Source organism: Cellulomonas xiejunii (assembly GCF_024508315.1).
GTDB lineage: Bacteria > Actinomycetota > Actinomycetes > Actinomycetales > Cellulomonadaceae > Cellulomonas > Cellulomonas xiejunii.
This window is the reverse complement of record NZ_CP101987.1, coordinates 909,187-966,857: the sequence shown is the minus strand read 5'-3', so window position 1 is coordinate 966,857 and position 57,671 is coordinate 909,187. Positions and strand designations below refer to the sequence as shown.

Annotated in this window: 51 protein-coding genes, 2 tRNA genes and 1 pseudogene (2 of these 54 only partly in view); 9 read left to right on the top strand and 45 right to left on the bottom strand. The window is 74.2% G+C overall.

The annotated features are described in order from the left end of the window. From NP048_RS19310 to NP048_RS04595, 4 genes are all read right to left on the bottom strand, one after another. A protein-coding gene (locus NP048_RS19310) for a PKD domain-containing protein (protein ID WP_284439724.1) crosses the window boundary here: on the bottom strand, window positions 1-1,315 show its 5' portion. The gene continues 4,595 nt to the left of window position 1, outside the view; 1,315 of the gene's 5,910 nt are visible here — the first part of the coding sequence; it begins with the start codon at window positions 1,313-1,315; its stop codon lies beyond the left edge, outside the window. Between the two features lie 152 nt (window positions 1,316-1,467). Then, window positions 1,468-2,172 carry a hypothetical protein gene (locus tag NP048_RS04605; RefSeq protein ID WP_227578316.1) on the bottom strand — a complete coding sequence of 235 codons (705 nt, stop codon included), beginning with the start codon at window positions 2,170-2,172 and terminating at the stop codon, window positions 1,468-1,470. Window positions 2,173-2,281: 109 nt separating this feature from the next. Then, window positions 2,282-3,634, bottom strand: coding sequence for an oligosaccharide flippase family protein (locus tag NP048_RS04600; RefSeq protein ID WP_227578315.1), 1,353 nt, complete (start codon window positions 3,632-3,634; stop codon window positions 2,282-2,284). Further along, a complete protein-coding gene (locus NP048_RS04595) occupies window positions 3,631-4,605 on the bottom strand; it encodes a glycosyltransferase family 2 protein (RefSeq protein ID WP_227578500.1) in 975 nt (324 codons plus the stop codon). Before NP048_RS04595 ends, NP048_RS04600 begins: the two co-directional genes overlap by 4 nt. A 126-nt stretch (window positions 4,606-4,731) precedes the next feature. On the opposite strand from NP048_RS04595, the gene NP048_RS04590 reads away from it, so the two are divergent. Beyond that, window positions 4,732-5,766, top strand: coding sequence for a glycosyltransferase family protein (locus tag NP048_RS04590; protein WP_227578314.1), 1,035 nt, complete (start codon window positions 4,732-4,734; stop codon window positions 5,764-5,766). Here NP048_RS04590 and NP048_RS04585 read toward each other — a convergent pair. From NP048_RS04585 to NP048_RS04525, 13 genes are all read right to left on the bottom strand, one after another. Continuing rightward, entirely contained in the window at window positions 5,740-6,705 is a 966-nt protein-coding gene (locus tag NP048_RS04585; protein ID WP_227578313.1) for a glycosyltransferase family 2 protein, read from the bottom strand. The genes NP048_RS04590 and NP048_RS04585 overlap by 27 nt on opposite strands. Continuing rightward, on the bottom strand, window positions 6,695-7,783 hold the full coding sequence (locus NP048_RS04580; protein ID WP_227578499.1) for a glycosyltransferase family 4 protein: 1,089 nt from the start codon (window positions 7,781-7,783) through the stop codon (window positions 6,695-6,697). Before NP048_RS04580 ends, NP048_RS04585 begins: the two co-directional genes overlap by 11 nt. After that, window positions 7,783-8,760: a DUF6492 family protein gene (locus NP048_RS04575; protein ID WP_227578312.1), complete on the bottom strand. Its 978-nt coding sequence runs from the start codon at window positions 8,758-8,760 to the stop codon at window positions 7,783-7,785. Before NP048_RS04575 ends, NP048_RS04580 begins: the two co-directional genes overlap by 1 nt. After that, window positions 8,757-9,530, bottom strand: a complete 774-nt coding sequence (locus NP048_RS04570) for a CDP-alcohol phosphatidyltransferase family protein (RefSeq protein WP_227578311.1) — start codon at window positions 9,528-9,530, stop codon at window positions 8,757-8,759. The genes NP048_RS04575 and NP048_RS04570 overlap by 4 nt, the downstream gene beginning before the upstream one ends. After that, entirely contained in the window at window positions 9,527-10,684 is a 1,158-nt protein-coding gene (locus NP048_RS04565; RefSeq protein ID WP_227578498.1) for a DUF1972 domain-containing protein, read from the bottom strand. The genes NP048_RS04570 and NP048_RS04565 overlap by 4 nt, the downstream gene beginning before the upstream one ends. A gap of 38 nt (window positions 10,685-10,722) precedes the next feature. Continuing rightward, window positions 10,723-11,166, bottom strand: a complete 444-nt coding sequence (locus NP048_RS04560) for an FAD synthase family protein (protein WP_227578310.1) — start codon at window positions 11,164-11,166, stop codon at window positions 10,723-10,725. A 73-nt stretch (window positions 11,167-11,239) separates the two neighbouring features. Beyond that, window positions 11,240-12,769, bottom strand: a complete 1,530-nt coding sequence (locus NP048_RS04555; RefSeq protein WP_227578309.1) for a sugar transferase — start codon at window positions 12,767-12,769, stop codon at window positions 11,240-11,242. 159 nt (window positions 12,770-12,928) lie between these two features. Continuing rightward, window positions 12,929-13,549 carry an aminoacyl-tRNA hydrolase gene (pth, locus tag NP048_RS04550; protein WP_227578308.1) on the bottom strand — a complete coding sequence of 207 codons (621 nt, stop codon included), beginning with the start codon at window positions 13,547-13,549 and terminating at the stop codon, window positions 12,929-12,931. 112 nt (window positions 13,550-13,661) lie between these two features. After that, entirely contained in the window at window positions 13,662-14,288 is a 627-nt protein-coding gene (locus NP048_RS04545) for a 50S ribosomal protein L25/general stress protein Ctc (protein ID WP_227578307.1), read from the bottom strand. Between the two features lie 237 nt (window positions 14,289-14,525). Continuing rightward, window positions 14,526-15,284 (bottom strand): SIMPL domain-containing protein, encoded by a 759-nt coding sequence (locus tag NP048_RS04540; RefSeq protein WP_227578306.1) that lies wholly within the window; start codon window positions 15,282-15,284, stop codon window positions 14,526-14,528. A 1-nt stretch (window position 15,285) separates the two neighbouring features. Beyond that, on the bottom strand, window positions 15,286-16,269 hold the full coding sequence (locus NP048_RS04535; RefSeq protein ID WP_227578305.1) for a ribose-phosphate diphosphokinase: 984 nt from the start codon (window positions 16,267-16,269) through the stop codon (window positions 15,286-15,288). Continuing rightward, the gene (gene glmU / locus NP048_RS04530; RefSeq protein ID WP_227578497.1) at window positions 16,266-17,936 is read right to left on the bottom strand and encodes a bifunctional UDP-N-acetylglucosamine diphosphorylase/glucosamine-1-phosphate N-acetyltransferase GlmU; all 1,671 of its coding nucleotides are present in this window, start codon (window positions 17,934-17,936) and stop codon (window positions 16,266-16,268) included. Before glmU ends, NP048_RS04535 begins: the two co-directional genes overlap by 4 nt. A gap of 143 nt (window positions 17,937-18,079) precedes the next feature. Further along, window positions 18,080-18,757 (bottom strand): hypothetical protein, encoded by a 678-nt coding sequence (locus NP048_RS04525; RefSeq protein ID WP_227578304.1) that lies wholly within the window; start codon window positions 18,755-18,757, stop codon window positions 18,080-18,082. A gap of 134 nt (window positions 18,758-18,891) precedes the next feature. Here NP048_RS04525 and NP048_RS04520 point away from each other — a divergent pair, with 134 nt between their 5' ends. Beyond that, window positions 18,892-19,533 carry a TIGR00645 family protein gene (locus tag NP048_RS04520; RefSeq protein WP_227578303.1) on the top strand — a complete coding sequence of 214 codons (642 nt, stop codon included), beginning with the start codon at window positions 18,892-18,894 and terminating at the stop codon, window positions 19,531-19,533. Window positions 19,534-19,595: 62 nt separating this feature from the next. Beyond that, the gene (locus NP048_RS04515; RefSeq protein ID WP_227578302.1) at window positions 19,596-20,831 is read left to right on the top strand and encodes an MFS transporter; all 1,236 of its coding nucleotides are present in this window, start codon (window positions 19,596-19,598) and stop codon (window positions 20,829-20,831) included. Window positions 20,832-20,870: 39 nt separating this feature from the next. Here the strand turns inward: NP048_RS04515 and NP048_RS04510 are convergent. Next, window positions 20,871-20,945: transfer RNA gene (locus NP048_RS04510), tRNA-Gln, on the bottom strand. 103 nt (window positions 20,946-21,048) lie between these two features. Here NP048_RS04510 and NP048_RS04505 point away from each other — a divergent pair. Beyond that, the gene (locus tag NP048_RS04505) at window positions 21,049-21,687 is read left to right on the top strand and encodes a TetR/AcrR family transcriptional regulator (protein WP_372456845.1); all 639 of its coding nucleotides are present in this window, start codon (window positions 21,049-21,051) and stop codon (window positions 21,685-21,687) included. Between the two features lie 19 nt (window positions 21,688-21,706). Here the strand turns inward: NP048_RS04505 and NP048_RS04500 are convergent, their stop codons facing one another. From NP048_RS04500 to NP048_RS04490, 3 genes are read right to left on the bottom strand one after another with little or no spacing between them, the layout of a single operon-like run. Then, window positions 21,707-21,997, bottom strand: a complete 291-nt coding sequence (locus NP048_RS04500; protein ID WP_227578301.1) for a hypothetical protein — start codon at window positions 21,995-21,997, stop codon at window positions 21,707-21,709. An 11-nt stretch (window positions 21,998-22,008) separates the two neighbouring features. Beyond that, on the bottom strand, window positions 22,009-23,220 hold the full coding sequence (locus NP048_RS04495; protein WP_227578300.1) for a TFIIB-type zinc ribbon-containing protein: 1,212 nt from the start codon (window positions 23,218-23,220) through the stop codon (window positions 22,009-22,011). A 2-nt stretch (window positions 23,221-23,222) separates the two neighbouring features. Continuing rightward, window positions 23,223-24,419 (bottom strand): SPFH domain-containing protein, encoded by a 1,197-nt coding sequence (locus NP048_RS04490; RefSeq protein WP_227578299.1) that lies wholly within the window; start codon window positions 24,417-24,419, stop codon window positions 23,223-23,225. 218 nt (window positions 24,420-24,637) lie between these two features. On the opposite strand from NP048_RS04490, the gene NP048_RS04485 reads away from it, so the two are divergent. Together NP048_RS04485 and NP048_RS04480 are read left to right on the top strand one after the other, a co-directional pair. After that, a complete protein-coding gene (locus NP048_RS04485) occupies window positions 24,638-25,156 on the top strand; it encodes a MarR family winged helix-turn-helix transcriptional regulator (protein WP_227578298.1) in 519 nt (172 codons plus the stop codon). A 22-nt stretch (window positions 25,157-25,178) separates the two neighbouring features. After that, entirely contained in the window at window positions 25,179-26,372 is a 1,194-nt protein-coding gene (locus tag NP048_RS04480) for an MFS transporter (RefSeq protein ID WP_227578297.1), read from the top strand. A 38-nt stretch (window positions 26,373-26,410) separates the two neighbouring features. Here the strand turns inward: NP048_RS04480 and NP048_RS04475 are convergent, their stop codons facing one another. From NP048_RS04475 to rsmI, 17 genes and pseudogenes are all read right to left on the bottom strand, one after another. After that, window positions 26,411-27,760: an ABC-F family ATP-binding cassette domain-containing protein gene (locus NP048_RS04475; RefSeq protein WP_372456849.1), complete on the bottom strand. Its 1,350-nt coding sequence runs from the start codon at window positions 27,758-27,760 to the stop codon at window positions 26,411-26,413. A gap of 6 nt (window positions 27,761-27,766) precedes the next feature. Further along, a pseudogene (locus tag NP048_RS19385) lies at window positions 27,767-28,249 on the bottom strand (ATP-binding cassette domain-containing protein); the annotation flags it as partial. A 254-nt stretch (window positions 28,250-28,503) separates the two neighbouring features. Further along, window positions 28,504-29,298 carry a TrmH family RNA methyltransferase gene (locus NP048_RS04470; protein ID WP_227578295.1) on the bottom strand — a complete coding sequence of 265 codons (795 nt, stop codon included), beginning with the start codon at window positions 29,296-29,298 and terminating at the stop codon, window positions 28,504-28,506. Between the two features lie 188 nt (window positions 29,299-29,486). Continuing rightward, the gene (locus NP048_RS04465; RefSeq protein ID WP_227578294.1) at window positions 29,487-30,602 is read right to left on the bottom strand and encodes an ABC transporter permease; all 1,116 of its coding nucleotides are present in this window, start codon (window positions 30,600-30,602) and stop codon (window positions 29,487-29,489) included. After that, entirely contained in the window at window positions 30,599-31,510 is a 912-nt protein-coding gene (locus NP048_RS04460; protein ID WP_227578293.1) for an ABC transporter ATP-binding protein, read from the bottom strand. The genes NP048_RS04465 and NP048_RS04460 overlap by 4 nt, the downstream gene beginning before the upstream one ends. Before the next feature lie 144 nt (window positions 31,511-31,654). Then, on the bottom strand, window positions 31,655-32,314 hold the full coding sequence (locus tag NP048_RS04455) for a response regulator (protein ID WP_227578292.1): 660 nt from the start codon (window positions 32,312-32,314) through the stop codon (window positions 31,655-31,657). Further along, window positions 32,311-33,825 carry a sensor histidine kinase gene (locus tag NP048_RS04450; RefSeq protein WP_227578291.1) on the bottom strand — a complete coding sequence of 505 codons (1,515 nt, stop codon included), beginning with the start codon at window positions 33,823-33,825 and terminating at the stop codon, window positions 32,311-32,313. Before NP048_RS04450 ends, NP048_RS04455 begins: the two co-directional genes overlap by 4 nt. Before the next feature lie 2 nt (window positions 33,826-33,827). Continuing rightward, the gene (locus NP048_RS04445) at window positions 33,828-34,766 is read right to left on the bottom strand and encodes a 4-(cytidine 5'-diphospho)-2-C-methyl-D-erythritol kinase (RefSeq protein ID WP_227578290.1); all 939 of its coding nucleotides are present in this window, start codon (window positions 34,764-34,766) and stop codon (window positions 33,828-33,830) included. Beyond that, on the bottom strand, window positions 34,763-35,716 hold the full coding sequence (rsmA, locus tag NP048_RS04440) for a 16S rRNA (adenine(1518)-N(6)/adenine(1519)-N(6))-dimethyltransferase RsmA (protein WP_227578289.1): 954 nt from the start codon (window positions 35,714-35,716) through the stop codon (window positions 34,763-34,765). The genes NP048_RS04445 and rsmA overlap by 4 nt, the downstream gene beginning before the upstream one ends. A 287-nt stretch (window positions 35,717-36,003) precedes the next feature. Continuing rightward, the gene (locus tag NP048_RS04435; RefSeq protein ID WP_227578288.1) at window positions 36,004-37,308 is read right to left on the bottom strand and encodes a resuscitation-promoting factor; all 1,305 of its coding nucleotides are present in this window, start codon (window positions 37,306-37,308) and stop codon (window positions 36,004-36,006) included. A 219-nt stretch (window positions 37,309-37,527) separates the two neighbouring features. Then, window positions 37,528-38,724 (bottom strand): resuscitation-promoting factor, encoded by a 1,197-nt coding sequence (locus NP048_RS04430; RefSeq protein ID WP_227578287.1) that lies wholly within the window; start codon window positions 38,722-38,724, stop codon window positions 37,528-37,530. A gap of 151 nt (window positions 38,725-38,875) precedes the next feature. Continuing rightward, on the bottom strand, window positions 38,876-39,820 hold the full coding sequence (locus NP048_RS04425) for a TatD family hydrolase (RefSeq protein WP_227578286.1): 945 nt from the start codon (window positions 39,818-39,820) through the stop codon (window positions 38,876-38,878). Window positions 39,821-39,823: 3 nt separating this feature from the next. Then, a complete protein-coding gene (gene metG, locus NP048_RS04420; protein ID WP_227578285.1) occupies window positions 39,824-41,611 on the bottom strand; it encodes a methionine--tRNA ligase in 1,788 nt (595 codons plus the stop codon). 9 nt (window positions 41,612-41,620) lie between these two features. After that, window positions 41,621-42,763 (bottom strand): PH domain-containing protein, encoded by a 1,143-nt coding sequence (locus tag NP048_RS04415; RefSeq protein ID WP_227578284.1) that lies wholly within the window; start codon window positions 42,761-42,763, stop codon window positions 41,621-41,623. A gap of 48 nt (window positions 42,764-42,811) precedes the next feature. Continuing rightward, a complete protein-coding gene (locus NP048_RS04410; protein WP_227578283.1) occupies window positions 42,812-42,979 on the bottom strand; it encodes a hypothetical protein in 168 nt (55 codons plus the stop codon). 168 nt (window positions 42,980-43,147) lie between these two features. Further along, on the bottom strand, window positions 43,148-44,461 hold the full coding sequence (locus NP048_RS04405; RefSeq protein ID WP_227578282.1) for a PQQ-dependent sugar dehydrogenase: 1,314 nt from the start codon (window positions 44,459-44,461) through the stop codon (window positions 43,148-43,150). A 70-nt stretch (window positions 44,462-44,531) separates the two neighbouring features. Continuing rightward, on the bottom strand, window positions 44,532-45,524 hold the full coding sequence (gene rsmI / locus NP048_RS04400) for a 16S rRNA (cytidine(1402)-2'-O)-methyltransferase (protein WP_372456844.1): 993 nt from the start codon (window positions 45,522-45,524) through the stop codon (window positions 44,532-44,534). A 140-nt stretch (window positions 45,525-45,664) separates the two neighbouring features. On the opposite strand from rsmI, the gene NP048_RS04395 reads away from it, so the two are divergent. Then, window positions 45,665-47,443, top strand: a complete 1,779-nt coding sequence (locus NP048_RS04395; RefSeq protein ID WP_227578281.1) for a dolichyl-phosphate-mannose--protein mannosyltransferase — start codon at window positions 45,665-45,667, stop codon at window positions 47,441-47,443. 25 nt (window positions 47,444-47,468) lie between these two features. Here NP048_RS04395 and NP048_RS04390 read toward each other — a convergent pair whose 3' ends face one another. Continuing rightward, a complete protein-coding gene (locus tag NP048_RS04390) occupies window positions 47,469-48,938 on the bottom strand; it encodes a beta-N-acetylhexosaminidase (RefSeq protein WP_227578280.1) in 1,470 nt (489 codons plus the stop codon). 192 nt (window positions 48,939-49,130) lie between these two features. Between NP048_RS04390 and NP048_RS04385 the strand changes: the two genes are divergently transcribed. Then, window positions 49,131-49,397, top strand: a complete 267-nt coding sequence (locus NP048_RS04385) for a GlsB/YeaQ/YmgE family stress response membrane protein (RefSeq protein WP_227578279.1) — start codon at window positions 49,131-49,133, stop codon at window positions 49,395-49,397. A 64-nt stretch (window positions 49,398-49,461) separates the two neighbouring features. Here the strand turns inward: NP048_RS04385 and NP048_RS04380 are convergent, their stop codons facing one another. The 5 genes from NP048_RS04380 to NP048_RS04360 form a co-directional block, all read right to left on the bottom strand. Further along, window positions 49,462-50,841 carry a UTP--glucose-1-phosphate uridylyltransferase gene (locus tag NP048_RS04380; protein ID WP_227578278.1) on the bottom strand — a complete coding sequence of 460 codons (1,380 nt, stop codon included), beginning with the start codon at window positions 50,839-50,841 and terminating at the stop codon, window positions 49,462-49,464. A 136-nt stretch (window positions 50,842-50,977) separates the two neighbouring features. Then, window positions 50,978-51,050, bottom strand: a tRNA-Ala gene (locus tag NP048_RS04375). Window positions 51,051-51,174: 124 nt separating this feature from the next. Next, on the bottom strand, window positions 51,175-52,356 hold the full coding sequence (locus NP048_RS04370) for a hypothetical protein (RefSeq protein WP_227578277.1): 1,182 nt from the start codon (window positions 52,354-52,356) through the stop codon (window positions 51,175-51,177). A 105-nt stretch (window positions 52,357-52,461) separates the two neighbouring features. Further along, window positions 52,462-53,064 (bottom strand): GNAT family N-acetyltransferase, encoded by a 603-nt coding sequence (locus NP048_RS04365; protein WP_372456843.1) that lies wholly within the window; start codon window positions 53,062-53,064, stop codon window positions 52,462-52,464. A gap of 54 nt (window positions 53,065-53,118) precedes the next feature. Further along, the gene (locus NP048_RS04360) at window positions 53,119-54,360 is read right to left on the bottom strand and encodes a molybdopterin molybdotransferase MoeA (RefSeq protein WP_227578275.1); all 1,242 of its coding nucleotides are present in this window, start codon (window positions 54,358-54,360) and stop codon (window positions 53,119-53,121) included. Between the two features lie 123 nt (window positions 54,361-54,483). Here NP048_RS04360 and NP048_RS04355 point away from each other — a divergent pair, with 123 nt between their 5' ends. After that, window positions 54,484-55,152, top strand: a complete 669-nt coding sequence (locus NP048_RS04355; protein WP_227578274.1) for a 5-formyltetrahydrofolate cyclo-ligase — start codon at window positions 54,484-54,486, stop codon at window positions 55,150-55,152. A 9-nt stretch (window positions 55,153-55,161) separates the two neighbouring features. Here the strand turns inward: NP048_RS04355 and NP048_RS04350 are convergent, their stop codons facing one another. Then, on the bottom strand, window positions 55,162-57,671 hold the 3' portion of the coding sequence (locus NP048_RS04350; protein ID WP_227578273.1) for a penicillin acylase family protein. 61 nt of this gene lie beyond the right edge of the window; the window shows 2,510 of its 2,571 coding nt (coding positions 62-2,571); its start codon lies beyond the right edge, outside the window; the stop codon is at window positions 55,162-55,164.

The following is a 57,671-nucleotide window of genomic DNA, read 5'->3' as shown; positions in this document are numbered from 1 at the left end:
CGGCGAACCGCACGAGGCCCTGCTGACCCGCGCCGTTGACCCGGGGGAACTCTCCACCGAAGAGGACGTAGCCGCCGGCCCTCGTCACGGTCCACGGGCCCTGCTCGGCGCCCGTGTAGGTGCCGGGCGTGAAGCTCGGGTACCACTCGAGGAACTCCGGGCGCGGGGTGCCCGGGTGGTCGGGGTAGTTGTAGATGTCCGCCGTGTTGACGCCCCGGACGTCGTTCGTCACGGCCGTGCCGTGGTAGATGGTCCACGGCTGCGTCTGCGGGAAGCCGCCGCTGTTGCCGCAGTAGTGGTGGTGGCTCGCGATGTAGACCACGTCGCCGGCGGGGGCCGCACCGTAGGAGTCGCCGTGGCAGTCCTCGATCCAGACCAGCTCACCGGTGTCCCACGACGCCTTGAAGACTCCTTCCAGCGTTCCGGACGAGGAGATGTGCCAGCCGGTGCCGTAGAACCCCGTCGCGTCGCTGCTGAGAGACGAGATCGCCGACTTGGCGCCCGCGTTGCGGATCCGCGCGGCGACGGGCAGCGGGAGGAGGGCACCCGTCGCGATGTCCAGGCGCGCGAGGCCGTAGCTCGTCGTGCTGACGCCGCCGACGCCGGTGAAGCTGCCGCCGATGACGAGCGACTGCCCGTCCGGCGCGACCTGGACCGCGTTCACCTGGTTGTCGTCCACGGCGGCCGAGAAGGGCTGCAACGCGCCCGACGTCGGGTTGACCGCAGCGAGCTTCTGGCGAGCCGCGCTGCCGACCGCGGTGAAGTTCCCGGCGATGTAGACCATGCCGTTCGGCGCGACCGTCACGGCTTTCGCGTACCCGTTGAGGCTCGGCGCCCAGGACTTGAGAGTGCCGCTGGGAAGGTCGAAGGCGGCTGCCCGGTTGCGGGTCTGACCGTTGACGCTCGTGAACGACCCGACGACGTAGAGCGTGCGGCCGTCCGCCGAGGCGACGAGGTCGTTCACCTGACCGTTGAACGTCGGCGCGAACGACGTGTTGAGGGCGCCGGTCGCTAGGTCGTACGCCATCATGTTCGCCCGCGCAACCGAGCCGGCACCGCCGAGGGCGACGCCGGGAGGCCGGGCGCTCGTGAACTCGCCACCCACGTAGACGGTCCCGCCGACCGCGGCCTGCTTCCAGACGACGCCGTCGATCTGCGCGGTGGGCAGGGCGTCGGCGCTCACCGTCTGGGGCAGCGGCGCGGGCTCGTCGGCGAGGGCCGGCGGGGCCCCTGCTGTCGCGATCCCTGCGGCGAGGAGTGTCGCGCTCACGGCGGTGGCGACACGCCGGTTGAGGACGCTCGTGAAGATGCGCATGGCAGGCCTCGATCGTACGGAACGGGCAACCACGCAGCGGGGGCGCTACGGGGCGACGGACGTTTCGGACATTACGGGGTGAACCGCTCCTCCGGCAGAGGCGCGAGGGTGAATCTTCATCTGATCCGGGTGAAACTGGTCAAGCGTCCGCCTCAGCGCTGCGCAGACCCTGCGAAGACGACCACGGGCCCCACCGCGCGCACGTCCAGCTCGAGGTGCACGTCGCCGCGGGCGTCCGCGGGGACCGCGAACACGAACGCGCCGTCGGCCGTCGTCCCTGGCTCGACGGCGTGCGGCAGCGGCGACCCTCCGGGCTGGCTCAGCGCGGTCGCCGGGGTCCGCTCGGGCCCGTACGACAGGTTGACGACCGCTCCGCGCAGGTCGAGGGGCGCCGCGGTGCCGTTGGCGACCTCGAGGGTCACCCGCAGCGCCGGGCCGGCCTTCTCCCCCGGCTGCACCGCCTCGCCGTCGACCGCCTCCCACGAGCTGACACGCGCGGTGACGGCGTCGGCGAGCTGCGCGACCGCGTCGATCCCGACCGTCGTCGTCGGCGCCGCGTCGACGCCCGCCGAGCCCGCCGAGCCGGCCGCCGCATCGTCGGCCGCATCGTCGGCCGCATCGTCGTCGTCGCTGCCCGCAGCCTCCTCGCCCTCGGGAGGCTCCGCCGCCTGTGCCCCGGCGACGGTGGGCGTCGCACCGGCCCCGGGCTCCGTCGGTGACGAGCCTGCGGGTGCGCCGTCACCACGACCGAGGAGGACCACGGCGACGGCCACGAGGACGGCCACGAGGGATCCCACCGCGACCCACCATCCGGCCCGCACCCGGCCGCGGCCCTCGGGTGCCACTGGCTCGCTCATGCGCTTTCCCTCCACGACGTCCCGCACTGCGGCGGCCGCACGGTCTTGCCGCACCCTAAGCGCAAGTCCTGCGCAGGGACGGCGTCTGCGCGGGTGAATATGTCCGGGATCACCCGATCTGCGGCGTCGGTTCGGCCCCTGCGTCGCGCCGGCGAGCGAGGTCGCGGCGCACGTACCAGGCGTTCGGCACGACCTGGCACACCATCACGGCCAGCGCCGACCCGAGGATCGGACCGGCGGCGTCGAGCGGCCCGATGAGCGCCCACGAGAGGCCGAGGTTGAGCGGCACCATCACGACGATCGGGACGACCTGGAACCGCAGGCCGCGCGCGTCCGTCATGTACATGCCGAGCGGGTACTTGGCCCCCTGCACCACGACGAACAGGAAGAACGAGGCGGCCAGGGCCGTCGTCATCTCGATCTTGCCCTTCGTGATGACCTGCGTGACGAGCGGCAGAGCAAGCCACAGGAGCAGCCCGAGCGCGGCAGCCAGCCCGGCGAACGCCACCGACGCGCGCGCAGGGCTCTCGATCCTGCCCGCGGCGCGTGCGCGTGCGTAGACCGGCCAGAGCGCGACCCCGGCCGCTCCGACGACCTGGTTGATGAGGCCGAAGGTCTGCGCCCCGAGGTTGTACTCGGCGAGCTCGCCCGCACCGGCGAGGTGGCTCAGCAGGAGCCGGTCGGTCTGCATCGCGATGGGCAGCGCGACCATCTGGACGAGCATCGGCCAGGCCACGTCCACGACCTTGGCGCCCGGGACGCTGCGCAGGCGCGGGACGTCCCTGGCAGCCGCGGTGACCTGGGGCGACAGGAGTCGCGCAGCGAGCACGAGGCTGACGAACGCCACGGCGGCGTTGGCGACGTACGAGAAGACGGCGACGAACGGCCCGAACGCCCACGCCAGTGCGACCGACCCCGCCACGCCGCAGAGCACGAGCGGCGAAGCGATGCCGCCCAGCGCGGTCTGCTGAGCGTTCCTGCCGAGCGCCACGAGGACGCGCTGGCCGACCCCGAGGGGCAGCGCGAGGGCGAACACGAGCAGGCAGACGGTCGCGGCGGTGGCGCCGCGCTCCCCCATCAGCCCGTCACCGAGCAGCGCGGGCCACCACCCCAGGGCGCCGATGACGACGGCCACCGTGGCGATGACGGTCGCGGAGACCAGCAGGATGCGGAAGGCGCTCGTGATGGTGCGCCGCACCTCGCGATCCGTCCGGGGCTGCGCCGCCGACGCCACCGCGTTGACGATGACGGCCGCGACGCCCAGGTCGGCGAACGGCATGAGCCCGGTGAGCCCGGTCAGCAGGCCGTACTGGGCGAACGCGTCCACGCCGTAGTGCTCGATGATGAGACGGCTCGTCGCGATGCCGGCCAGGCCCGCGACCCCCATCACGACGACCTTGACGACCGCCGTCGAGCCGACCTGGCGAACGGCGGACCTCTGGCGCTCGTCCTGCGCGGTCACGACGCGCTCCGACCGACCGGTGCGGGAGGCCCGGAGGTCGCCGAGGCCCGCCGGTACTCCTCGAAGGGCACGCCGAGTGCCGCGGCGCCGACGCCGAGCCCTCGCGCGCACGTCGCCACGCCGCGGGCCTGGAGCGACGAGCGGCGCAGGACGGTGCCGGCGGACGCCGCGAGCGCACCCCCGACGACGCGCACGAGGGCCTGCCCCACGCACCGTGCACGAGCGACGAGGGCCGGACCGGCCCCGGGCGTCAGCGCGATGGTGGTCCCGGCGCTCACGTGGCCCTGCGCGAACCTCCGGCGGACCACGTACGCGCGGGTCATGCGTGCCGCGGGGACGCGGTCAAGCACCCGGGCCTCTGCGCACCACACGATCTCTTCGCCCGCGGTGACGAGCGCACGGGTGAAGCGGGTGTCCTCCCCGCCGGCGAGCCCGATCGACGCGTCGAACGCGAGGCCGTGCCGGCGGACGGCGTCGAGGTCGAGCAGCAGGTTGTTGGTCGCCGCCGCCGGCACCCGGTCCCCTGTGACGTGGTCGCGGGCGTGCGCCCGGTCGAAGAACCCGCCGGCGACGATCCAGGGGTCGAGGTCGCCGTCGAAGACCGAGACGACCGGCCCGGTGACCGCGGCGACGCCCTCGCGCCGCCACACGTCGACGAGGTGCGCGAGCCACCCGCCCTCCGGCACCTCGTCGTCGTCGACGAAGACAAGGGCGTCGGACGCCGTGGTCTCGGCGAGCGCCCGCTGCCGGGCGACGGCGATGCCCGGACGCGGCTCCGCCACGTACCGGACCGCGGCGTCGCCGAGCGCCGTGACGACGTCCGCGGCGCCGCCGTCGGGGTCGTTGTCGACGACGAGCACCGTCGCCGTCGTCCCGGCGTCGGTGAGCGCGCGGGTCTGCTGCAGGAGCTGGGGCAGCAGCGTGGCGAGCAGCTCGTTACGACGGAACGTGAGGACCGCGACGGTGAGCACGGACAAGGGTGCGCCTTCCTGACCAGGTGATGAGTGGGCGAGGACCGGTGTGGAAGGCGGCCCCCGCGGCGCGGACCGCCAGGGTAGCGTCAGCGCGACCGCCGACCGACGTCCCGAGGAGGGCCCGTGCCCGCGACCGCCGCTCGACCGATTCGCGTGCTCCAGCCGTTCGCCCGGATCCGTGCGACGACCAACCCGTACATCGCGATGCTGCACGCGGCGCTCGAGCGGACGCCCGACGTCGAGCCGGTGCTCTTCTCCTACGGCCGCGCGCTGGTGGGCCGGTACGACGTCGTCCACGTGCACTGGCCGGAGACGCGGCTCGGCGGGCGCACGCCGGTGCGGCGCGCGCTGCGCCTGCTGCTCGCCTACGCGTTCTGGGCACGCGTGCGGCTCACGCGCACACCGGTCGTCCGCACCGTCCACAACCTCGAGCTGCCGTCGGGGCTCGGCCGGCTCGACTACGCGTGGCTGCGCCTGCTGGACGACGCGACGACGCTGCACGTGGTGCTCAACGAGACCACGCCGCCGACGGGACGCCCGTCGGCGATCGTCCTGCACGGGCACTACCGGGACTGGTTCGCCGACGTCGAGCGGGCGGACGCCGTCCCCGGTCAGGTGACGTACGCCGGCCTGGTCCGGCGGTACAAGAACGTGGTCGGGCTCATCGGCGCCTTCCGTGACGCGCACGCCGAGGACCCGGCGCTCAGCCTGCTCGTCGCGGGCAACCCGTCCGGGCCGGACCTCGAGGGCGACGTGCGTACGGCCGCCGACGGCGACGACGCGATCCACCTCGACCTGCGGTTCCTCGACGACGCGGACCTGGTGCGCGCGGTGACCTCGGGCGAGCTCGTGGTCCTGCCGTACCTGCACATGCACAACTCCGGGACGGTGCTCCTCGCGCTCTCGCTCGACCGCCCGGTGCTCGTGCCGGACAACGAGGCCAACCGCGCGCTCGCGCAGGAGGTCGGGCCGGGTTGGGTGCTCACCTTCGAGGGCGAGCTCGACGGCGCGGCCATCCGACGGGCGCTGCAGGCGGCCCGCGGAGCGCGGGCGCAGCAGCCGGACCTGTCGCGGCGGGAGTGGGACGAGGCAGGGGTGGCGCATCGGGAGGCCTACCGCGAGGCGCTGCGGCTACGCCGCGGCACGGCGACGCTCTGACGTCGGGCGGGACGCCGGCCCGGCACCGGCCGCCCGCAGCGCACGGTGCCCGTCGCGCACGCCCCGGAACGCCGCCCGCCACGGAGCGAGCGACGTCAGGAGCTGTCGACGGCCCCCCTGCAGCACGATCGAGCGCACGGCCCGCGGGGTCGTGCGCCACCAACGGCGGCGGTCGGCCGGGTCGAGCCTGCGCGCCGCGTGGAGGAGCCGGTTGCGGATGTTGAAGTAGTAGTACGTCTCGGACTTGGCACGGCCCGTGCGCTGCTGCGTGCCGCCCTCGTCGTGCACGGCGGTCACCTCGGTGGCGACGACGAGCCGGGCACCGAGCTGCTGGGCGCGGACGGACAGGTCGACGTCCTCCCAGTAGAGGAAGTACTCCTCGGCGAAGCCGCCGATCCGGTGCCAGAGCCCCACGTCGCACGCGAGGCACGCTCCGGAGAGCCACTCGACGTACGGGCGCCCGTCGGGCGGCTCGGGACGACGGGTGCTCGACCGCATCGTCCCGTCGTCGAGGAGCAGGTCCGTGGTCGACGCGGCGAACGGCAGGCCCGACGGCGCGAGGATGCGTGGCGCGACGAGCGCGTCCGGGTCCTCGACGGTCCGGGCGACGAGGCGGGCGACGTCCGCGGGCTCCAGTGCCAGATCGGGGTTGAGCAGCACGACGTGCGTGGCGCCCGCCTGCACCGCCCGCGCCACACCCAGGTTGGCGCCGGCGCCGAAGCCCGTGTTGCGGTCCGGCTCGACGAGGTCCCACCCGTGGCGGGTGGAGACCGCCCTGACGTCGGCTCGTTCGGCGGACGTCGAGAAGCTGTCGACGACGACGACGGACGTGCCCGGCGCGGCGGCGGTCCGTGCCAGGTTCTGCTCGAGGAGCACCGACGACCCGTAGTTCACGACGACGAGCGCGGTGCGCGGGACTCCGGCGACGTCAGGCGACACGTCGACGCCCGTGGTGGAGGGCCGCGGCCGTGTCGCGGAGCGCTGCCGCTGCGTCGTCCCACGCGAGCGGCTGCACCGGCGCGCACCGGCCGCGCGCCAGCTCCTGGCGGATGGCGGCAGCGGCAGCGTCGACGTCGAGCGGGTCGACGAGCCGCGCGTGGGCGCCGATCGTCTCGCGGAACACCCCGATGTCGCTCGCGACGACCGGGGTGCCGAAGGAGAGCGCCTCGACCGGCGGCAGGCCGAAGCCCTCGTCGAGCGAGAGGAAGACGAACAGGGCGGCGTTCCGGTACAGCCAGGCCAGCTCGGCATCCGCGACGTGCCCCGTCAGGACGACCGCACCGTCCTCGATCGCCTGCAGGGCCGCCGGCCCGAACCCTGGGCCACGGCCGTCGGGGCCGCCGACGACCACGAGCGGACGGGCAGGGCCGATCTCACCCGTCCGGACGGCGGCCGCGATCGCGGTCCCGAGGTTCTTGCGCACGTTGAGCCGCCCCACGGTGAGGACGAAGTCGTCCACGCCCGCGAGCACCTGCGGCCGGACCGGCGCCAGGGTCGCGAGGCGCGGGTCGGGGGCGATGCCGATCGACCGCACCTGACCGACCCGCCGGTTGCGCCGCTCGATGCGCCGCGCCTCGTGCCCGGAGGACGTGACGACCGCACCGGCACGCGGCAGCAGGGCGGTGACCGGCGCGAGGTAGAGGCGTTCTGCCGGGGTGAACCACCGCGGCTGGTCCTGGAAGAGCACGTCGTGGAGGAAGACGACGCTCGGGACGCCCCACGGGGCGAAGTTGTGCGTCACGGCGACGTCGGCACCGACACGGCGCAGCACCGACGGGTACTCGGACATGACGGACACCCCGTGCGGTCGTCGGCGCACCCCGACGAGCTCGACACCCGCGGGCACGTGCTCGCGGACAGCCTCGAGGTGAGCCGCCGGCACGGCGATGACGAGCTCGTCCTCGGGGTGCGTCCGAGCCCAGCCGCGCACGAGCTCGCGCTGGACCATGGCGTTCGACGGCGGCCCCTCGTGCCACCAGTACCCGTCGAGGAGCACCCGCATCCGACCGGCCGCCATCACGCCCCCACCCGTTCGCGCACTCGACGGGCGAGGCGCGTCGGCGCCTCCCGTGCGCGCTTGACCCACACGTGCCGGGCGTAGAACCGCCGGTAGTCGTCGACGAAGGCGCGTGCCGCCGCCACGTCCGGGAACAGCCCTGCCCGCGACCAGAACCCGCACAGGGCGTCGATCGCGGCGCCGTCCATCCGCACGAGCGCCGTGCGGTGGACGGAGAGCACCGGCAGGCCGGTCCCGGCGAGCCGCACGGCCTCCTCCACCGCCTCGAGCGACGGGCGACCGGGCCACACCGTCGGGCACCCCGGCTGGTCCTCGGCGTAGACGGCGGAGCGGTCGCCGTGGCGCCGGGTGAGCCATGCCGCGTACAACCCGAACTCGGTGACGTCGAGCCGGACGAAGGCCGCTTCGAAGCCTCTCTCCTCGCGTCGCTCGACCTCGTCCAGCAGATCGCGCACCTCCGCGGTCTGCATGACGTAGGGCGTCACCGTGACCGGGAAGCTCTCGAGGTGGTCCCTCGCGTCGAGGTCGAAGTACGCGAGCGCGCGCTCCACCGAGGACCGCAGGGGGTGGTGCGTGTACGGGTGCGCGCCGACGCGGGGACGCCCGTCGGTCGCGCGCAGGTACCCGGGGTCCAGACGGTTGACGACGACGTTCTTCGCGTCGAGCGTGACGTACCGCTCGGTGCGCACCTGACGCGCCACGGCGAGCTTGAGCACCTGCTGGCTCGTCCAGCCGAGCGACGTCACTGGTGGTGCGACGTCGCGCGCGGCGACGATCTCGACGCGCGGCGCGTGGACGCCGTACGCCGCGACGATCGCCTCACGCCTGCGGGCGGGGATGCCGTGCCGGGTGTTGTCGAGGACGAGCACGCGCTCGACCAGCTCGGGGGCGACGTTGCGGGCGAACGAGCGGGCCTGCAGCTCGAGGAAGGGCAGCTCGAGCTCGAACACGACGGGGACGAACGTGTCCCCGCTCATGCGCCCGCCCTCTGTGCCAGTGCGCGGACGTCTCGGAACCACTTCGGCAGCGCGAGGACCAGGAAGCCCGCAGAGCCGAGGGTGAGGAGGCCGAGGAGCGGGACGAAGACGTGCGGGAGCCCGTAGAGGAGGAACGCGAGGCACAGCACGCCATAGTCGGTCGGCAGGACCAGGACCGAGCGGAGCCACGGCAGGCGCCCTGCGGTCGTGGCACGCGAGACGACACCCTGCGCGCGGCGCAGCTGCTCCGTGAGCATCATCCCGAAGAACAGCACCGAGCCGACGACGGCGTTCGCGAGCGGGACCAGCAGCCAGGCGTCGTCGAGGTCCGTGAACCGGTGGATGCCGACGGCCAGCGCGAGCGGCAGGGTGACGACCTTGGTCGCGTCGACCATGTGGTCGAGCCACTCCCCCGCGACGCTCCCCGTGCCCGTCAGCCGCGCGACCTGGCCGTCCGCCGAGTCGAACGCGTACCCCAGGACGAGCAGGACGCTGACCGCGACCCCGAGCAGGACGCTCGGCGGCACCAGGGCGAGCAGCGCGATGGCGGAGAAGGTGCACAGCGCGCTGATGCCCGTCACCGCGTTGGGCGACAGCCCGCGCCGGTACGCCCACGCCGCGAGCACGCGACCGAGCCGCCGGTTGACGAAGCGCGAGTACGCCGGTGCGCTGCGCGCGGCACCCTTCTGCGCGGAGGAGAGACGGCCGAGCGTCTGACGGAAGGTCTCGTCCGCCGGGCGGACGGGCGGGTGGGTGGACGTCTGCGTCATCGCACGACCTCCGTCTCGCGAGCGGGCACCGCGTCGGCGCCTCGGCGCGACGCCCCCCGGTGCGGGCCGGACGCCCGCCGCTCGGCGAGCGCGACGGCGAGCTGCTCGTACCCGGCCGCGACCTCGTCCCAGTCGTACGCCCGCGCGCGCTCGCGCAGCCGCGCACCCCGCGCCCGTGTCACGGGCTCGTCGGCCTCCGCGTCCTGCAATGCCCGCGCGACCTCCCCGGACTCGCGCACGTAGACGCCGTCGCCCCCCGCGACCTCGCGGTTGAACGAGACGTCGTAGGCCACCGTCGCCGCTCCGGCGCCGATCGCCCGCAGCAGCGAGGGGTTGGTCCCCCCGACGGAGTGCCCGTGCAGGTAGGTGAGGCTGTGGGCGTACAGCTGGTCGAGCAGGCGCTGGTCCCACACGCCGCCGAGGAACCGCACGCGCGGGTCCCCCTGCGCCGCGGCGTGCACGCGGGCGGTGTACGCGTCGGCGTACGGCGCGGACCCCACGACCACGAGCGGCCGGCGCGCCCCGCTGCGCACGTAGCCCTCGACCCACAGGTCCACGTGGTTCTCCGGCTCGAAGCGCGCGACGACCAGGTGGTACCCCCCGGGCTCGAGGCCGACGTCGGCGAGGGCGTCGTGGCCGGGATCCGCGAGGACGGGCGCGCCGTAGGTCAGCAGGGTCGTGGGCACGTCGTACTCCGACCGGTAGTAGTCGGCGATGCCGACGGCGTCCGCGATCAGCGCGTCGGACCAGCGCACCGCCGCGGTCTCCGCCGCGCGGTAGTACCGGCGCCCCGCGCCGCCCCACTTCGCCCGCTGCCACTCGAGCCCGTCGACGTGCGTCGCTACGGGGATCCGCGCCATGCGCAGCAGCGGGAGGTACGGCGCGTTCGCGGCGTTGAAGACGAACGCCACGTCGGTCCGGCGACCCAGCAGGTGACCCACGGACACGCCGGTGTGGCTCAACGTCTCCAGCGAACGCTGCCGCAGCGCCGGCAGGGTGACGAGCTCCATCCCCGCGTACGACGCCAGCTCGGAGTTGCCCGACCGGCAGTAGACGCGGACCCGGTGGCCCGCGTCGGCGAGCCGGCGCCCGACCTCCTCGACGGCCGTCTCGAAGCCGCCGTAGCGCGCCGGCACCCCGCGTGTGCCGACCATCGCGATCGACAGCGGGGCGACCGCCGCCGTCGCGCCGCTCACGCGGCACCCTCCCGTGCTGCACCCGAGACGAGGAACTGCCGGAGCATGGTCGACGACGTGGACGGGGTGTACGGCAGGTACACGACCCGCGCGCCGACCTCCGCCATCTCGCGCTCCAGCCGCGTCCCCTTCTCGGTCCCCGCCCAGTCGTCGCCCTTGAACAGCACGTCGAACGGGTTCTCGAGCCAGGCGACCCGCTTGTCCTGGGCGTGGTCGGGCACGACGTCGTCGACGAAGCGCAGGCTCGCGACGAGCTCCATGCGCTCGGCGTGCGGGATCACCGGCGGGCGTCCCTTCATCGCGACGAGCGACTCGTCGACGGCGACGCCGACCACGAGCCGGTCGCAGCGCTCCCGCGCCGCGCGCAGGATGTTCAGATGGCCGATGTGCAGCATGTCGAAGCCACCGGGGACGTACCCGACGACGCTCAGGTTGCTCATGACTTGCTCCTTGCACTCGCGCTCACGAAGGGGAAGCGGCCCGCCCTCGCGCCGCACTGCAGGTCGTGCAGGGTCAGTAGGCCCCGGCTCCGCCGAGGACCGCGCGACCCGTCTTCCAGAGGATCAGCAGGTCCATCGACACCGACCAGTTGTCGACGTACCGCAGGTCGAGCCGGACCGACTCCTCCCAGTCCAGGTCGGAGCGTCCGCTGACCTGCCACAGACCGGTCAGCCCGGGCCGCACGTACAGCCGCCGGTGCACGGAGTCGTGGTAGGCCTCGACCTCCTCGAGCAGCGGTGGCCGCGGCCCGACGAGCGCCATGTCGCCCTTGATGATGTTGACGAGCTGCGGCAGCTCGTCGATCGAGAAGCGACGCAGGATCCGGCCGACGGGTGTGACCCGCGGGTCGTCTGCCATCTTGAACAGGACGCCGTCGTGAGTCCCCGACGCCAGGAGCGCCGCACGGCGCTCGTCCGCGTCGCGGTACATCGTGCGGAGCTTGTACATGACGAACTGCGTGCCGTCCTGCCCGACCCGCACCTGGCGGTAGATCGCGCCGCCGGGGGACGTGGCTGCGACCATCAGTGCCGCGAGGCCGAGCAACGGCCCGAGCAGCAGCAGCGCGAGCCCGGCCATCGTCACGTCGAGGACCTGCTTGAACACCAGGCGCGGACGCGGCGAGGCGACCTGCACCTCGAGCAGCGAGAGCCCGGCGGTGGGGCGGACGGTCAGCCGCGGCGCCCCGACCTCCACGATGTCCGGGACGACCACGAGCTGCGCACCCGCCCGCGAGAGCGCCCACGACAGCCTGCGCAGGGCGTCCCCGCTCAGGTAGCTCCCGGTCACGAGCACGACGTCGGCACCGCGGTCGACGGTCACCTGCACCACGTCGGCCACCGCGCCGAGCACGGGGACGCCCGCGACCGAGGTCGCCCTCCCCATCGAGGGGACGCACACCCCGTCGATCCGGTAGCCGTGGTGCGGGGCCGCGGAGATGTTGCGCACGACGCCGGTCGCCGACGCCTCGTCGCCGACCACGACGGTGCGCATGACCCCCTCGCCCTGCAGCCGCAGCCGGTGGAGGTGGCGGCGCTCCAGGTAGCGAGCGACCCAGCCGATGGCGAGGATCAGCGGGACCCCCACGAGCACGTAGCTGCGCGGGACGGGCACGCGCAGCACGTAGCCGAGGGTCATGAGGATCAGGACCATGGCGACGGCGGCGCGCAGCGGGGCCTGGAACTCCGCCGGCCCGTCCCCCGCCACGCTCCTGCGGTAGCCGCCCGAGAGCAGGACGAGGGCGATGAACAGCGCGGCGCCGCCGCACGCGAGGCGGCCGCCGTTCAGCAGGCCGTGCGCGGGCGCGAGAACGGCAGCCCCCACGAGGAGCGCGATGAGCGTGTCGAGCACGACGGCGACGAGCCCGTACCGGCGACTGACAGCCGCCCACGCGACGGCACGCGCCGCGGGGTCCGAGTTCTCGGGAGTCAGGCGGGGGACGAACGGCTCCGACGACGCCCACGAGCGGCGCGGCTCGAGCGCACGACCGCGCCGTTCCGCTACCTCGTCGACTGGGCCTGCTGCCTGGTCGGTGGTCAGTGTCATGTCTCCCCCGTCGCCGCATGCGCCTCGTGCTCTTGGGAGGCTATACGGCGATTTCGGGAGGTTGAGACCTTTGTGCCCTATTTCACCCGTTCTGTGAAACAGTTCGGGTGACCGCGGGTGACGGGCCGCCGTCGTTCGGGTGAACGTCCGGCGCCCGGGTCAGGCCTTCGTGTGGAACCTCAGCTGGGCGGCCTCGAGGCCCTCGAGCACGACGGCCTCGACGGCGTCCGCAGCGCGGTCCACGAGCCACGGCAGGTCCTTGCGCTCCGGGCCCGAGAAGTCCTTGAGGACGAAGTCCGCGGGGTCCTGCCGGCCGGGCGGCCGCCCCACACCCACCCGCACGCGCACGTAGTCCTTGGTGCCGAGCGCCTTCGACGTGTCCCGCAGACCGTTGTGACCGCCCTCCCCGCCGCCACGCTTGAGCCGCACGTCGGCGAACGGGATGTCGAGCTCGTCATGCACGACGACGACGCGTTCCGTCGGCACGTCGTGGTACCGGGCGAGCGCGGCGACGGGCCCGCCCGACACGTTCATGTAGGTGGTCGGCTTGGCGAGGACCACCCGGGGACCGGGGGCGCCACCGGGCAGGGTGCCGAGCCGCGCCTCGGCGGTCGCCGCCTGCGGCCGCCGGCCCAGCAGCCCGCCACCGCGCGCCGCGAACGACACCCCGGTGCGCCGCGCGAGCTCGTCGAGCACCATCTGACCGACGTTGTGCCGGTTGCCGGCGTACTGCGGGCCGGGGTTGCCGAGTCCGACGACGAGCCAGGGTCCGTCGCTCACGGGGTGGTCCTCCAGGAGTACGCGGGGTGCCGGCGACCGGCGGGACAGGACGGGGGCACGACGACGCCCGGCACCGTGGACGGTACCGGGCGTCGTGGTGTGCTGCGGAGGCTCAGGCCTTGTCGGCAGCGGCGGCCGAGGCGGCCGACTGCGTGGCCGCGAGGTCGCTGGCGGCCTCGTCGGCGGCGACGTCCGCGGCCGAGGCCTGCGGGACGCTGATCGTGACGACCGTGACGTCGGGGTCGCCCATGAGCGTGGCGCCCTCCGGGAGGACGACGTCGCCGGCGGTGATGACCGCACCGTCGCCCAGGCCCTCGATCGAGACCTCGACCGACTGGGGCAGGTGCGTCGCCTCGGCCTCGAGGAACAGGGTCTGCGTCTCGACGACGTGGATCGTGCCCGGGGCGGACTCACCGACGATGTGCACCTGCACGTCGACGGAGACCTTCTCGCCCTTGCGCACGATGAGCAGGTCGACGTGCTCGATGATCTGACGCACGACGTCGCGCTGGACGTCCTTGACGATCGCGAGCGTCGACGTGCCGTCGAGGTCGATCGAGTACAGCGCGTTGGAGTGCTTGAGCGCGAGCATCGTCTCGTGGCCCGGCAGGGCGACGTGCAGCGGCTCGGTGCCGTGCCCGTACAGGACGGCGGGGATCTGGTCCGCGCGGCGCAGGCGGCGCGCGGCGCCCTTGCCGAACTCGGTGCGGGCGGCGGCGGCGAGCTTGATCTCGGACACTGGTGCTCCTCAGGCGTGGCGTGGCTCCGCGGTGGTGCGCGGGCCCTGGTACGGCGTGCTGCCCCGTGGGCGATGCCCCTCGGGTGGTGCGGGCACGTGGCCCGGTGGCCTCGACGCGGGACGCAGGACGGGCACGCGGAGGCGACCACCCAGTCGATCACGGAGCCGGGGGCATCACCGGAGATGGTGCTTCCGGTTCGACCGTCCGTCGTCCCTCGCCGAGGCAACCTGACGATCCTACCGGACCTCGGGACCGTCCTCGAACTCCGGGGCCTCGAGCTGACCGTCCTCGGACTCCGCGTCCTTCGACTCCGGCCGGGCCGTCCCGGCGGGTGCGGGCTCGGGCGCCCAGGCCCACCGCACCGTGATCGCAGCCTGCACGGTCTGCTCGCCCGGCTCGACCGGCACCGAGAACGCCTCGGCGCGGGCCGCACGTGCGAAGCGCGGCGCCGCGCCACCGGGCTCGTCCTCGTGCACCCACAGCACCGCTCCGGTCGCGCGTCCCGCGAGCTGCGCGAGGTGCTGGGCTTTGGCCGCGGCGTCCTGCCAGGCCGCCTCCCGCGCGCGGGCCTGCGCCGCGGTCGGGTCGCTGACGACGAGGCGCAGGCCGCCGAGCCGCACGGGTGAGCCCCCGGCCGCCACCGCCCGGCCGACCACGTCCCCCGCGGCACCGACGTCGTGCAACGTCACGACCATGCCGAGCCGGGCCACGACGCGCAGCGACTGCCCGTCGGGGCCGGTCTGCTCGGTCCACGTCGACGTCGGCCCGGTGCGCACGGCACGGTCGTCGACCCCGGCGTCGCGCAGCGCCGCCCGCACGGCCGCGAACGCGTCGGTGGCCTCGCGCAGCGCCACGGCGACGTCGTCGGCGCGGACCTCGGTCGCCAGGTCCGCCACCACGACGTCCGGCACGGCGTCGGCCGCACCGGTGCCGCGCACGGTCACGCCCCCGCGAGGGCGGTCGTCGTGCCGACCGACGTCGTGGGCGTCCCTCATGTCAGGCGTTGCCGTCGAAGAGCGACGTCACCGAGCCGTCGTCGAACACCTCGCGGATGGCTCGCGCGAGCAGCGGTGCGATCGACAGGACGGTGAGCTGCGGGAAGCGGTTCTCCTCGGCGATCGGCAGCGTGTCGGTGACGATGACCTCGCGCGCGCCGCACTCCTGCAGCCGCTCGACCGCGGGGTCCGACAGCACGCCGTGCGTCGCGGCGACGATGACATCCTTGGCCCCGGCCTCGAGGACGACGCGCACGGCACCGGCGATCGTGCCCGCGGTGTCGATGAGGTCGTCGACGATCACGCAGCTCTTGCCCTCGACGTCGCCGACCACCCGGTTGGCCACGGCCTTGTTGGGGCTGCGGATGTCGCGGGTCTTGTGCACGAACGCGAGCGGTCCCCCGCCGAGCTTGGCGGCCCACTGCTCCGCGACGCGGATGCGCCCGGCGTCCGGGGAGACGACGGTGACGTTCGACGTGTCGACGCGCGTGCGCACGTACTCGACGAGGATCGGCTGCGCCCACAGGTGGTCGACCGGGCCGTTGAAGAACCCCTGGGTCTGCGCCGCGTGCAGGTCGACGCTCATGATGCGGTCGGCACCGGCCGTGCGGAACAGGTCGGCCATCAACCGGGCCGAGATCGGCTCGCGTCCGCGGTGCTTCTTGTCCTGGCGCGCGTAGGGGTAGAACGGCGCGACCACGGTGATGGTCTTGGCGGACGCACGCTTGAGCGCGTCGACCATGAGGAGCTGCTCGATCATCCACTGGTTGATCGGCGCGCAGTGCGACTGCAGGACGAACGCGTCGGCGCCGCGCACGGACTCGCCGAACCGGACGTAGATCTCGCCGTTGGCGAAGTCGTACGCCGTCGTCGGCAGGAGCTCGATCCCCAGGGCGTCGGCGACGTCCTGCGCGAGCTCGGGGTGGGCCCGGCCCGAGGCCAGGACCAGGCGCTTCTCCCCGTCGTGGCTGATGATGCCGGTCATCGCTGCTGCCCGCCCTCTGTCGTCGTGCCGCCCGCAGGGGTGTCCGTCGGGTCGTCGAGCTCTACCGGCTGCCCGGGCAGCCGCGGGGGCGGCGTCACGGGGATCGCGGCCGTCGCGGCGCGCTCCAGCTCGGCGCGTGCCTGCGGCGACAGGCCGGCCACGTCCCGCGTGCCCCGGGCCCGCGCGGCCGCCTCGGCGGCGGGCGTCCCCGCGCGCGAGCGGGCGACCCAGCCCTCGATGTTGCGCTGCGAGCCCGCGCTGACGGCCAGTGCGCCCGGCGGCACGTCGCGCCGCACGACGGTGCCCGCGCCGGTGTACGCGCCGTCGCCCACGACGACGGGCGCGACGAACATGTTGTCCGAGCCCGTGCGCGCGTGGGAGCCGATGACGGTCCGGTGCTTGTTGACGCCGTCGAAGTTGACGGTCACCGACGCGGCACCGATGTTCGAGTGCTCGCCGATCGTCGCGTCACCGACGTACGACAGGTGGGGGATCTTCGACCCGGTCCCGATCTGCGCGTTCTTCGTCTCGACGAACGTGCCGATCTTGCCGTCCGCGCCCAGGTCGGTGCCGGGGCGCAGGTAGGCGAACGGGCCGACCGTCGCGCCCGCGCCGATCACCGACAGCGAGCCGTGGGTGCGCACCACGGTCGCGCGCGGGCCGACCTCGACGTCCGTGAGCGTCGTGTCGGGGCCGACCGTCGCGCCCTCGCCGACGACCGTCGCGCCGTGCAGCTGGGTGCCGGGCAGGAGCGTGACGTCCCGCGCGAGCTCGACGTCGACGTCGACCCACGTGGTGGCGGGGTCGACGACCGTGACGCCCTCGCGCATCCAGTCGTCGAGCAGGCGGCGGTTCAGCTCCGCGCGCAGGACCGCGAGCTGGACGCGGTCGTTGACGCCCTCGACGCTCAGCCGGTCGTCGGTGCGCAGCGCGCGCACGTGCCCGCCGTCGGCCCGTGCGATCGCGAGCACGTCCGTCAGGTACACCTCGCCCTGCGCGTTGTCGCGGCCCAGGCGCGCGAGCCCGGCGCGCAGCACGGCGGCGTCGAAGACGTACACCGAGGTGTTGATCTCGGTGATCGCGCGCTCCTCGGGGCTCGCGTCCTTCTCCTCGACGATCCCCAGCACGTCACCCGTGCCGGGCTCGCGCAGGATCCGGCCGTACCCCGTGGGCTCCGGGACCTCCGTGGTGAGCACCGTCACGGCGTTCCCGTCGGCGGCGTGCGCCGCCAGCAGCTCGCGCAGCGTGCCGGCGTCGAGCAGCGGGACGTCACCGGCCATGACGACGACGGCACCGGTGAGGACCGAGTCGGCTGCGGAACCGCCCACGTCGTGCCCCCGCGCGGCGGCGTCGGCCGTGGCCGCCTGCGCCGCGGCGTCGAGCGCGGACATCGCGACCTGAACGGCGCGCCCGGTGCCGGGGATGTCGTCCTGGTCGACGAGCAGCACGTCCGGGTCGACCTCCAGGACGTGCGCGGCGACGCGCTCGCGCTCGTGGCGGACCACCACGGCGATGCGGTCGGGCTCGAGCGCACGGGCCGCGGCAAGCGCGTGCCCCACCATGCTGCGCCCACCGAGGTGATGCAGGACCTTGGGGACGGCGGAGCGCATGCGGGTGCCCTCACCGGCTGCGAGGACGACGACGGCGGCTGGGCGGACGGTCACCAGTGGGTGCTCCTCGCGGATCTGCCCGGAACGGGCGGTGGTTCTGCCGTGATCTGACTCTACCGCTGACGCACGTGCCCCCTGCGCCGACCTCGGCCCCCGCGACGCGTGTCACATCCGCGTGGCCCCGGACGCGACGTCTCGGGTCACCCCATGCCGCACGCCCACCAGTCGTCGTCGAGGTGTACCGGGTCCGCGCAGGCCCAGCCGCGCATGTCCAGCCCGGCCGGGGACCCCGACCGCATGTGGAAGAAGCCCCCGGCGTCGTCGGGGATGCCCGTCCACTGCGGGAAGAAGACGTGGTCCTCCCCGACGTCGACCGTGCCGCGGACCGTCAGGGGCCCGTATCCCTCCGGCAGCGGCAGGTAGCGGCCGTACCCGTCCGCCGTTCCCACCGACACGTCGCCCAGCTGTGCGACGACCGCCTCGTACGCCGGGCGGTGCACCTCGAACGCCACGCGCGTCCCGTAGCCCACCGGACCGGCGACGACGACGTCGGCGGCAGCGACGGCGAGCACCAGGGCGACGGAACCGACACCGGCGCACGCCGCGCCTCGCGCCCCGCGCCGCCGGGCGATGCCGATCGCCGCGACGACCGTCAGCGGGATCGCCACGAGCGCCCCGAGCCCGTAGACCACGGGGACGAAGCCGCGTCGCCAGGTCAGGACGAGCAGGTCGTCCGGCAGCACACCGAGTGACGCCAGCGCCCACGACCAGTGCGACCCTGCGACGGCCACCCACACCAGCAACAGCACGGCGACCAGGACCACGGTCCCCACCTCGCGCCGCCCCGCCCGCGTCGTCCCTGCCGGTGTCGGCTGCACCCGCCGAACCGTAGGGGAACGGAACGCCGGGGTCGTCATACCCTGGGCGGACGTCCGGGAACCGCGCGACCCGGTCGCGCGTTCAGCCCTCGCCGACCCGACCAGGGACGGCCCCCACCCCCGCAAGGAGCACCGTGACGTCGTCGACCCTCGCGACCGTCGAGCCCGTCGAGCCCGCCCGGGCCGTCGAGCCCGTCCAGGCCGCCGCGCCCGTGGAGCCGAGCCGCTCCTACGGAAGCTCCGTCTCCTCGCTGATCTTCTTCTCGCGGTGGCTGCAGCTGCCCCTGTACCTCGGGCTCATCGCGGCGCAGGTCGTCTACGTCTGGCAGTTCCTCAAGGAGCTGTGGCACCTCGTGCAGTTCTCGGTGACGGGGCACGAGGTCCACGGCATGGAGGGCTTCGGCACCGAGGCGACGACGATGCTGGTCGTCCTGGGCCTCGTCGACGTCGTGATGATCTCGAACCTGCTCATCATGGTGATCATCGGCGGCTACGAGACGTTCGTGTCGCGCATGCGCCTCGACGGCCACCCCGACCAGCCCGAGTGGCTGAGCCACGTCAACGCCAACGTGCTGAAGACGAAGCTCGCGATGTCGATCATCGGCATCTCGTCGATCCACCTGCTGCGCACGTTCATCGAGTCGTCCGTGGGCGACGTCAGCGCCGAGACGATGATGTGGCAGACGATCATCCACGTCGCGTTCGTCGCCTCCGCGCTCGCGCTCGCGTGGATCGACCGGATGTCGCAGGGGTCCGCCCCCCGCAACGCCCACTGACGCGGTCGGCGGGCGCGTGCGAGAGTGACCGCGCCCGCCGCCACCGTGCCACCGAGGACCCCGTGCCCCCGCTGACCTACGTCGCCACCCGCCGCTCCGCCCACGCGGGGTACGTGGTCCAGGCGGTCGTCAACAACCTCGCGCCGCTGCTGTTCGTCGTGTTCCACACGTCGCTGGACGTGCCGGTCGCGCAGCTGGGCGTGCTCGCGTCGTTGAACTTCGCCGTGCAGCTGCTCACCGACCTCGTGGCGGTGCGCGTCGTCGACCGCGTGGGGTACCGCCGGCCCCTGGTCCTCGCGCACGCGCTCGCCGCGCTCGGGCTGGTGCTGCTGGCGGTGCTGCCCCTCGTGCTCGCCTCCCCGTTCGTGGGGCTGTGCCTCGCGGTCGTCGTGTACGGCGTGGGCGGCGGCCTGCTCGAGGTGCTCGTGTCGCCCGTCGTCGAGCACCTGCCCAGCCCGTCGGAGACGAAGGCGACGGGCATGGCGCTCGCGCACTCCTTCTACTGCTGGGGACAGCTCGCGGTCGTCGTCCTGACCACCGCGCTGCTCGCGCTGCTCGGCACCGACCTGTGGCCGGTGCTGCCGGTGCTGTGGGCGGTGGTGCCGCTGGCGAACCTCGTCGTGCTCCTGCGCGTCCCGATGCCCGCGACCGTGCCCGACGAGCACCGCACGCCGCTGCGCGCCCTGTTCGGCACGCCGCTGTTCCTCGCAGCGCTCGTCCTCATGACCACCGGCGGTGCGGCCGAGCTGACGATGGCGCAGTGGTCCTCGTTCTTCGCCGAGCAGGGCACGGGCGTGCCCAAGGAGGTCGGCGACCTGCTCGGGCCCGGGCTGTTCGCGCTGCTCATGGGCCTGGGGCGCGCCGCGTACGGGCTGTGGGGCCAGGACGTGCCCCTGCGGCCGCTGCTGGCGGGGTCCGGCGCCGCGGCCGCCGTCTGCTACGTCGTTGCCGCGACCGCGTCCGTGCCCGCCGTCAGCCTGGTGGCGTGCGCGCTGTGCGGGCTCGCGGTCGCGCTGCTGTGGCCGGGGACGTTCTCCCTGACGGCCGCGCGGTTCCCCCTGGGCGGCGCGGCGATGTTCGCGGTGCTGGCGCTCGCGGGCGACGCGGGTGGCACCTTCGGCCCACTGGGCGCCGGGCTGCTCGCGGACCTGGCCGGCGGCCCGCTGGCCGGGCTCGCGACGGCCCTGCCGCCGGACTCCGGCACCGGCCTGCGCGTGGGCATGCTGCTGAGCGCGCTCGTCCCGGTCGTCTTCGCCTTCACGGTCCTGGCGACGGGTCGGCGCGGCGCCGACCGCTGAGACGGGTGCTCAGGTCGCGCGCACGGCACCGGCCCCGCATGGCTCCGCCCCCAGGATTCGAACCTGGACCGCACGGCTCCAAAGGCCGGCGTGCTGCCGTTACACCAGGGCGGATCGGCGCTCCAGTCTGCCAGGTGCGCCACCCGGGACGCCCCGCCGCCCCGGTGTCCTCCGGAAGAACGACCCTGCACGTCACGCCGCACGGCACAATAGACCGATGGCCTCCGATTCCAAGCGGTCCCGCGCGCGCATGACCGGCACCCAGCGGCGCGCGCAGCTGCTGGACGTGTCCCGCAAGCTCTTCGCCGAGAAGGGGTTCGACAACACGTCCGTCGAGGAGATCGCGGCCCGCGCCGAGGTGTCCAAGCCCGTGGTGTACGAGCACTTCGGCGGCAAGGAGGGCGTGTACGCGGTCGTCATCGACCGCGAGATCCAGGCCCTGACGGACGCGCTCACCACGGCCCTCGAGCTCGGTGGGCACCCCAAGGTCATGGTCGAGCGGACCGCGCTGGCCCTCCTGACGTACATCGAGGAGTCCGAGGACGGCTTCCGGATCCTCGTGCGCGACTCGCCGGTCGCCCAGGCCACCGGCACGTTCTCGTCGCTCATCGGCGACGTCGCCTCCCAGGTCGAGCACCTGCTGGGCGCGCAGTTCAAGAAGCAGGGGCTCGACCCGCGCGCGGCCCCGATGTACGCGCAGATGCTCGTCGGCATGGTCGCCCTGACGGGTCAGTGGTGGCTCGACGCACGCAGCCCTCGCAAGACCGACGTCGCGGCGCACCTCGTGAACCTCGCGTGGAACGGGCTCGAGGGGCTGGAGCGGCGCCCTGAGCTGACCAAGCAGCCCACGACGTAGGGCGCCGCCCCACCTCGCGTCAGGGCGCGCGGACCTTGCGGCTGTTCGCACCCTGCATGCGCGAGCTGCGCAGACCCGTACGGGCTCCCGTGCGGACGTCCTGCGCCTGCACGTCGAGCATGTCGGACCGGGTCTCCGACTCGTGGTGGTGGCGCTTGTCCGTGTTGCGGTAGCGCAGGTGCACCCACCCGGCGTACAGCGGCCCGGCGAGCAGCAGCAGGAGCAGCATGACCTTGCCGCTGCCCTCGTCGCTGCTCCCGAGGCTCGCCGTCACGTCCGCGGCTGCCGCGAGCGCCTGCACGCCTGTCATCACGGCCCCCGTCACGTCAGCACCCACAGGACCGCAGCCGCCGCTGCACCGAACACCTCGACGACGCTCGCGACGAGCGCGAGGCGCGGCACGTTGAGCGGCACGCTGCCCATGGTCTCTCCGGTCCGGCCGTTCACGGCCACGTAGTGCAGCAGCGTCGAGCCGTCCCTCTTGGTCTGCAGGTAGCTGTACAGCCACACCGGCAGGTAGGCGCTGACCCAGCGCTCGCCGCGCACGTCGACGTCCGTGGTGTCCCAGCGCACGCCGCGGTCGTAGAAGGCGATGGTCTCGTCGACCCGCCAGCGCGCGATGTCGCTCACCTGGCCGAGCACGGCCGGTCGCAGCACGCCGACGTCGACGTCGCGCCGCTCCGAGGTGAATCCCTGCAGGTAGCGCGGGTCGTACAGCACACCGTTCTCGACGTCGAACGGCAGGATCGTGTTGATCACGTTGTTCGACGTGCGCGCCGTGTCGCGGTCCAGCCGCTGGGCCGAGGACTCGACGGTCAGGTCGTCGACGTGCAGGTCGAAGCTGCGGCGCACGTCGTAGACGTCGGCGTCGTAACGCCGCTCGCTGCGCGTCTTGCCCTCGGAGTCCCGGACCTGCACGGTGTACGACCGGGTCTGGTGCTCGCCCTCGCCCGTGACGGTCGCGTGCGCGTTGACGTCCACCACCATGTACGGCAGGTACACGCCCATGACGTTCTCGGGCTGGAACTCTGCCCGGAACCGCGGGTGGGCGTAGAAGGTCCGCTTGCGGACGAACTCGGCGACGTGCTTGACCGCCTCGTCCTTGGACACGCTGAACGGCAGGAGCATGTCCGGCACCGCACCGTTGGGCACCTGCTCGGTGAGCGACAGCGTGTTGCGGCACCAGTGGCAGCGCGCGTGCACGGCCGCGGTCGTGTCGACGACGACGTCCGCGCCGCACGCCGTGCAGCGCAGCGTCACCGCCGGGTCCGCCGTGACGTCGGCGGTCCCCGAGCCGACGACGACGCCGCTCAGGTCACCGATCGCGCCGTCGAGGTCGAACGCCTGCAGGGCGTTCTGCGTCGACCACTCGAACCGGCAGAAGTTGCAGCGCAGCATGCCCGTCGCCACGTTGAGCGTGGCCTCGCTCGCACCGCACCTCTCGCAGCGGACGATTCCGTCGGTGCCGTCGCCGCCCGTCCGGACGACGCGCTCGCCGTCCGGAACGGGCCGTGGGGCCTGCAGGTCGCTCATGGTTACAGACCGAGCGCCTTGGCCTTGGCGGCGTCGTAGTCACCCTGGGTGATGAGCCCCTGGTCGAGCAGCTGCTTGAGCTGCGTGAGCCGGGCGACCGTGTCGTCGGCCGCCGGTGCGGCAGCCGACGGCGCGGGGGCCGCCGGGGACGCGGGCGCAGGGGCGGTGGGCTGCTGCAGCGCACCGGCCGCGCCACCCGCCGCGTTGAGACCGAGACCCAGCACCGCCATGTTCGCGGCACCGCCGCCGCCCTCGCCCGCGGCCTGCATGCCGCGCGCGACCGACTGCTGGAGGAACGAGTTGCCGCGGGCCCCGCCCAGGGCGTCGGCCTTCTTGACGTCGCTGAGCAGCGCGCGCGTGTCCTCGTCGTACTCGATCGCGGCGATGGCGACCTTCACGATCGTCAGGCCGCGCTCGGAGGTCCAGTGGAACCCCTCCTCGACGGCCCCCGCGAGCGCCACGCCCAGGCCGACGGTGTCGCTCTGGATGCGGGTGATCCGGTTGCCCTGCGACGGGTCGTTCGTGTAGCGCGAGAACGCGCCGGCGAGGGAGCCGACGACCTCGGTGAAGAGCTGGCTCGCGGCCGGGTTGTCCAGGTCGGAGAAGTCGAAGACGGGCCCGCCGGGCGTGAGGTACGTCAGCGGGACGAAGCCCTTGACCAGCAGGATCGGGTCGACGATCTTCAGCGTGTACGTGCCGCGCGTGACCGCACCGACCTGCGCGTTGAGGTACGCGTCGTCCCAGTAGATCTCCGACTGCGTGCCGAAGCGGTTGTTCGGGATCTCCTTGAGGTTCACGTAGAACGCGAGCTGCTGGGAGCCCGGCTGCCCGCCGAACTTGAACCGCTCCCAGGACGTGAGGACCGTCGAGGCCAGGATGCCGTCACCGGCGAACACGGACCGCGAGTTCGGGTCCTGCGAGCGGAACTCGTACCCGCCGGGCTCGGCGACCAGGCCGGTGAGCTGGCCGTCCTGGAAGGTCAGGAGCGCCACGCCCTCGGGCACCACGATGCGGCTGCCGTTCGTGATGATGTTGTCGGACGCCTTGGTGTTCGACCCGCGGCCGGCGTTCTGGCCCCGCGGCACCGCGGGGAAGATCGCGGCGGTCGGCGCCAGACCGTCCGGCGGCGTGAGGAAGTCCTTCCACTGGTCGGCGAACGTCCCACCCAGCGCTCCGGCGAATGCCTTGATGAAACCCACGATGTCCCTCCGGCTGACGGTGCTCCCACTCCCGGCCAGGAAGACGCCCTGGGCCGGACAGCCCGAACGGTATCGCCGCGACCGGCTCGCGGGGCGCGGCGCGGCGTGATCTCACCCCGTGTCGCTGATCAGGACATCCGTGACGTCGGAGTCGTCCCGGTGGCGCGCGAGCCGTTGGGCCCGCCGCAGGTCTCTCGACGTCGACTAACGTTGCGACCATGGCCGAGACCGACACCGGCCGCCCGCCCCGCGACGAGGTCGACCGCATCGTCCTCGCGTGGCAGCGCGAGCGGCCGGACCTGGACGTGCGGCCCCTGACCGTGCTCTCGCGCGTCAGCAGGCTCGCGCGTCACCTCGACCTCGCGCGCCGCCGGGCCTTCGCCCGCCACGGGCTCGAGACGTGGGAGTTCGACGTGCTCGCCGCGCTGCGCCGCGCGGGGGAGCCCTACCGGCTGTCCCCCGGTGCCCTGCTCACGCAGACGCTCGTGACCAGCGGCACCATGACGAACCGCATCGACCGGCTCGCCGAGCAGGGGCTCGTCGAGCGCCAGCCGTCGCCGGACGACCGGCGCGGCGTCCTGGTGCAGCTCACGCCGGCAGGGCTGCAGCGGGTCGACGCGGCGTTCTGCGACCTGCTCGACGTCGAGCGCAGCCTCATCGGTGAGCTGCGGGAGGCGGACCGCGAGCGCCTCGCCGCGCTGCTGCGCGACGTGCTGACGCTGTTCGACGCGTCGTGAGGCTCTCGGCTCCTCGCGACGCATGACCCGCGCCGCCGCCGGACGCGGAGCCCTGCTCGCCGCCCTGCTCCTCGTCTCGCTCAACCTGCGCGGGCCGATCACGGCGCTCGCACCGGTGGTCGAGGACGTCCGCGCCGACCTCGGGCTGACGCCCGCCGTGGCAGGGCTGCTCACCGGGTTGCCCATCCTCTGCTTCGCGGCCCTCACCCCGCTCGCGGCGGTCGCCCTCGCCCGGCTCGGGACGACGCGCATGCTCGCCGGCACGCTCGTGGCGATCCTGCTCGGGACGCTGCTGCGGTCGTTCGGCGACGTCCCGGGTGCGTTCGTCGGGACGCTCGTCATCGGCGCGGCGGTCACGGTCGGCAACGTGGGCGTGCCGATCGTCGTCGCCCGGGACTTCCCGCTCCAGGTGCCGCGCACCATGGGCCTGTTCTCCGCGGTGATGAACGGTGGCGCGGCGCTGACGACGTTCGGCACCGCGCCGCTCGCCGCCGTGCTCGGCTGGCGGTGGGCGCTGGTCGTGTGGGGCGTGCTGACGATCCTCGCGCTGGTGGTGTGGACGCACGTGCACCGCGACGCGGGCGTCGACGCACCCCGGGACGCCGGCGACGTCCCCGACCCGCCGGTCGGCCGCCCGGCGGTCCCGGTGCTGCGCCGTCCCGTGACGTGGCTGCTGTGCGCGGCGTTCGTCGGGCAGTCGGCCGCGTACATGGGCGTCGTCGCGTGGCTGCCGTCCGTGCTGCACGACGACGTCGGCATGAGCCGCACCGCGGCGGGCGCCGCCGCCTCGCTGTTCGCGCTGCTCGGTGTGGCGGGCAGCGTGCTGGCGCCTGCCGCGCTCGCCCGGCGCGTGCCGCCGCGGATCCTCGTCCTGGTCGTCGCCGCGTGCTGGCTCGCGCTGCCCGTGGGCCTGCTGGTCGCGCCCGGTGGCTGGGCGGTGTGGACCGTGCTCGCCGGCCTCGCCCAGGCGGCGAACTTCGTCGTGCTCTTCTCCGTGGTCGCCGCCGTGTCCCGCACGTCCGCGGAGGTCCGCCGGTTGTCCGCGACGGTCCAGACCGTGGGTTACACGGCGGCCGCGGCCACGCCGAGCGTGCTGGGTGAGCTGCACAGCGCGACCGGCGGCTGGACGGCGCCGCTGGTGACGATCGGCGCGCTGCTCGCCCTGATGACCGTCACGCACACGGTCGCCGCGGGTGGCCTGGCGCGCAGGGCGTGAGAGCAGGCGCTCGCGTCAGACCCGGCCGCGCTCACGGGTCAGCCCGCCGTCTCGGCGGCCTCGAGCCAGGCCAGCTCGAGCTCCTCGCGCTCGGCCGCGAGCGCACGCAGCTCCGCGTCGAGCGCGGTCACGGCCTGGTGGTCGGTCGCCTGGGCTGCCATGCGGGTGTGCAGGTCGGCTTCCAGGGCGCTGATGCGCTGCAGTCGGCGCTCGATCCGCTGCACCTCCTTGCGCGCGGCGCGCACCTCGGCCGCCGAGGGCCCCGGGGTGCTCGGTGTGTCCGCGCCGCCCGTCGCCGGTGCGGACGCCGCCGCGGACGCGGCCGCGGCGGACCCGACGGCCGACGTGCTCCCCGCACCGCTCGCGGCGAGCGCGGCCCCCCGCAGCTGCAGGTACTCCTCGACCCCGCCCGGCAGGTCCCGCAGGTGACCGTCGCCGAGCAGCGCGACCTGCCGGTCGCACACGCGCTCGAGGAGGTACCGGTCGTGCGAGACGACGATCAGCGTGCCCGGCCAGCCGTCGAGCAGGTCCTCGACCGCGGCGAGCGTGTCGGTGTCCAGGTCGTTGGTGGGCTCGTCGAGGAGCAGCACGTTCGGCTCGCCGACGAGCAGCCGCAGCAGCTGCAGACGGCGGCGCTCGCCTCCCGACAGCTCCCCCACGAGGGTGCGGGCGCGCTCGCGGGTGAACCCGAGGCGCTCGACCAGCTGGGCCGCGGTCAGCTCCTTGCCGGCGACGACGATGGTCCGCTTCTCGCGCTCGACGGCCTCGACGACGGTGAGGCCCGCGAGCTCGTCGAGGTCCTCGACGTCCTGACGCAGCTCCGCGACCCGCACGGTCTTGCCACGGCGCACGCGTCCCGAGGTGGGCACGGCGCTGCCGGTGAGCAGCCGCAGCAGCGTCGTCTTGCCGGCGCCGTTGACCCCGACGACGCCGTACCGGTCGCCGGGCCCGAGGCGCCACGTGATGTCGTCGAAGAGCACGCGCCCGTCGGGCAGCGTGTACGTGACGTCCTCGATGTCGAGGACGTCCTTGCCGAGCCGGGCGGTCGCGGTCCGCGCGAGCGCGAGGGAGTCGCGCGGCGGCGGCTCGTCGGCGATGAGGGCGGTCGCGGCGTCGATCCGGAACTTCGGCTTGGACGTGCGCGCGGGTGCGCCGCGTCGCAGCCACGCGAGCTCCTTGCGCAGCAGGTTCTGCCGCTTGCTCTCGACCGTCGCCGCCTGCTGGGCGCGTTCGGCCCGCGCCAGGACGTACGCCGCGTAGCCGCCCTCGTACTGGTCGACGACGCCGTCGTGGACCTCCCAGGTGCGGGTGCACACGGCGTCGAGGAACCACCGGTCGTGCGTGACCACGACGAGCGCGCCGCCGCCGCGCGCGTACCGGTCGACCAGGTACGACGCGAGCCAGGCGACGCCCTCGACGTCGAGGTGGTTCGTCGGCTCGTCGAGCACGAGGATCTCGTCGTCGCGCACGAGCAGCGCGGCGAGCGCGACGCGTCGGCGCTGCCCGCCGGACAGCTCGGACAGGGGCGCGTCGAGCGCGACATCGGCCAGCAGACCGGCGTGCACCGCACGGACCCGGGCGTCGGAGGCCCACTCGTGCGCGTCGGCGTCACCGTGCACCGCCTCGAGGACGGTGCCCGCCATGAGCTCGTCGCGCTGGTCGAGCAGCGCGACGCGCGTACCCCCGACACGGGTGACCCGTCCGGCGTCGGGCTCCTGCCTGCCGGACAGGACCCGCAGCAACGTGGACTTGCCCGCGCCGTTGGGGCCGACGACGCCGATGCGTTGGCCGTCGTCGACGCCGAGGCTGACCCCCTCGAGGAGGGCGCGGGTACCGAGGGTGAGGTGGACGCTGTCGGCGCCGAGCAGGTGGGACATCAGGGGTCAGCCTGCCAGGTGCGCCGCCAGTACGTCGAAGCTGCCCCGCGTCCCCTCCTCGCGCCCGACAGGGCTGTCGATGCCGTCACCCCGCCGTCGACACGGCGCGGTCGCCGCGATGCGCGTCGTCCCCGGGCAGACCGCGAGCGCCGCCCGGGCTCATCGGCCCGGGCGGCGCTCGGTGGTCAGCAGCGCTCGGTGGTCAGCAGCGCTCGGTGGTCAGCAGCGCTCGGTGCACCCGAGGGCCGCGTGCGTCAGGACGCGAGGTTGCGCGCCGCCCGCGCACCCAGCGCGATGCCGACGGCCACCGACACGTTGAGCGACTCGGCAGCCGAGCGCATCGGGATCGACACGGTCCGCGCGCCGGCGGTCAGCTCCGCCGAGGCACCGCGCTTCTCGCTGCCGAACACCAGCAGCAGCCGCTCCGCCAGACCCGCCAGGTCCGCCGTCACCAGGTCACCGCTCGCGTCGAACGCCACGCTCGGCAGGTCCAGCTCCCGCAGACCCGTGACCGCCTCCTCGCGGGAGGCCAGCACGACCGGCAGCGAGAACACGTAGCCGCGGCTCGCGCGGACCACACGCCGGTCCAGCGGGTTGGCCAGATCGCTGTCGACCAGGACGACACCGGCCGCGCCCAGCGCGTAGGCGGTCCGCACGGCGGCGCCGATGTTGCCCACGATCCGCACACCGTCGAGCACGACGACGTCACCGGTGCGCTCCGCGAGGTCGGCGAGCTTCGCCGGTCGCGGCGTCTTCGCGACGCCCACGACGTCGGGCTTGCGGTCACCGCGGAACAGCTCGTTCCACAGCGCGGTGGCGATCTCCTGGACCGTCACACCACGCGTCCGGGCGGCCGCGCCGAGCTCGGGGCCCACGTCGGCGCCCTCGACCGCGTAGATCCCGAGCACCTCCACGCCGGCGGTCAGCGCGTGGGCGAGCGGCTCGGGGTCCTCCACGAGGAGGGTGCGCGTGGCCGCGCGGGGGCGGCGCACGAGGTCGTCGATCCGCTGGACCTGCGGGTCCGAGCGGGACGAGATCACGTCGGTCATCGGTACATCTCCTGATCGGTGGTGCGCGGGCTGTGGCCCGCGACGTCACGACACTGCCACACGTCGGCCGGGTCGCCGTGCAGCCGGCCGCCCCGTGACACGCGGGGAGCCGCTCGCGCGGCCCGCAGGACCCGGCCGAGGACCCACGGGACCGCGCGCCGCGGCTCAGTCGGCGCCTGCGCCGCGGCTCAGTCGGCGCCTGCGCCGCGCAGCACCTCGCCCAGCTTCACGCGCGCCCCCATGCGCAGCACCGAGCGCTCGTAGATCCGCGCCGCCAGGGCGATGACCACGGCGCACGACGCCGCGAGCACCCCGAGCGACAGCAGCGGCTCCCACCACGCCGCCTCCCCGAGGAAGAGCCGCACGGGCATCCCCACGGGCGCCGAGAACGGCACGTACGACATGACCCTCAGGACCAGCGCGTTGTCGTTGAAGATCACGACGAGGAGGTACGGGATCATCGTCAGCCACGTCGCGGGCTGCAGCACGACGCCGGTGTCCTCGGTGCGCGAGACGAGCGACGCGCTCGCGGCGAACACCGCAGCCAGCAGCACGAACCCGAGCGCGAAGAACACGACGAACCACACGACGGGCATGCCGATCATCGTCAGCAGGTCGTCCTGACCGGTCACCACCAGCGCGAGGACCGACACCGCCGCGATGGCGGCCGTCTGCCCCAGCGCCAGGGCCGAGTTGCCGAGGACCTTGCCCGCCAGGAGCGCACGGGCCGGGACCGCGGACAGCAGGATCTCGACGATCCGGGTCTGCTTCTCCGTCACCGTGTTCTGCGCGATCGTCGCGCCGAACCCCATGGCGGACATCATGAACACCAGCCCGAACCCGAACGTCACCGCGTACCGGACACCACCCTCGGCAGCAGCCGGGTCGAGCAGCACGACCGCGGGCCTCTGCGTGAGCGCGTCCAGCAGCGCCTGCGGCGCCGCGTCCATCGCGACGACCTCGACGCCCAGCGGACCCTCGCCCGGCACGACGGCCGCGTCGACGTCGCCGTCCCGCACGGCCTGCTCGGCCGCGGCACGGTCCGGCACGTCGCTCAGCGCGAGGCCGTCGCCGGCGGGCAGCTCGCCCGCCACGGACTCGACGACCGCGACCGGCACGTCGTCGCCCTGCCGACCTGCCAGGACCGAGCTCAGGACGATCGCCGCGAGCACGCCGACGAGCAGGATCACGGTGGAGATCACGAAGGACTTCGTGCGGACCTGCGACGTGATCTCGCGCTCGGCGACGAGCAGCGCCGCGCGCCCCAGCGAGGGGGGCGTCGGGGCCGGGGGGCGGGCGTTCATCGGGCCACCTCTTCCATCTCGGGCTCGTCGGCGACGACGTCGCGGAAGATCTCCGCGAGCGTCGGGCGCAGCGGGGTGAAGGCGAGGACCGGACCCCGCGCGAGCGCCGAGGTCAGGACCTGCTGGGCGACGTCGTCCGCGGCCTCGAACACCGCCGACCCGCCCGCCAGCTCGTCCACGCGGACGCCGGGCACGTCGCGCAGCCAGCCCATGTCGCCGGGGGCGACGATCTCGTGGCGCGCCTGCCCGAACCGCTGCCGCAGGTCCTCACGCGTCCCCGCGGCCCGCACCTTCCCGCCGGCGATGATGACGAGGTCGTCGCACAGCCGCTCCACGACGTCGAGCTGGTGGGAGGAGAACAGGACGGGAGCACCCTGCTCGGCGCGTTCGGCGAGCACACCCTGCACGACCTCGACGGCCATCGGGTCGAGTCCGGAGAACGGCTCGTCGAGGATGAGGATCTCGGGGTCGTGCACGAGCGCCGCCGCGACCTGCGCACGCTGCTGGTTGCCCAGCGAGAGGTTCTCGACGGGGTCCTTCGCCCGGGACGCGAGGCCGAGGCGCTCGACGAGGGCCTCGGCGCGCTGCGTCGCGCCCTGCTTGTCGAAGCCGTGCAGCCGCGCCAGGTAGGTCAGGTGCTCGACGAGCTGCATCTTCGGGTACAGCCCCCGCTCCTCGGGCATGTACCCGAAGCGGGCGCGCTGCACCCCGGCCACCGGGGTGCCGTCGACCGTCACCGTCCCCGCGTGCGCGGCGAGCACGCCGAGGATGATCCGCATCGCCGTGGTCTTGCCGGCCCCGTTCCCGCCGACGAACCCCGTGAGCCGCCCTCGCCCGACCGTGAAGCTCACGTCGTCGAGCACGAGCCGGTCGCCGAACGACCGGCTGATCCCGTGCAGCTCGAGCATCGTCCCTCCCCTGCCACGTCACCGTCCGGCGCTCCCGGACGTCCTGACCACGACGCTAGAGGGCGCAGCGGCGCGAGGCCTCGGGCCCCCGGCCGATCCTGCGTCTCCGTCCCGGGGCGGAGACGCAGGTCGCTGACGAGCTCCTCACCCCACCAGGCCGTGCTCGTGCGCGTACACGACCGCCTGCACGCGGTCCCGCAGGCCGAGCTTCGCCAGGACGTTCGACACGTGCGTCTTGACCGTCGCGCGGCTCACGACGAGCTCCGCGGCGATCTCGTCGTTGTTGAGCCCGCGCGCGACCAGGGTGAGGACCTCCTGCTCGCGGTCGGTCAGCGGGACGGCCGGACGGGGCGCGGGACGCGTCGGCCGGCGCTCGGCCACGGCGCGCGCGATGACGGCCCGAGTGACCTCCGGTGCCAGCAGCCCCTCGCCCGCCGCGGCGCTGAGCACCGCCTCCGTGAGCTGCTCGGGGCGCGAGGTCTTCAGCAGGTAGCCCACGGCTCCCGCGCGCAGCGCCTCCAGGAGATAGTCCTCGCGGTTGAACGTCGTCAGGACGACCACCGCGGCGAGGAGCTCGGGGTCGGCGACGATGCGACGCGTCGCCTCGAGGCCGTCCATGTCGGGCATCTGCACGTCCATGCACACGACGTCGGGGCGCGTCGCACGCACGACCTCGAGGGCCTGGGTCCCGGTGCCGGCCTCGCCGACGACCTCGATCCCGGGGTGGGCGGACAGGATCGTCCCGATGCCCGCCCGCAGCAGCGCCTGGTCGTCCACGAGCACGACGCGCACGGTCGTCGTCATCGCTGCTCCTCCGTCTGCCGGGGTCCGGTCGGTACCGGTCCCCCTGTGCCCACCGCGCGCCCGTCCGACCCCAGCGGCAGGCGCGCGCGCACGACGAAGCCGCCGGACCTGCGCCGCGACGCCTCGAACGTGCCGCCGTCGGCGGCCACCCGCTCGCGCATCCCGACGATCCCCAGCCCGGTGGACGGTATCGCGCCCCGGCTGCGCGACGTGCCGCCGTCGTCGGAGACCTCGAGCTCGACCACCTCGGCCAGCCAGCGCAGGCGCACGTCCGTGCGGGCACCCGGCCCGGCGTGCTTGCGGGTGTTCGTCAGCGCCTCCTGCGCGATGCGGTACAGGTTGAGCGACGCGAGGGGACGCAGCCGCTGCCGTTCACCGATCTCGTCGTAGGTGACCTGCACGCCGGCCGCGCGGGCACGCTCGACCAGGTGCGGCAGCGCGTCGAGGTCGAGCGACGCGAGCGCCTCTCCGGACGCCGTGCCGCCGTCACGACCCCCGGGGTCGCCGGCGGGCTCGCCGCTGTCGCGGAGCATCCCGAGGATCCCGTGCAGCTCATGCACGGCCTCGCGCGCAGAGTTCTCCACGTGACCCAGCGCGTCAGCGGCCCGCTGCGGGTCCGACGCGAGCACGGTGCGCGCGGCCGCGGCCTGGACCCCCATGAGGGAGACGTGGTGGGCGACGGCGTCGTGCAGCTCGCGTGCGAGTCGCAGCCGCTCGAGCGAGACGGCTTGCTCCTCGGCGCGTCGACGCTCGAGCACCAGGAGGTGCGTGCGCCACGCGGTCCGCGCGCGCTCCCGCGCCGAGCGCCAGGCGTGCTCGCCGAAGAACCACGCGCCCGCGAAGTACAGGATGTTCGTCAGGAGCTGCAGCAGCGTGTACGCCACGATCGGCGAGAGAGCACCCACCTGGTCGCCCCACTCCGCCATGAGCTCCGGGTCGGTGGACGCTCGGAACAGCGCGACGAACAGCCACGCGAGCATCCCGACGACGACGATCCCGCGCACCACCGTCGCCCGGCGCCGGTCGGTCTCCCACGCCCCCACCGTGTACATCGCGCAGAACAGCGCGATGTTGGACACGAGTGTCTCGGGGACCCGCAGCACCTGCAGGACGACGAACGCGACGGCGACGACCAGGAGCACGACGCTCGGCCACCGGCGACGCACGGCGAGCGGCACGGTCACGGCGGCCAGCAGCAGCACGGACACCCAGCCGGCAGCCGGGTCCTCGTACAGCAGGCCGGACAGGTGCGCGAGCGCCATCGACAGCAGGCCGCCGAGGAACAGGGCAGCGGCGCCCAGCATGTCCCAGCGCAGCTCGTCCGCCGAGGGCGTGGGCCGCACCCAGCCCGGCTCGTCGGGGTCGGTCACGGCGAGCGGCACGACGTCGCGGCGCACGACCTCGCCGCGGTCCGGCGCCCCGGGGGGGCCCAGGTGCCGCGGGTCGTCCGGGCGCGGGTCCACGGGGCGGGCGTCCTCGGTCTGCTGGCCCCGGGTCCGGTCGAGCGGCACGTTCACTCCCCCGCGACGACCCGTGCGCCGGCGACGGGGCCGGTCGCGGTCAGCACGCGGTCGGCGACCCCCGAGGCCGTGAACGCGGCCGCGATCGCGACCGCGTGCTTCCTGCTGCGCGCCAGCGCCGCGACCGTCGGACCGGAACCGGAGACGACGACGCCGAGCGCGCCGGCGTCCGTCGCGACCGCGAGCGGTTCCGCCAGCCCGGGGTCGAGCTCGAGGGCGGCCGTCTCGAGGTCGTTGTGCAGGGCACCACCCAGCGCGGCAGGGTCCCCCGCGAGCAGCGCCTGCATGAGCGGCACGTCATGCTCGTCGTCGAGCGGCGCGACGTCGGGGTGGCACAGCTCGTCGTACGCGCCGTAGACGGCAGCGGTCGACAGGCCGCGCTCCTGCACGGCGAACGCCCAGTGGAACTCGCCCCGGCTCAACGCCGGCGTGAGCAGGTGCCCGCGTCCCTGACCGACCGCGGTGTGCCCGACCAGCGAGAACGGCACGTCGGACCCGAGCTCGGCCGCGAGCTCCAGCAGCTCGTCCCGCGACAGGCCGGCGCCCCACAGCGCGTCGCACGCGACGAGCGCGGCCGCGGCATCGGCGGACCCCCCGGCCATGCCTCCGGCGACGGGCACCCCCTTGACGAGGTGCAGGTGCACGCCGTCGTCGACCCCGGCGCGCTCCGCGACCGCCCGCGCGGCACGCAGCGCGAGGTTGGTCTCGTCCGTGGGCACCGCCTCGGACTGCGGGCCGCTCGCGCTCACGGCGAAGACGTCCGCGGGCGTCGCGACGACCTCCTCGTAGACCGAGACCGCCTGGAACACGGTCGACACGGGGTGGTAGCCGTCTGCCGCCCTGCGGCCGACGCGCAACGACAGGTTGACCTTGCCGGGCGCCCGCACGCGCACGGCACGCTCGGGCAGGTCCTCCAGGGGGGTCAGCGTCACGGTGCCACTGTGCCAGGTCCGGGCGTCGCGGGCCGTGCGGCGTGCAGCGCCTCGGCGATCCGCGCGAACCCCACGACGTCGACCTGCTCGCCCCGCACCTGGGGGTCGAGCCCCGCGGCCCGCACTGCGGTCTCGGCCGCCGCGGACGACCCGGCGACCCCGGCGAGGGCGGAGCGCAACATCTTGCGGCGCTGCGCGAACGCGGCGTCGACGACCGCGAACACCTCCTGCCGCGAGACCGTGGCGGCAGGTGGCTCGCGACGGTCGAGACGTACGAGCGCGGAGTCGACGTGCGGGGCGGGCCAGAACACCGCACGGCCGACGGTCGCCGTGCGCCGGGCGGCCGCGTACCAGGCGACCTTGGCCGACGGCACGCCGTACGTGCGGCTGCCGGGCGGCGCCGCGAGCCGGTCGGCGACCTCGGCCTGCACCATCACCAGCCCGCGCTCGAGCGAGTCGAAGCGCTCGAGGAACGTCAGCAGGACGGGGACCGACACGTTGTACGGAAGGTTCGCGACGAGGGCCGTGGGCGCCGGCCCCGGCAGCGCCGTCACCGTCAGCGCGTCCTGCGTCACGATGGTCAGGCGGGCACGGCCCGCGTCGTCGCGCAGCACCACGGTCGGGACCTCGGCGGTGGCGGCCGACGCGTCGAGCGTGAGGCCGGGCACGTGGGCCTGGACGGTGCCCGGCAGGAGGCGCGCCAGCACCGGGTCGATCTCGACCGCGACGACGTCGGCATCGGCCTCGAGCAGCCCCAGCGTCAGCGAACCGAGCCCGGGACCGACCTCGACGACCCGCTCCCCCGCCTCGACGCCGGCCTGGCGCACGATCTTGCGGACCGTGCCGCCGTCGAGGACGAAGTTCTGACCGAGGGTCTTGGTGGGCCGGATCCCGGCGCGCTGCGCGAGCGCACGGATCTCCGCCGGCCCGAGCAGGGTGATCGCCGACATGGCTCCCGAGCCTACGGCCGTCCGCCCCCCACCCTCACCACCCCACACACGCGTGAGAGCGCAATCCAGTCACCCCACCAACCCCAGAAGCGTGAGAGCGCAATCCAGCGACCCCCACACGCGCGTGAGAGAGCAATCCAGTCACCCACCCGACGCACGGGGGCGAACTGGATTGCTCTCTCACCACCGAAGGGTGGGCTGGATTGCTCTCTCACCACCCGGGGGTGGCTGGATTGCTCTCTCACCACCACGGGGGTGGGGTGGTGGGGTGCGCTCTCGCGCCGGGGTCAGCGGAAGAGGTTCTTGCCGCAGTGCGGCCACTGCCCGGCGCCCGAGCGGTTGTAGAGCATCTTCGCGCGGGCCGTCTGCTCGTCGGCCGACGCCTGCGACGGCAGGCCGGCACCGCCGACCGCCTGCCACGTGGCGACCGAGAACTGGTAGAGCCCGTGGTACTTGCCGGTCGAGGACACGGCGTTCACGCGACCACCGGACTCGCACTGCGCCAGGGCGGCCCAGTTGAGCGAGTCGGCGCTGCCGCCCGCCGCGATGGGGCCGGCCGCGGCCGCACCGGACGACGCCGCACGGGGTGCAGCGGACGCGACGGGGCGGGCCTTCGTGCCGACCTTCACGACCTCCTCGACGGGGGCCTGCGTGACCGCGTCGCTGACGAGCGCGCGCGACTCCTCGACGCCGTCGACCGTGGTGACGGTCTCGACGATCGTGCGCACGCCCGGGACCCCGGCCTGCGCGACGACCTTCTGGCCGACGTAGCGGCTCGGGTCGTCCTCGGTGCGGGACGTGAACGGCACCTCGGACGTCGTCGCGACGTCCTGCACCACCACGCGCTGCACCACGACCTGCACGACGCCGGCGGGGCCATGCTGCACGTGGACGCGGTCCAGCGGCTGCAGCGTGACGGCCAGGTCCTCGAGCGCCTCGCCGACCGTGGCGTCGACCTCCGGGACGTCGAGGACGGTCCCGTCGACCAGCACCTCGGCGCGCCCGTTCAGGGCGAGCTCGAGCGGCAGCTCGACGCGCTCGGCGGAGCGGGAGGCGACCAGCGCGACGTTCCCGGCGCGGTCGGCGAGCGTGTCGAGCGCCTCGTCGGCGCTGAGCGCGGTGGTCCAGACGACCTGGCGGTTGCCGTCGATCATCACGACGAGCGCGGTCGCGTGGCGCACGACGATCTCTGCACCGTCCTTCAGCACGCCGCTGTGGGACACGGTGTCGCGGTCCCCGACCTCGACGCCGTGGTCGGACAGGAGGCCGTCCACGGATCCGGCGAACGTCGACACCGTGCTGATCTCGCCGTCGACGTCGAGCGCGACGGTCTTGTGGGCCTGGGCGAAGGCAGTCCCGCCGGCGGCGACGACGAGCGCGGTGGCGCCCGCCGCGATCAGCGGCCAGCGGCGACGCGACGTGCGACCCGTCTCGGGTCCGGCGTCGGTGTCAGGGGTCGTGGCGGCAGGTGCCGTCGACGGGGTCGGACCGTTGAGGGGGGTCGAGAACTGCACGAGGCTCCAGCCGTCGTCGAGCCCGGGCACGGGGAGCGGCGGGGCTGCCCGGCGACCAGCACCAGGCACGCCCGCCACGGAGGGATCCCCGATCCCGGCGGTCCGGTGACCGCAGGGCGGCCGACCGTGCGTCACCTGAGCGGACAGGGTTCACCCGTCCGCGCAATAGCGACACGCGACCGTAACGGGATTGTGACGCCAGAACCAAACCGGACGACTGTGGCGAAGATCACAGCATACCCGGCGCGTCGTCGACGACGCGCCGACGACCGGGTCCCACAGCGACGAACCGGGAGGTCAGTACCAGTTCTTGGCCTGCGAGTGCGCCCACGCGCCGCAGGGGTCGCCGTAACGACCGGCGATGTAGTTCAGCCCCCACGTGATCTGCGTCGCGGGATTCGTTCGCCAGTCGTCCGCGACCGAGGCCATCTTGGAGCCCGGCAGCGACTGGGGGATGCCGTAGGCACCCGAGGAGCGGTTCTCGGCGTTCCAGCGCCAGCCGCTCTCCTTGTTCCACAGCGACAGCAGGCAGGCGAACTGGTCGTCGCCCCAGCCGCGTGCCGCGGCCATCTCCTTGCCCATCGCCTGCGCCGTGCCCGGCTCGACCGCGACCGACGCGGGGTCGGGGAGCTCCGCCGTTCCGACGCGCGTCACCTGGTCCACCGGCGGGACCGTCACGACCGACGCCAGCACCGTGCGGCCGACGACGACGCCACCCACCACGTCGAGCGAGTACGTCGTCGTCCGCTGACCCGCCCGGCCGGTCGACTTCACGACCCGGTTGCCCTTGACCAGGGTCGGGTCCTCGATCTCCTGCACGGCGAACGGCACGGCCTCGGTGACGGTCTCGCCCGACGTCGCGGCGCGTGTGACCAGCACGACCAGGCCGTCCACGGCCGCCGCGTCCAGAGGCACGGAGACCTGGTCGGCCTCCTCGAGCACCAGACCGATCTCGCGCAGCGCGTCCCGCACGGTCGAGCCGCTCGTCACGCCGTCGATGACCTGCCCGTCGACGACCAGGTGCACGGTCTTCTGCGTCGAGACCCGCAGCACGTCACGACCGACGGTCGCCGAGCGTGACGCGGACAGCCGCACGCCGTCCCGCAGCCCGAGCTCCTCGACGGCCTCGCCGACTGTCAGCGCCGTCGTCCAGACCGTGCGCTCCTGCCCGTCGACCTCGAGGGCGATCTCGCGGCCGTGCCGCACGACCACCTGGCCCGTGCGCGCCACCGCCTGGTCCAGCCCGGGCGCGACCAGGTCACCGTCGGCGACGTCGATGCCCCCGGCCGCCAGGACGTCGGCGACCGTGCGGCCGAACGTCTGGACCTGCACCTCGGTGCCGTCGACGTCGACGGTCACGTCCTTGTGCATGGCCGCGAAGGCACTGGTTCCGCCCACCACGAGCGCGAGCACGACCGCTTGCGCGGCGGTGCGTGCGGCCCGGTCGCGCGCACGTGCTGCGCGGCGACCCGGCTCCTGCTCGGAGACGGTCACGGTGTCCTTCGGGTCGGCGGGAGGGACGCTGCCCTGAAGTTCTCATCGGCAGCCGACGACGCACCCTTGACCGTGCGACCGACTGCTGCCGGGACAGACCGTAACCGACTCGTGACCCTCCCGACCAGCGGTGGCCGGGTACCGGGCGCGCTCACCACGGGCCGTACACGGCCTCGGACACCGCACTGACCTGCGCGCACACGTCCTCGAGCGCCCTGCCGGTGGCCTCGGAGACGGTGCGCAAAGTCCCCGGCAGGAGGTACGGCGCGTTGGGCCGTCCGCGATGCGGGTGGACCGTGAGGTACGGCGCGTCGGTCTCGACCAGCACCAGCGACGCCGGCAGCACGCGCAGCGCCGCCCGCAGCTCCTCGTTGGCCGGGAACGACACGGGCCCGGCGAAGGAGCAGTACCAGCCCTCGTCGGCGCACACGCGTGCCAGGTCGGCCCCGCCCGAGAAGCAGTGGAACACCGTGCGCTCGGGGGCGCCGTCGCGGCGCAGCACGTCGACGACCTCGTCGTGCGCGTCCCGGTCGTGGATCTGCAGCGCCAGACCGAGCTCCTTGGCGAGCGCGACGTGCGCCCGGAACGCCTCCCGCTGCACCTGGCGGCCGCGCTCGCCGGCGCGGAAGTGGTCCAGCCCGGTCTCCCCGATCGCCCGCACGCGCGGGTTGGCGCGCGCGGCCGCCGCGACGGCGGCGAGCGCCTCGTCGAGCGGCACGTCGTGGCGCGGCTGCGGGTCCGGCTCCAGCCCGTCGGGGGCGACCTCGCGGACACCCGCGTGCAGGACGGCCTCGTTCGGGTGGATCGCGACGGCGCCCAGCAGGGCCGGGTGAGCACGCACCGCCGCGTCCGTCCACGTGAGGGCGTCGAGGTCGCAGCCCACCTGCACCATGCGGGTCACCCCGACGGCTGCCGCACGGGTCAGGTGCGCGGCGAGATCCGGGGCGGCGGCCGACGACGCCGCGGGCTCCGCCGGGTCCCAGCCGTCCGCCCGCCACCCCACGACCGAGTCGAGGTGCGTGTGGTTGTCGACGACGGGCGACGGCAGGGGCTCTGGCGACGGGGGCCACCCCGTCTCACGACGCTTGCGGGCCACGGCTCAGGACTGCCGGAGCCGCTCGAGCTCCTCCTCGACGATCGCGTCGTCGAGCTTGGTGAAGACGGGCGTCGGCTTGCCGACCTTCGTGCCCGGCACGACCGCCTTCGGCTGCCACGTCCCGCGGACCGACGTGTAGTCGCCCGTGATGACGGGGTAGTGACGGGAGTCGTCGTCGAGGTCCGTGACCTCGTCGATGCGCGGCTGCGGCGAGAACGTGCCGGTGCCGCCCAGCGCCTCGTGCACCGCCTGCGCACTGTGCGGCAGGAAGGGCGCGAGCAGCGTGTTGAGGTCGCTGACCGCCTGGGTGGTGGTGTGCAGCACGGTGGCGAGGCGGTCCGGGTCCGTCTTGAGCTTCCACGGCTCGGTCTCCGAGACGTACCGGTTGGCCTCGGTCACCACGCGCATGGCCTCCTGCAGCGCCTGGCGCTGGCGGTGCGCACCGACGAGCTCCCCGACGCGCCCGAAGGCGGTCGTGACCTCGGCGACCAGCGCCTCGTCCACGGGCTCCCGACGGCCCGGCGCCGGGATCTCACCGAAGTTCTTGTGCACCATGCTGGCCGTCCGGTTGACCAGGTTGCCCCAGCCCGCGACGAGCTCGTCGTTCGTGCGGCGCTTGAACTCCGCCCACGTGAAGTCGACGTCCTGCATCTCGGGGCCGGCCACCGAGATGTAGTAGCGCAACGCGTCAGGCTGGTAGCGCGCGAGCATGTCCCGCACCAGGATCACGCGGCCCCGCGACGTCGAGAACTGCTTGCCCTCGACGTTGAGGAACTCGCTGGACACGACCTCGGTGGGCAGGTTGAGGGCCCCGTACGCGCCGGGCGCCCCGCCGCGCGACCCCTTGCCGTCGTAGCCGAGCAGCTCCGCCGGCCAGATCTGGGAGTGGAACGTGATGTTGTCCTTGCCCATGAAGTAGTACGACAGGGCCTCGGGGTCGTTCCACCACTGCCGCCAGGCGTCGGGGTCGCCGCTGCGCCGCGCCCACTCGATCGACGCCGACAGGTACCCGATCACGGCGTCGAACCACACGTACAGGCGCTTGGTCGGGTTCTGCTCCCAGCCGTCCAGCGGCACGGGGATGCCCCAGTCGATGTCGCGCGTCATGGCGCGCGGGCGCACGTCGTCGAGCAGGTTCAGCGAAAACTTCAGGACGTTCGGGCGCCACCCGGTGCGCGTGCGCAGCCAGTCGCCGAGCGCGTCGACGAACGCCGGCAGGTCGAGGAAGAAGTGCTCGGACTCGACGAACTTCGGCGTCTCGCCGTTGATCTTGCTCTTCGGGTTGATCAGCTCGATCGCGTCGAGCTGGTTGCCGCAGTTGTCGCACTGGTCGCCGCGCGCGCCGTCGTACCCGCAGATCGGGCACGTGCCCTCGATGTAGCGGTCGGGCAGCGTGCGGCCCGTCGACGGGCTCACCGCGCCCTTGGTGGTCCGCTCGATCATGTAGCCGTTCTTGTGCACCGTGCGGAACATCTCCTGCACCACGGCGTAGTGGTTGCGCGTGGTGGTGCGGGTGAACAGGTCGTACGACAGGCCGAGTGCCGTGAGGTCCTCGACGATGACGCGGTTATAGCGGTCCGCGAGCTCCTGGGCGCTGACGCCCTCCTTGTCGGCCTGCACGAGGATGGGCGTGCCGTGCTCGTCGGTGCCCGAGACCATCAGCACGTCGTGCCCCGCCATGCGCATGTACCGGCTGAAGACGTCCGAGGGGATGCCGAAGCCGGCGACGTGACCGATGTGGCGGGGGCCGTTCGCGTAGGGCCAGGCGACGGCCGACAGGATGCGGGACATGCCTCGATCCTAGGTGGGACGCCCCTCGTCCTCGTCCTCGATTCCGCGTTGCAGGCCCTGCTCGGCCGGGGGCTCGGGCTCGTCGGCGTCCTCGCGCCACCGCCGGCGGCCCAGGTCGACGAAGCGCGCGGTCCCCTCGGAGACGTCCCAGGAGCGCTCGTGCGCCTCCTCCTCGTCGAGCCGCAGCGCCTCCTCGCCCGCGATCGCCTCGGCCTCGACCGACGTGCCGTCCTCGGCCGCCTCGGCCAGCGTGGGGGGCAGGCGCCGCTCGGCGCGCACGTCCTCGTCGGGTGCGGCGTCGGGGTCGTCCGTCTCGTCGGGCGTGCGGATGCGCAACGGCTGGGTGTCGTCCGGCTCGTAAGGGCGCTCCCGCGTCGGCCACACCACCACCGGCTCCGCCCACCGCTCGGGCAGCACCCCGGCGGACCCCGCGACGACCTGCGGCTCGTCCGCGGGCGGGTCCACCGTGCCGGCCTGCGCCTCGGGGGCGTCGGCGAGCGCGACGGCGCCACCGGCACGCGAGGGCGCGCGCGACGGCGGCACCGACGGAGGCGGGGCGGCGGGGCTGCGCGTGCGGCCGCGGCGCGGCTCGCGGGAAGGACCGCCGTCGTCCTCGCCGTCGGACGGCGGCTGCGTCGCGGGCGTGAAGATCAGCGCGCACAGATCCCGGTACGTCGCGTCGGGCCGCGCCACCCAGCCGATCTGCCGCAGCGCCTGGTCCTGGCCCGCGGACTCCAGGAGGAACTGCCCGTAGCCGAGCATCTGCCCCAGGACGGACCGCGAGTAGCGCATGTCCGTGACCTTCATCAGCGGCATCATGCCGACCTGGTGGGTGACGAGGCCGGTGAGCAGGAGCATCCGCTTGTCGGTCGCGACGAACCACTCGACGCGCCACAGCAGCAGGTACCACCCGAACCTCGCCAGCGCGGCGAGCCACAGCCACCACACCACGAGCGCACCGTCACCGACGGCCGGCTGCAGCAGGTACGTCAGCCAACCGCACACCGCGAACACGCCCGCAGCCACGAGGGCCGGCTCGAGCAGCTTGGCCCAGTGCCGGCGGGTCGCCAGGACGACGCGCTCCCCCGGCAGCACGTACCGCCGCAGCAGCCGGTGGGACATGACGATGCGCGTCGCGTGGTCCGTCGTCACGTCGTCACCTCCCGCCCTCGCGCCTCGACGGCACTACGGCACCGTCGGTCAGTCCGCCAGGTTGCTGAAGAACCGCGCGAACCCCGAGAACGCGCCGTAGATGAAGTCCCAGATGTTCTCGACCACCTCCGCCGCACGGTCGGGGTTCGTCACCACGGCGTACAGCAGGAAGATCACGACGATCCACATGAGGATGCTCTTCGCCCTCGCCGGCATGGTCGGCTCCCGTCGTGTGCTCGTCGTCGCGTGGTCGTGCTGCTGATCACCGCCGCCGTCGTCGTCCGGCCGGTCCACCGACGAGCGCGAGCGCGACCGTCGGACGGCGCACACAGTACCGACCAGGACGATCCGCCCGAACCGCACACGCCGGGCGCGTCGCGACTCTCAGTCGTCTCTCACGGTGACGCGCAGGACGCGGTCGTCACCGGGGACCGGGTCGCCGCGGCCGTCGGTGTTGTTCGTCAGCACCCACAGCGACCCGTCCGGTGCGACCTCGACGGCCCGCAGCCGGCCGTGCTCGCCGGCCAGCAGGGCCTGCGGCGTGCCGACCCCGGAGGCGTCGGCGGCCGGGTCGTCGAGCGTCGCGGGGTCGACGGGCCGCAGGGGCACGCGCCACAGCGTGCGGCCCCGCAGGCCCGCGAGGTAGACGCCCTCGTCGGTCACGGCGAGGCCGGACGGCGACGCGTCGGACGTGGCCCACACGGCGACGGGGTCGACGAACCCCTGCCCCGCCCCGCCCTGCCCCTCGACCTCGGGCCAGCCGTGGTCGGCGCCCGCGTGCAGCACGTTGAGCTCGTCCCACGTGTCCTGCCCGAACTCCGCAGCGAACGCGCGCCCGTCCGGCGCCCAGCCGATGCCCTGCACGTTGCGGTGGCCCCGCGTCCACACCGGCGACGCCGGGTCCGGGTTGCCGGGCGCGGGCGCGCCGTCGGCCGTGACGCGCAGCACCTTGCCACCCAGACTGCCCGGGTCCGGCGCCAGACTCGTCGTGTACGTGTCCCCCGTCGTGACGTACAGGTACCCGTCCGGCCCGAAGGCCAGGCGCCCGCCGTTGTGGTTCGAGCCCTTCGGGACGCCCTCGAGCAGGACGCGCGTCGGGCCGAGCGTCGCGCCGTCGAGCGTCGCGCGCAGGACGCGGTTGTCCTGGCGGGAGGTCAGGTACACGACGACGTCCACCGGCCCGGACGGTGCGGCGCCCGGGACGACGGCCACGCCCAGCAGCCCGCCCTCGCCGCGCGCGACGGTCGCGTCCGCGATCTCGTCGGCGCCGGGTCCCGTCACGTCGGTCAGCGACCCGTCGCCCCCGACGAGGACGAGGCCGGCCGCGTCCCGCAGGGTCACCAGCGCGCGGCCATCGGGGAGGAACGCCAGGCCCCACGGTGCGTCCAGCCCCGTGGCGACGTCCTGCACGGACGCCACCGTCACGGTCGGGACGTCCCGCACCGGCGAGGCGTCGGGCTGGGCTGCGGGCGCCGCCGCCGTGGACGTGGGGCCGGGGGCCGACGGCGTCGGCGACGCAGTGGGGGCAGTGGGGGCCGGGGCGTCCGGCGAGCACCCGGCGACCAGGGCGAGCGCCACGACGCCGTGTGCGACCAGGCCGTGCGCGACCAGGCGGTGCGCGACCAGGCGGCGCGCGACCGCGGACGGGCGCCGCCCGGCGCTGCGTCGTGCACCGTCACGTGGACGTCCGGCTGGCATGACCCCACTGTGCCGTGCCCGCGCCCGTCCCGCAGCCCTGGTCACGACCCCGTGCAGCGACGCGGTGCCCTCAGGGGGTGCGCGACGCCAGGGCCGCCGCGTACAGGTCGCGCTTGGGGACACCCGTCGCCTCCGCCACCTCCGCGACCACCGTCTTGAGCCGTTCACCGCCGTCGACGCGCGCCAGCACCTCGGGCACCAGGTCGGCGACGTCCCGCGGGCCGTCGGCGGGCGCGCCGCCGACGACGATCACGACCTCGCCGCGCACCTCCCCCGCGTGCGCCCACGCGGCCAGCTCCTCCAGCGGTCCGCGGCGCACCTCCTCGTACGTCTTGGTCAGCTCACGGGCCACCGCGGCCGGGCGGTCCGCCCCGAACGCCGCGACCAGCGCGTCGAGGGCCTCGGCCACGCGGTGCGGCGCCTCGAACAGCACCATCGTGCGGCGCTCGGACGCCAGCGCGGCCAGCGCGCGCGCCCGGTCCCCGGCCCGCCGCGGCAGGAAGCCCTCGAAGCAGAACCGGTCGGTCGGCAGGCCCGACAGCGCCAGCGCCGCCAGGACCGCGCTCGGCCCCGGCGCCACCGTCACCGGCAGCCCCGCGGCGACGGCCGCCTGCACGACCCGGAACCCGGGGTCCGACACCGTCGGCATGCCGGCGTCCGTGACGACGAGGACCGTGCCACCCTGCGCCACGACGCCGAGCAGCTCGTCGGAGCGCCCGGACTCGTTGTGCTCGTGGTGGCTGACGACGCGCCCCGTGACGGTCACACCCAGCCGCGCGGCCAGCGCGCGCGTGCGTCGCGTGTCCTCCGCGGCCACGACGTCCGCCTCGGCCAGCAGCCGGCGCAGCCGGCCCGACGCGTCCTCGGCGTCCCCGATCGGCGTGGCGGCCAGCACCAGCGCACCCTCGCCGGGGCGCAGCGAGCGCCCCGCCGGTACCCGCGCGGGCGGCACCGGCTCGGTCGCGTCGGACGACGCCGCCGTGCCGGCAGGGTCGGGCAGCAGGCCGGGGACGTCGTCCGGCAGGGGGTCGGGGGCGGGCTCGACGGGGGGCGGCGGGGTCACCGTCCCAGCCTGCCACCACGGCACCCCACCACCCGCTCGGGTGAGCCACCCTCGGCCGCGACCCACCCGCGTCGGACCGCCGACCGTTGCTCGCCGGTGCGCCCGGAACGCCCCGGTCCGCCTACCCCTACGATGGGCCGGTGCCGACCGACGGAGACGACACCGAGCGCCAGCCCACCGAGCAGGGGACCGCCCCGCACGCGGGCGCGGACACGCTTCCCTCGCCCGCCCCCGACGCGCCGGACCGGGACGTCGACGACCCCGCCGGCACGGCCGACGACCAGGGACCGGACGAGCCCGCCGAGGACCCCGAGCCGCACGGGCAGCGGCTGCTGCGCCGCCTGCTCGGCGCGGGCACCCTCGCGCTCGACGCGACGCCGCGCGCGCGCCTGCACGGGTGGCTGTGGGCGCTGGCCGTCACGGCGCTCGCGGGGTTCCTGCGGCTGTGGAACCTCGAGCGCCCGCACCGGCTGGTGTTCGACGAGACGTACTACGTCAAGGACGCGTACTCCCTGCTGATGCGCGGCTACGAGGCCACCTGGGGCGACGAGCCGAACGCGCGCTTCGAGGCCGGTGACGTGAGCATGCTCGGCACCGACCCCGCGTACGTCGTCCACCCCCCCGTCGGCAAGTGGATGATCGCCCTCGGGATCCGCCTGGGCGGCGGCGTCGAGAGCTCGGCCGCGTGGCGCATGGCGGCGGCCGTGTGCGGGACGCTCGCCGTCCTCATGATCGCGCGCATCGCGCGGCGGCTGTTCGCCTCGACCGCGCTCGGCACCACTGCCGGCCTGTTCCTCGCGGTCGACGGGCAGGCCATCGTGCACTCCCGCGTCAGCCTGCTCGACCCGTTCCTCATGTTCTTCGCGCTCGCCGCCTTCGGGTGCCTGATCCTCGACCGGGAGCAGGCCCGTCGCCGCCTGGCCGTGCGGGCCGGTGCCGTCCTCGACTCGGGAGGGCCGCTCGGCTGGGGCCCGGGCCTGGGGTTCCGGTGGTGGCGGCTGGCCGCGGGCGTCCTGCTGGGCCTGGCGATCGGCACCAAGTGGTCCGGCCTGTACTTCCTCGCCGTCTTCGGCCTGCTCACGGTGCTGTGGGACGCGACCGCGCGGCGCAGCGCCGGCGTGCGCCCGTGGGTGCGGGCCACGCTCGTCAAGGACGCGGTGGTCGCGTTCCTCGTCATGGTCCCCACGGCGCTCGCGACGTACCTCGCGTCATGGGCGGGCTGGTTCGCGACGGACAGCGGGTGGGACCGGCACTGGGCGGAGAACAACCCCGGCCAGGGCGTGCAGTGGCTGCCGCCCGCGCTTCGCTCCCTGTGGTCCTACCACCAGGGCATGTGGCGCTTCCACAGCGACCTGGAGACACCGCACAGCTACGCGGCGGGCCCGCTCGGCTGGATCGTGCAGTGGCGGCCCACCTCCTACTACTACCCGGCGGAGGTCTCGGGCCTCACGGGCGACGCCGCCCAGCAGGCGTGCGGTGCGGCCTCGTGCTCGCAGGCGATCGTCGCGGTCGGCAACCCGCTCATCTGGTGGGCGGGCACCGCGGCCATCCTCGTGGCGCTGTTCTGGCTGGTGCGCTACCGCGACTGGCGGGCGGGTGCGGCGCTGTCCGGGATCGTGGCCGGGTGGGTGCCGTGGTTCGCCTACGCGCACCGCACGATCTTCACGTTCTACACGATCGCCTTCGTGCCGTGGGTGGTGCTGACGCTGGTGTACGTCCTCGGGCTGCTCGTCGGGCCGGCGGTGGGCGACGACGGGACCGCCCGTGACCGCAGGGCCCGACGTTGGACGGTCGCCGCCGTCGGGGTGTTCGTGGCGCTCGTCGTGGCCGTCGGGCTGTTCTTCTACCCGGTGTGGGTCGGGTTCGTCATCCCGTACGACCAGTGGCACCTGCGGATGTGGCTGCCCACCTGGATCTGACGTGGGGCCGGCCGGCGCGCCGGTCTCACCCGTCCCAGCGTCCCTGCGGGGTGCGGTGCCACGCGAGGCCGATCCGGTCCCAGTGCCGGCCGTGGTGGCGCAGCCGTCGCGTGAAGTCGTCGAAGTCGCGACGGGCGGGCTCGCTCCACGCGACCTCCGCGACGGCCGCGAGCCGTGGCAGCAGCATCGTGGTCAGGTCGTCCAGCGTGCGCAGCGTCTCGGTCCACACCGCGGCCTCCACACCCACGACGGCCTCGGGTGGCAGGTCCGCGACGAGGGACGCGGGCGCCCACTCGTACGCGTCGCGCAGCTCGACCGTCCCGGCCCACTCCTGTCCCAGCCCGACGCCCGCCTCGTACCGCATGTCGAGGTAGACCTTCGGCGCCGGCGACAGCAGCACCCGGGCTCCGGCGTGGGCCGCGGCGACGAGCGGCGCGGCGTCCACACGCGTGTCCCAGTACTGCACGACGGTCCCGGCCGGCAGGTCCGGCACCGACGCGGCCTCCTGCCACGCGACGACCCGCTTGCCGTGCGCCGTGACGGCGGCCGCGGCGGTCCGCACGAGCCGCGCGTACTCGTCGGGACCCATCGCCAGGACCTCGTCCCCGCCGATGTGGACGTGCCGGCCGGGGGTCATCTCGGCCAGGTCGCCGAAGACGTCGGCGAGGAACGCGTGCGTCGCGGGTAGGTCGTCGTGCAGGCGGGAGAAGCCCACGTCGATCCCGAGGTACTCGTCGGCGGGCTGCCCGTCCGGGTTGAGCTCGCCGTACGCGTGCAGCGCGGCGTTCACGTGGCCCGGGACGTCGATCTCGGGGACGACGCGGATCGCCCGCGCCCGGGCGAACGCGAGGATCTCGTCCCAGTCGGCGCCCGAGTAGTACCCACCCGCGTCGCCTCCCACCGAGTGCGCGCTGGCCCGGCGCACCAGCTCCGGCCGTGACGGCATGTCCAGGCGCCACGCCTGGTCGTCGGTCAGGTGCAGGTGCAGCACGTTGAGCTTGTAGTGCGCCATCAGGCCGATGACGACCTTGAGGTCCGGCACGCTGACGAAGTGGCGTGCCACGTCGAGCGACAGACCGCGCCACGCATAGCGCGGGGCGTCCTCGACCCGCACGGCGGCCACCTCGATGCCGCCGTCGGGGCGTTCACGCAGCAGCTGGCGCAGCGTGACGACCGCGTGCACGAGCCCGTCGGTGGACCGCGCCTCGAGCCGGACACGGCCGGTCCCCACGACCACGCGGTACGCCTCCGTGCCCGGCGGCAGGTCGTCGACGAGCCGCATCAGGACCACCCCGGCCGTGTCCGGCTCGGCACGACGCACCTCGACGGCTCGCCCGCTCACGCGGCCGAGCAGGTCGGCGGTCAGCACCGCCAGCGGGAGCAGCGCCTCGTCGGCGTCGACGACGACGACGGTCGAGCGGGTGATGACGAACGGCGCCTGGGTCGACGGCTGGACGACGAGCGGCGCGGGCACGATCCCGTGGATGCCGGACACGGGGCTCCTCACGACGGGCGGACCAGTGGGGGCGAACCTACCCCGGTGTCGAGGCCCCTGCGGGGGTGGGACGCAGCGTGCCGCGCATCGTTGCCGTCGGCAGGCCGCGTGAGCCCTCGACAGGCGCGACTGCCGGGAGTGCCCTAGTTTCCTTCCCGACCGGTCATCGGTCCTGACTTCTGAGGAGTGGACATGGGTATCGGCGGAATCATCAGCGCCATCGTCGTCGGCGCGATCATCGGCGCGCTCGGCCGGCTGTTCGTGCGCGGACGCCAGAAGATCTCGATCATCGCGACGATCCTCATCGGGATCGTCGCCGCGCTCATCGGTACGTGGATCGCCTCGCTGGCCGGCTGGGACGAGACGTCGGGACCCGACGTGCTCGAGGTCGTCATCCAGATCGTGCTCGCGGCGCTGTTCGTCGCGCTCTACGCGGGATGGGCGGGCAAGCGCCGCTGACCGCGAGCTCCCAGGGCCGGCACCGCGGCGCACGACGCCGGGTGCCGGCCCTCGGCGTGTCCGCTCACACGCGGGCGCCCCGGGCCTCGAGCGTCGCACCGTCGGGCACCGCTCCCCCGTCGCCGCCGAGCTCGGCGTCGCCGACCACGTGCACCCCCTGCCCGAACGTCCAGGCGCCCCGGACCGTGAGCGACGTCGCCCCGCGCAGTGACGGCACGTGGGGCACGCGGGCGTCGAAGTCCCCGACGAGCGCGTAGTGCGCCGGGTCCAGGTCGACGAACGGCGCGTCCACCACGGCGACGAGCCGGTGCGCGTCGTCCTCGTCGTACACGTCGGAGCGCAGCACCAGCAGGTCGTTGGTCGTCTTGACGGGCAGGAACCGCTCGCGCCCCACCTCGAGGACCGCAGCACCGTCGAACACCTCGATCGCCGCGCCCATCGCGGACTCGACCTGCACGACCCTGGGCGACGTCCGGTCGGTCGGGTCCACGTTCTTCTCGTTGCGGATCAGCGGCAGGTCCAGCACACCGCCGGTCCGGGCCAGCTCCGCGGCGAGGGCCTCGAGGTCCAGCCACAGGTTGTTGGTGTTGAAGTAGCGGTGCGTCGCGATGTCGGCGGCCGCCTGCGCGTCCTCGGGCGCGGTCTGGGCGGACTCCCGCAGGACGATCCGCCCGTCGGCACGCCGCACGACCAGGTGGCCGCCCTTGCGGTCGGCAGGCGTGCGCAGCGCCACCTCGGCGGCGAACGGTGCTCCCGAGGCCGCGAACCAGCCCGCGACGCGCGCGTCCGGCGTCGCCCCGAGGTTGTCGGAGTTGGAGACCGACGCGTAGCGGAAGCCGGCGGCCAGCAGCGCGTCGAGCACGCCGGACGCGTAGAGGGCCGTGTACAGGTCGCCGTGGCCGGGCGGGCACCACTCGAGCGTCGGGTCGGCCTGCCACGTCACCGGTGTCAACCCGTCCACGAGGAGCTTCGGCACCCGGTTCTGCAGGAAGTCCAGCGGCACGCCGTCGACCGCCAGCTGCGGGTACACGGCGAGGGCCGCGAGCGAGTCGTCGCGCGTCCGGAAGGAGTTCATGAGGACCAGCGGGAGCCGCGCGCCGGTCGCGGCGCGGGCGGCGAGCACCTGGTCGGCGATGACGTCGAGGAACGTGCGACCGCCGCGCACGGGCAGCAGCGACTTCGCGCGGTCCATGCCCATCGACGTGCCCAGGCCGCCGTTGAGCTTGACGACCGCCGTGCGGGCGAGGGCCTCGGCGGCTGCGGCGTCGTCGACCTGGAGGTCGTCGAGGCGCGGGACGTCCGTCAGCGGGTCGACGTCCACCTCCGGGACCAGGCCGGTGCTCCCGGACTCCAGGAGACCGTAGAACCGCGTGAAGACGTCGACGGCCGTGGCGGCGACGTCGGCGTCACGCATCTTCTGCTGGGCGAGCGCGAGTCCGTTCATGCGACGACTGTAGGAGCGATCAGATCACCCGGGCTGGTGAATCCGGTCACATCGGGCATGGTGGACCGACGCTCCGTCGAGGGGCTGGAACGACAGATGCCGCAGGACGTCGGTGACGTCCTGCGGCATCCTGGGGTGGAGCTGAGGGGATTCGAACCCCTGACCTTCTCATTGCGAACGAGACGCGCTACCAACTGCGCCACAGCCCCTTGAAGCGGGGATCACACTAGCATCACCGGCGCCCGGCGACGAAACCGTCGACCGGCCCCCGGGACCGTCGCGGTGTCCACGGCGCTCGTCCGCGGGCAGCCCCGGCGGACGCCGGACGGACGGCTACTGCCCGGCCGCGCGACGGCGCGCGAGCACCGCGTTGAGGTCGATGCTGCCGGTCGTCGCGGTGGGCGCCTCGACCGCGGCCACGTCCCGCTCCTGCGCTGCGGGGGCGACCTCGTCCGTCGGGGCATCGGCCGGGCGGCGGACCGTCGAGGCCTCGGCGTCCGCCTCCTCCAGGGGCGCCGGCGTGCGGCGCGGGGCCGGCGCCTTCATCGCGTACGTCGGACGAGGGACCCGCACGGGCGACCACTCGGCGTCGCCCTGGCCCTGCGGGGCGCCGTCGTGCGCGTCGTCGACCGCAGGCTCCTGCACCGCCCGCGAGGGACGCACGACCGGGACCTGCCCGGTGACGTGACGCGCACGGCCCGTGGACTCCCCGCGGTCCTCGACGATGCGCTCGAAGACCTCCGTGTGCGCGTCCGACGGGCGCACGGCGTGACCCGTGACGAGCGGCACCGGCGCAGCGGGCTCGGCATCGGCCCGCACCGCAGGCGTCGCCCCCGTGCGCGGTCGCACCGCAGGCGTCGCCCCCGTGCGGGGTCGCACCACCGGCGTGGCCCCGGTCCGCGGACTCGCCGCGAGACGTTCCTCGCGCTCGATCGTCGCGACCCACTGCGCGTCCGCGGCGTGCCCGGCGAGCACGGCACGGCGCCCCAGCACGACGACGGACGCGAGCAGCGCCGTCGGGACGGCACCCACGGCCCACGTCGTCGCCGGTGCGACGCCCGTCACGACCCAGGCCGCGACGGAGGCGACGGCCAGGACGGCGGCGAGCAGACCGCGGCGACGCGCGGCAGCACCGCGGCGCGCGGCAGCGGCCGCCCGGGCGGCGCGGGCCTGCGCCAGGCGGCGCGCGGCCTCGGCGGAGATGCGCTCGGGTGTGGCGTGCGGTCGGTCCACGGTGGTGCCTCCTGTCAGCGTGCCGACGTACGCAGCCGGCACCCCCGTCCCCGGGGTCAGCAGTGCCGTCGTGCTCGGTCCCCACATCCCGGCCGCCGCGGCCCGGCGCCCCAGCCGGCGGCGCGTGCTGCTCGCCACCGCGACGACGCGCAGACCCGCGGAGAACCGGTCGTCGGCCCGTGCCTCCAGCAACCGTTGACGGTGCCGCAGGTGGTGCGGCACCAGATACGCCGCCCACAGGCCGACGAGCGCGAGCGCCACGGGGCCTGCGAGTTCATTCACGTCACGACGGTAGGGGCCCCGAGGGCCACGATGCGGCAACGACGCGGCGTGTCGCGTCGACGTCCCCCGCGCGTCGGTGCCTCCGGTCGGGTCCCGCGACGGACGTCAGGCGGTCGCGCGGCGACGGTGCCACCGCTCCACGAGCCCCTCGGGGACGTCCTCGACCGTCAGCGCGAACGTCCGGTGGTCGCACCAGCGGCCCTGGATGTGCAGGTACCGCACGCGCAGGCCCTCGTCGCGGAAGCCCAGCTTCTCGACGACGCGCAGCGACGGCGCGTTCTCCGGGCGGATGTTGACCTCGATGCGGTGCAGGCCCAGCACGCCGAAGCAGTGGTCGGTCGCCAGCGCCACGGCGGTCGGGGTGATCCCCTGCCCGGCGACGTCCTGGGACACCCAGTACCCGATGGCGGCGGACCGCAGCGACCCGTACTGGATGGACGACACCGTGAGCTGCCCCACGAGCCGGTCGGCCCGCTGGATCGCGAACGGCAGCGCCGAGCCCTCGCGCGCCTGGGCGGACAGGGCCCGCACGAACTGACCGAAGCTCGGGCGCGGGCCCCGCACCGGCTCCGGGCTCGTCGCGTCCCACGGCTCCAGCCACCCCAGGTTGCGCCCGCGCAGGGTCATCCACGCGTCGGCGTCGCGACGACGCAGCGGCCGCAGGCGCACGTCGCCGTCGACCAGCTGGACCGGCCACCCGACCGCCACCCTCATCCCCTCCGTCCGTGGACGCGGGCGGGCAGTGAGCTGTGCTCCACGTCCTCACCCCTCCAGCACAAGACAGTGCACGACGTCGCCCGGATGCACCGCAAGGTCCCGCTCACCGACGACCGCCAGCGCGTTGGCGTGCGCGAGGGCCGTGATCGACGGCGCCGAGGGGTCACCCACAGGCGTCGCACGGTACCCCTCGTCGGGGGACCCCAGCACGCTGGCGGGCACGAACTGACGCAGCCCGGCCGGGGACACCCAGCCCTCCGTGGCGACCGCCGTGACGGACGGACGGAACAGCTCGGTGCGCCCGGCCATCGCGCGCAACGCCGGTCGGACGAACACCTCGAAGGACACCTGCGCGGCGACGGGGTGCCCCTGCAGGGCGAACAGCGGCACCGTCCGCCCGTCCCCGTCCGTCAGGTCCAGGCCGAGCGCACCGACGGTCCCGAAGCCCTGCCGCGCCCCGGGGGTCATGGCGACGTGGTCCAGGCGCACGGTGCCCAGGGGCGCGAGGACGTCCTTGACCGTGTCGTGCGCGAGCTCCGACAGCCCGCCGGTGAGCACGACGAGGTCCGCGCGCACGAGCTGGTCCTCGAGCGTCTCGCGCAGGGCGGCGTGGTCGTCCGGCACCGCACCGACGCGGACCGGTGTGGCCCCCGCGTCGCGCACGGCCGTCTCGAGCGCGTGCCCGTCGACCTCGAAGACCGTCCCCGGGCGGGCGGCCGTCGTCGGCTCGACCAGCTCGTCACCGACCGACAGCAGCACCACGCGCGGCGTCGGGTGCACGGGCAGGCGGCCACGGCCCATCGCGGCCGCGAGCGCGATCTGCCGGGCCCCCAGGCGGGTGCCCGCGGTGAGGACGACCCCGCCCGCGCGCACGTCGTCACCCGCACGACGCACGTGCTGCCCGGGACGCGCCGGACGCTGGAACGCGACCCGCGCCTGCCCGCGGTCCGTCTCCTCGACGGGGACGACCGCATCGGCGCCCAGAGGCAGCGGTGCCCCCGACGCGACCCGGACCGCCGTGCCGGGCACGTGGCGCAGGCCCGCGGCGCTGCCCGCGTGCAGGTCGTGCGCGACCGGGAGCTCCTGCCGGTGCGGGCCACCGGTCGTGTCGTGCGCGGCGACCGCGTACCCGTCCCGGGCCGCCACCGGCACCGCCGGTACGTCGACCGGGGCGACGACGTCGGCCGCCAGGATGCAGCCCGCTGCGTCGTGCAGGACGACGTCGAGCGGGGGGACCGGGACCGCTGCGGCGAGCACGGCGGCGAGGTGATCCTGGACCGATCTCATCCGCGCATTGTGCCTGCTGCGGGCGCACGGCTCGGCGCGCGCCGCGCCCTCGCGGCCCGGCTGTCGCGGCACCGGACCGGGCCGCAGCCCCACGCCGGCGCGGAGGTTTGTCACACTGGTGCCATGAGCGCCGTCGCCCAGCCCCCCTGGCACGACCATGCGGACGCGACGGCCCACCGCGCCCGACCTCGTCATCCTGCCGAGGAGAAGGACCAGCTGCGGCGCCAGGTGAGGGCACGTCGATCGCAGCGGTCGGCGCGTCGGCGCACGGAGGTCGCACTCCGGCTGGCCGAGGTGGTCCTCACGATTCCCGAGGTCACAGCCGCGCGCTGCGTGAGCATCTACGCCTCACGCCCCTCCGAGCCGGGTACCGGTCCGCTCATCGAGGCCCTCGCGGAACGCGGCGTACGGCTCCTGCTGCCCGTGCTCGGTACAGGCCTGCAGCGCGACTGGGCGGAGTACGCGGGCGCCGACGACATGCGTGAGCGGGCCCCCGGACGCCCGCCCGAGCCCAGCGGCGCACCGCTGGGATCCGCCGGGCTCGCCGACGCCGACGTCGTGCTCGTCCCGGCGCTCGCCGTCGACACGCACGGCGGACGGCTGGGTCAGGGCGGCGGCTGGTACGACCGGGTGCTGGCGCACGTGCGGCCGGGAGCGCCCGTGATCGCGCTCGTCCACGAGGACGAGGTGCTCGACGAGGTCCCGCGCGAGGAGCACGACGTGCCCGTCACGGGCGTCGCGACCCCCGACGGCTGGCGCCGCTTCGAGCCCGCCGCTCCCCCGGGCGCCTGACGGTCGGCGTCAGTCCTCGACCGGCACGAGCGTCTGGCGGTCCACCGCGTCCGCGCCCACCGCCGCCGGGGAGTACGGCCACGGGAACTGCCGGCCCTGCGCCCACGCCTCGAACTGGTCGTCGTAGTGCTTGCTCGCCGGGTGGCCGGACGTGCCGGTGAGGTTCACCCAGGTCGAGGAGTCGAGGTCACCCAGGTCGACGACCATCCGCATGGAGGACGCCGACGTCACGGCGAACGACCCCGTGGCCGCGTCCCAGCTGGTCGCGTCCACGATGGAGGATCCGCCGCCCACGCGCTGCGGTGCCGGGTTCACCAGGCGGTGCAGCACGCGCGGGACACCGTCGCCGCCGAGCACCGGGTGCTGCGGTGCGGCCGTGTGCAGCAGTCCCCACTCCCAGTCGCTGGTGCGGCTGCCGATCTGGGCGGTGAGCTGGCGCCGCGCGGCCACCAGCGCGCGTGCGAGCACGTCGTCACGCCCCTCCACGACGCCCGGCGTCGAGCGGTCGTCCCACCACGCGGACGTCGGGTCGTCGAGCATGCCCCGGACGACCTCGAGCCACCGGGAGTCGCCCGTCGGTGCGTGCCCCTCCGGCAGGTCGTCCGCGAACGTCATCTCGAGCACGTCCGCCCACACGGCCGCGAAGTACATGGCGCCCGCCGAGTCGACGTCCATCTTCTGGTCCCAGTCGCGCAGCAGCCGCTGCCCTGCGACGTCGAACGGGTCCTCGACGTCGACGTCCAGGAGCGCCGGGACCAGGACCTGTGCGTACGGGCTGCGCACGTCCGTCTGCAGCTCGGCCACCGTCGCGACGTCGAGGCCCTGCCCTGACTCGATCCGCTCGGTCAGCAGGTCCCGGATCCGCTGGCTGCGGTACCCGTAGTCGGTGTCCTCCGCGAGGAACGGTCCGACGCCGAGCGGCGTGACCGCCTGGTTCGCGGCGACGACGAAGCCCTCGGGTGGGTCGAGCAGACGGGGCATCGTCGCGGGGTCGACCCAGCCCTGCCAGTCGTAGCGCGAGTCCCACCCCGGACGGGGCCACGTGCCGTCGGACGGCACGGGCCCGGCGACGGCGCCCCGCACGGGGATGCGCCCCGGTGCCTGGTAGCCGATGTGCCCGTCGGTGGTCGCGAAGACGATGTTCTGCGCCGGCACCTCGAGCAGGGTGGCCGCGGCGGCGATGTCGGCGGCGTCCTGCGCCGTCATCATCGCGATGATCGCGTCGCCCGTGCGCCCCGGGGTCAGGGCGGTCCAGGCCAGCGCGACCTCGAACCGCAGGCCGGGCGCGTCGTCGGGGACGGGCGCACGCTGGACGTCCGGGAGCTCGAGGACGTCCGACACGATCGGGCCGTGACGCGTGCTGCGGATCTCGATCTCGACGTCGTCGCCACCGGCGACCTCGATGGTCTCCGTGCGCACGTCGAGCCGCGTGCGCTCGCCGTCGACGAGGACCTCGCCGTCCTCGACGCGCTCGAGGAAGAAGTCCGTGACGTCGGCGCCCATGTTGGTCAGGCCCCACGCCAGCTGGCCGTTGTGGCCGATGACGACGCCCGGCAGCCCCGCGAGCGAGAACCCGCTCGCGTCGAACGGGCAGGCGTCCGTCACCTCGGCGCACCGCAGCCCGACCTGCGACCAGATGCCGGGCGCCGAGATCCCCATGTGCGGGTCGTTGGCGAGGATCGGCTTGCCGGACGCCGTGTGCTCCCCGGCCACGACCCACGAGTTCGAGCCGATGCCGTCACCGTCGCCCACGAGGTGCGGGACGGCCGCGAGCGCACGGTCGGCCGACGCGAGGGCGTCCTGCAGGCCGGCGTCGTTCAGGTCGAGGTCCGCGGTCGAGGCGACGGAGAACGCGTCCGTGGCCGCGTCGGCCGCGGTCACGATGGGCTGGTTGCGGTCCTGCGGGTACGGCGGGAAGAGCTCCTCGACGCGTGCGACGTCCTGGACGAACCGGTAGGTCTGCGCGCGCGAGAGCTCGCGGTCGTAGTTGGCGCGCAGGTCCCACGCCATGGCCTTGAGCCACGCGAGCGAGTCGATCGGGTCCCACGCCTCGGGTGCGTCCTGCGGGACACGCAGCCCCAGGACCGTGTACTCCATCGCGATCGAGCCGGGGTCGCGGTCCTCGAGGTACGCGTTCACCCCGTCGGCATACGCCTGCAGGTGGTCCCGCGTGTCCTGCGACAGCAGGTCCCACTCCTGCTCCGCGACACGGCGCCAGCCCAGCGTGCGGATCACCTTGTCCGCCTCGATCGCGGCCTCGTCGGCGCCGACGAGCTCCGCGAGCCGCCCGGCGGTGACGTGCCGGCGGTAGTCCATCTGGAAGAACCGGTCCTGCGCGGACACGTAGCCCTGCGCCAGGAAGAGGTCGTACGGCGACTCCGCGACGATCGTCGGCACGCCCCGTGCGTCGCGCGTCACCTCGACGTCGGCGTCCAGCCCGTCGATCACCTGGGTGCCCTGGACGTCCGGCAGCGGCCGCCGCACGACGAGGGCGCTCGCGCCCGACGTGACCAGCAGCG

Coding starts and splice junctions, on each gene's coding strand:
- metG (WP_227578285.1), bottom strand. CDS start 41,611: ATGTCCCGCATCCTGTCGGCCGTCGCCTGGCCCTACGCGAACGGCCCC.
- NP048_RS04560 (WP_227578310.1), bottom strand. CDS start 11,166: ATGAGCAACCTGAGCGTCGTCGGGTACGTCCCCGGTGGCTTCGACATG.
- NP048_RS04540 (WP_227578306.1), bottom strand. CDS start 15,284: ATGAGGGACGCCCACGACGTCGGTCGGCACGACGACCGCCCTCGCGGG.
- NP048_RS04535 (WP_227578305.1), bottom strand. CDS start 16,269: ATGACCGGCATCATCAGCCACGACGGGGAGAAGCGCCTGGTCCTGGCC.
- NP048_RS04410 (WP_227578283.1), bottom strand. CDS start 42,979: ATGCCGGCGAGGGCGAAGAGCATCCTCATGTGGATCGTCGTGATCTTC.
- NP048_RS04405 (WP_227578282.1), bottom strand. CDS start 44,461: ATGCCAGCCGGACGTCCACGTGACGGTGCACGACGCAGCGCCGGGCGG.
- NP048_RS04580 (WP_227578499.1), bottom strand. CDS start 7,783: ATGGCGGCCGGTCGGATGCGGGTGCTCCTCGACGGGTACTGGTGGCAC.
- NP048_RS04455 (WP_227578292.1), bottom strand. CDS start 32,314: ATGACGACGACCGTGCGCGTCGTGCTCGTGGACGACCAGGCGCTGCTG.
- NP048_RS04460 (WP_227578293.1), bottom strand. CDS start 31,510: ATGCTCGAGCTGCACGGGATCAGCCGGTCGTTCGGCGACCGGCTCGTG.
- NP048_RS04565 (WP_227578498.1), bottom strand. CDS start 10,684: ATGGTCGGCACACGCGGGGTGCCGGCGCGCTACGGCGGCTTCGAGACG.
- NP048_RS04355 (WP_227578274.1), top strand. CDS start 54,484: ATGAGCGCCGTCGCCCAGCCCCCCTGGCACGACCATGCGGACGCGACG.
- NP048_RS04605 (WP_227578316.1), bottom strand. CDS start 2,172: ATGAGCGAGCCAGTGGCACCCGAGGGCCGCGGCCGGGTGCGGGCCGGA.
- NP048_RS04465 (WP_227578294.1), bottom strand. CDS start 30,602: ATGAACGCCCGCCCCCCGGCCCCGACGCCCCCCTCGCTGGGGCGCGCG.
- NP048_RS04555 (WP_227578309.1), bottom strand. CDS start 12,769: ATGACACTGACCACCGACCAGGCAGCAGGCCCAGTCGACGAGGTAGCG.
- NP048_RS04360 (WP_227578275.1), bottom strand. CDS start 54,360: ATGAGATCGGTCCAGGATCACCTCGCCGCCGTGCTCGCCGCAGCGGTC.
- NP048_RS04575 (WP_227578312.1), bottom strand. CDS start 8,760: ATGAGCGGGGACACGTTCGTCCCCGTCGTGTTCGAGCTCGAGCTGCCC.
- NP048_RS04470 (WP_227578295.1), bottom strand. CDS start 29,298: ATGACCGACGTGATCTCGTCCCGCTCGGACCCGCAGGTCCAGCGGATC.
- NP048_RS04480 (WP_227578297.1), top strand. CDS start 25,179: ATGACCCGCGCCGCCGCCGGACGCGGAGCCCTGCTCGCCGCCCTGCTC.
- NP048_RS04500 (WP_227578301.1), bottom strand. CDS start 21,997: ATGACAGGCGTGCAGGCGCTCGCGGCAGCCGCGGACGTGACGGCGAGC.
- NP048_RS04380 (WP_227578278.1), bottom strand. CDS start 50,841: ATGAACGGACTCGCGCTCGCCCAGCAGAAGATGCGTGACGCCGACGTC.
- rsmA (WP_227578289.1), bottom strand. CDS start 35,716: ATGTCGGCGATCACCCTGCTCGGGCCGGCGGAGATCCGTGCGCTCGCG.
- NP048_RS04385 (WP_227578279.1), top strand. CDS start 49,131: ATGGGTATCGGCGGAATCATCAGCGCCATCGTCGTCGGCGCGATCATC.
- NP048_RS04505 (WP_372456845.1), top strand. CDS start 21,049: ATGGCCTCCGATTCCAAGCGGTCCCGCGCGCGCATGACCGGCACCCAG.
- NP048_RS04495 (WP_227578300.1), bottom strand. CDS start 23,220: ATGAGCGACCTGCAGGCCCCACGGCCCGTTCCGGACGGCGAGCGCGTC.
- NP048_RS04570 (WP_227578311.1), bottom strand. CDS start 9,530: ATGACGCAGACGTCCACCCACCCGCCCGTCCGCCCGGCGGACGAGACC.
- NP048_RS04485 (WP_227578298.1), top strand. CDS start 24,638: ATGGCCGAGACCGACACCGGCCGCCCGCCCCGCGACGAGGTCGACCGC.